48 protein-coding genes and 1 pseudogene (2 of these 49 cut by a window edge) are annotated in these 57,671 nt (G+C 59.9%); 21 read left to right on the plus strand and 28 right to left on the minus strand.

The features are described 5' to 3' along the window. The 4 genes from hmgA to CKW14_RS12555 form a co-directional block, all read left to right on the plus strand. Positions 1–1,220: the 3' portion of a homogentisate 1,2-dioxygenase gene (gene hmgA, locus CKW14_RS12535; protein WP_095049786.1), read on the plus strand. 85 nt of this gene lie to the left of the window's left edge; the window shows 1,220 of its 1,305 coding nt (coding positions 86–1,305); its start codon lies off the left edge, out of view; the stop codon is at positions 1,218–1,220. A gap of 3 nt (positions 1,221–1,223) precedes the next feature. Then, entirely contained in the window at positions 1,224–2,528 is a 1,305-nt protein-coding gene (gene fahA, locus CKW14_RS12540) for a fumarylacetoacetase (RefSeq protein WP_095125414.1), read from the plus strand. Between the two features lie 12 nt (positions 2,529–2,540). Continuing rightward, positions 2,541–3,176 (plus strand): maleylacetoacetate isomerase, encoded by a 636-nt coding sequence (gene maiA / locus CKW14_RS12545; RefSeq protein ID WP_095125415.1) that lies wholly within the window; start codon positions 2,541–2,543, stop codon positions 3,174–3,176. Between the two features lie 163 nt (positions 3,177–3,339). Continuing rightward, the gene (locus CKW14_RS12555) at positions 3,340–4,695 is read left to right on the plus strand and encodes an aromatic acid/H+ symport family MFS transporter (RefSeq protein ID WP_095125417.1); all 1,356 of its coding nucleotides are present in this window, start codon (positions 3,340–3,342) and stop codon (positions 4,693–4,695) included. 87 nt (positions 4,696–4,782) lie between these two features. Here CKW14_RS12555 and CKW14_RS12560 read toward each other — a convergent pair whose 3' ends face one another. Further along, the gene (locus tag CKW14_RS12560) at positions 4,783–5,586 is read right to left on the minus strand and encodes a SirB1 family protein (protein WP_095049790.1); all 804 of its coding nucleotides are present in this window, start codon (positions 5,584–5,586) and stop codon (positions 4,783–4,785) included. 185 nt (positions 5,587–5,771) lie between these two features. On the opposite strand from CKW14_RS12560, the gene CKW14_RS12565 reads away from it, so the two are divergent. Next, the gene (locus CKW14_RS12565; RefSeq protein WP_095049791.1) at positions 5,772–6,791 is read left to right on the plus strand and encodes a Glu/Leu/Phe/Val dehydrogenase dimerization domain-containing protein; all 1,020 of its coding nucleotides are present in this window, start codon (positions 5,772–5,774) and stop codon (positions 6,789–6,791) included. A 144-nt stretch (positions 6,792–6,935) separates the two neighbouring features. On the opposite strand, the pseudogene CKW14_RS12570 reads toward CKW14_RS12565, so the two are convergent. After that, positions 6,936–7,190, minus strand: a pseudogene (locus tag CKW14_RS12570) (YebG family protein); the annotation flags it as partial. Between the two features lie 327 nt (positions 7,191–7,517). On the opposite strand from CKW14_RS12570, the gene CKW14_RS12575 reads away from it, so the two are divergent. After that, complete coding sequence (locus CKW14_RS12575) at positions 7,518–8,018, plus strand: phosphate-starvation-inducible protein PsiE (RefSeq protein ID WP_026000737.1); 501 nt, start codon at positions 7,518–7,520, stop codon at positions 8,016–8,018. Here the strand turns inward: CKW14_RS12575 and CKW14_RS12580 are convergent. The 3 genes from CKW14_RS12580 to CKW14_RS12590 all read right to left on the minus strand — a co-directional run bounded on the left by CKW14_RS12580 (position 8,015) and on the right by CKW14_RS12590 (position 11,401). Further along, on the minus strand, positions 8,015–8,332 hold the full coding sequence (locus CKW14_RS12580; protein WP_095049793.1) for a DUF3509 domain-containing protein: 318 nt from the start codon (positions 8,330–8,332) through the stop codon (positions 8,015–8,017). The genes CKW14_RS12575 and CKW14_RS12580 overlap by 4 nt on opposite strands. A 304-nt stretch (positions 8,333–8,636) precedes the next feature. Continuing rightward, entirely contained in the window at positions 8,637–9,938 is a 1,302-nt protein-coding gene (locus tag CKW14_RS12585) for a serine/threonine transporter (protein ID WP_095125418.1), read from the minus strand. Positions 9,939–10,024: 86 nt separating this feature from the next. Next, a complete protein-coding gene (locus CKW14_RS12590; RefSeq protein ID WP_095125419.1) occupies positions 10,025–11,401 on the minus strand; it encodes an L-serine ammonia-lyase in 1,377 nt (458 codons plus the stop codon). 135 nt (positions 11,402–11,536) lie between these two features. Here CKW14_RS12590 and CKW14_RS12595 point away from each other — a divergent pair, with 135 nt between their 5' ends. After that, positions 11,537–12,484, plus strand: a complete 948-nt coding sequence (locus CKW14_RS12595) for a LysR substrate-binding domain-containing protein (RefSeq protein ID WP_093436172.1) — start codon at positions 11,537–11,539, stop codon at positions 12,482–12,484. 200 nt (positions 12,485–12,684) lie between these two features. After that, positions 12,685–13,089 (plus strand): HPF/RaiA family ribosome-associated protein, encoded by a 405-nt coding sequence (locus tag CKW14_RS12600; RefSeq protein ID WP_095125420.1) that lies wholly within the window; start codon positions 12,685–12,687, stop codon positions 13,087–13,089. 387 nt (positions 13,090–13,476) lie between these two features. Here the strand turns inward: CKW14_RS12600 and CKW14_RS12605 are convergent, their stop codons facing one another. The 4 genes from CKW14_RS12605 to CKW14_RS12620 form a co-directional block, all read right to left on the minus strand. Beyond that, positions 13,477–13,845, minus strand: coding sequence for an endonuclease domain-containing protein (locus CKW14_RS12605; protein WP_095125421.1), 369 nt, complete (start codon positions 13,843–13,845; stop codon positions 13,477–13,479). Between the two features lie 331 nt (positions 13,846–14,176). Beyond that, on the minus strand, positions 14,177–16,510 hold the full coding sequence (gene fecA, locus CKW14_RS12610) for a TonB-dependent Fe(3+) dicitrate receptor FecA (protein WP_095125422.1): 2,334 nt from the start codon (positions 16,508–16,510) through the stop codon (positions 14,177–14,179). Positions 16,511–16,600: 90 nt separating this feature from the next. Continuing rightward, the gene (locus CKW14_RS12615; protein ID WP_095125423.1) at positions 16,601–17,533 is read right to left on the minus strand and encodes a DUF4880 domain-containing protein; all 933 of its coding nucleotides are present in this window, start codon (positions 17,531–17,533) and stop codon (positions 16,601–16,603) included. Next, positions 17,530–18,018 (minus strand): sigma-70 family RNA polymerase sigma factor, encoded by a 489-nt coding sequence (locus CKW14_RS12620; protein WP_095125424.1) that lies wholly within the window; start codon positions 18,016–18,018, stop codon positions 17,530–17,532. The genes CKW14_RS12615 and CKW14_RS12620 overlap by 4 nt, the downstream gene beginning before the upstream one ends. 190 nt (positions 18,019–18,208) lie before the next feature. On the opposite strand from CKW14_RS12620, the gene CKW14_RS12625 reads away from it, so the two are divergent. From CKW14_RS12625 to CKW14_RS12650, 6 genes are all read left to right on the plus strand, one after another. Then, on the plus strand, positions 18,209–18,514 hold the full coding sequence (locus CKW14_RS12625) for a DUF3649 domain-containing protein (protein ID WP_095125425.1): 306 nt from the start codon (positions 18,209–18,211) through the stop codon (positions 18,512–18,514). Continuing rightward, the gene (locus CKW14_RS12630) at positions 18,511–20,097 is read left to right on the plus strand and encodes a PepSY domain-containing protein (RefSeq protein ID WP_095049801.1); all 1,587 of its coding nucleotides are present in this window, start codon (positions 18,511–18,513) and stop codon (positions 20,095–20,097) included. The genes CKW14_RS12625 and CKW14_RS12630 overlap by 4 nt, the downstream gene beginning before the upstream one ends. Then, on the plus strand, positions 20,097–20,423 hold the full coding sequence (locus CKW14_RS12635) for a DUF3325 domain-containing protein (RefSeq protein WP_095049802.1): 327 nt from the start codon (positions 20,097–20,099) through the stop codon (positions 20,421–20,423). Before CKW14_RS12630 ends, CKW14_RS12635 begins: the two co-directional genes overlap by 1 nt. Before the next feature lies 1 nt (position 20,424). Further along, entirely contained in the window at positions 20,425–20,991 is a 567-nt protein-coding gene (locus tag CKW14_RS12640) for an RNA polymerase sigma factor (protein WP_095049803.1), read from the plus strand. Next, entirely contained in the window at positions 20,988–21,977 is a 990-nt protein-coding gene (locus CKW14_RS12645) for a FecR family protein (protein ID WP_095125426.1), read from the plus strand. Before CKW14_RS12640 ends, CKW14_RS12645 begins: the two co-directional genes overlap by 4 nt. Before the next feature lie 206 nt (positions 21,978–22,183). Then, positions 22,184–24,613 carry a TonB-dependent receptor gene (locus CKW14_RS12650; protein WP_095125427.1) on the plus strand — a complete coding sequence of 810 codons (2,430 nt, stop codon included), beginning with the start codon at positions 22,184–22,186 and terminating at the stop codon, positions 24,611–24,613. A 200-nt stretch (positions 24,614–24,813) separates the two neighbouring features. Here the strand turns inward: CKW14_RS12650 and CKW14_RS12655 are convergent, their stop codons facing one another. Next, positions 24,814–25,689, minus strand: coding sequence for an AraC family transcriptional regulator (locus tag CKW14_RS12655; protein ID WP_095049806.1), 876 nt, complete (start codon positions 25,687–25,689; stop codon positions 24,814–24,816). A gap of 139 nt (positions 25,690–25,828) precedes the next feature. Between CKW14_RS12655 and CKW14_RS12660 the strand changes: the two genes are divergently transcribed. Further along, a complete protein-coding gene (locus tag CKW14_RS12660; RefSeq protein WP_095049807.1) occupies positions 25,829–26,731 on the plus strand; it encodes a DMT family transporter in 903 nt (300 codons plus the stop codon). A gap of 19 nt (positions 26,732–26,750) precedes the next feature. On the opposite strand, the gene CKW14_RS12665 is transcribed toward CKW14_RS12660, so the two are convergent. The 4 genes from CKW14_RS12665 to CKW14_RS12680 form a co-directional block, all read right to left on the minus strand. After that, on the minus strand, positions 26,751–27,260 hold the full coding sequence (locus CKW14_RS12665; RefSeq protein WP_095049808.1) for a DUF2165 family protein: 510 nt from the start codon (positions 27,258–27,260) through the stop codon (positions 26,751–26,753). Positions 27,261–27,408: 148 nt separating this feature from the next. Then, entirely contained in the window at positions 27,409–28,383 is a 975-nt protein-coding gene (locus CKW14_RS12670) for a D-glycerate dehydrogenase (protein ID WP_095049809.1), read from the minus strand. A gap of 1,063 nt (positions 28,384–29,446) precedes the next feature. Beyond that, complete coding sequence (locus CKW14_RS12675) at positions 29,447–29,821, minus strand: DUF6124 family protein (RefSeq protein WP_095125428.1); 375 nt, start codon at positions 29,819–29,821, stop codon at positions 29,447–29,449. 410 nt (positions 29,822–30,231) lie between these two features. Next, complete coding sequence (locus CKW14_RS12680; RefSeq protein ID WP_007914118.1) at positions 30,232–31,200, minus strand: LysR family transcriptional regulator; 969 nt, start codon at positions 31,198–31,200, stop codon at positions 30,232–30,234. Between the two features lie 276 nt (positions 31,201–31,476). Here CKW14_RS12680 and CKW14_RS12685 point away from each other — a divergent pair, with 276 nt between their 5' ends. The 4 genes from CKW14_RS12685 to CKW14_RS12700 all read left to right on the plus strand — a co-directional run bounded on the left by CKW14_RS12685 (position 31,477) and on the right by CKW14_RS12700 (position 36,376). Continuing rightward, a complete protein-coding gene (locus CKW14_RS12685; protein ID WP_095049812.1) occupies positions 31,477–32,976 on the plus strand; it encodes an efflux transporter outer membrane subunit in 1,500 nt (499 codons plus the stop codon). A gap of 140 nt (positions 32,977–33,116) precedes the next feature. Then, positions 33,117–35,309, plus strand: coding sequence for an FUSC family protein (locus tag CKW14_RS12690; protein ID WP_095125429.1), 2,193 nt, complete (start codon positions 33,117–33,119; stop codon positions 35,307–35,309). Next, positions 35,299–35,499, plus strand: a complete 201-nt coding sequence (locus CKW14_RS12695) for a DUF1656 domain-containing protein (RefSeq protein WP_007914106.1) — start codon at positions 35,299–35,301, stop codon at positions 35,497–35,499. Before CKW14_RS12690 ends, CKW14_RS12695 begins: the two co-directional genes overlap by 11 nt. Before the next feature lie 10 nt (positions 35,500–35,509). Continuing rightward, the gene (locus CKW14_RS12700) at positions 35,510–36,376 is read left to right on the plus strand and encodes an HlyD family secretion protein (RefSeq protein ID WP_095049814.1); all 867 of its coding nucleotides are present in this window, start codon (positions 35,510–35,512) and stop codon (positions 36,374–36,376) included. Positions 36,377–36,496: 120 nt separating this feature from the next. Here CKW14_RS12700 and CKW14_RS12705 read toward each other — a convergent pair whose 3' ends face one another. Next, on the minus strand, positions 36,497–36,895 hold the full coding sequence (locus CKW14_RS12705) for a DUF4440 domain-containing protein (protein WP_095049815.1): 399 nt from the start codon (positions 36,893–36,895) through the stop codon (positions 36,497–36,499). Then, positions 36,892–38,262, minus strand: coding sequence for an MFS transporter (locus tag CKW14_RS12710; protein ID WP_095049816.1), 1,371 nt, complete (start codon positions 38,260–38,262; stop codon positions 36,892–36,894). The genes CKW14_RS12705 and CKW14_RS12710 overlap by 4 nt, the downstream gene beginning before the upstream one ends. Positions 38,263–38,371: 109 nt before the next feature. Between CKW14_RS12710 and CKW14_RS12715 the strand changes: the two genes are divergently transcribed. Next, entirely contained in the window at positions 38,372–39,253 is an 882-nt protein-coding gene (locus tag CKW14_RS12715) for a LysR family transcriptional regulator (RefSeq protein ID WP_095049817.1), read from the plus strand. 109 nt (positions 39,254–39,362) lie between these two features. Here the strand turns inward: CKW14_RS12715 and CKW14_RS12720 are convergent, their stop codons facing one another. Beyond that, on the minus strand, positions 39,363–40,187 hold the full coding sequence (locus CKW14_RS12720; RefSeq protein ID WP_095125430.1) for an SDR family oxidoreductase: 825 nt from the start codon (positions 40,185–40,187) through the stop codon (positions 39,363–39,365). A gap of 35 nt (positions 40,188–40,222) precedes the next feature. After that, a complete protein-coding gene (locus tag CKW14_RS12725) occupies positions 40,223–40,687 on the minus strand; it encodes a multidrug transporter (RefSeq protein ID WP_095050988.1) in 465 nt (154 codons plus the stop codon). Between the two features lie 178 nt (positions 40,688–40,865). Between CKW14_RS12725 and CKW14_RS12730 the strand changes: the two genes are divergently transcribed. Continuing rightward, complete coding sequence (locus CKW14_RS12730; RefSeq protein ID WP_095125431.1) at positions 40,866–43,700, plus strand: RHS repeat domain-containing protein; 2,835 nt, start codon at positions 40,866–40,868, stop codon at positions 43,698–43,700. A 282-nt stretch (positions 43,701–43,982) separates the two neighbouring features. Here CKW14_RS12730 and CKW14_RS12735 read toward each other — a convergent pair whose 3' ends face one another. The 10 genes from CKW14_RS12735 to CKW14_RS12780 all read right to left on the minus strand — a co-directional run. Continuing rightward, positions 43,983–45,434 (minus strand): mannose-1-phosphate guanylyltransferase/mannose-6-phosphate isomerase, encoded by a 1,452-nt coding sequence (locus CKW14_RS12735; RefSeq protein WP_095050986.1) that lies wholly within the window; start codon positions 45,432–45,434, stop codon positions 43,983–43,985. Between the two features lie 207 nt (positions 45,435–45,641). Continuing rightward, on the minus strand, positions 45,642–46,298 hold the full coding sequence (locus tag CKW14_RS12740; protein WP_007914291.1) for an alginate O-acetyltransferase AlgF: 657 nt from the start codon (positions 46,296–46,298) through the stop codon (positions 45,642–45,644). A 14-nt stretch (positions 46,299–46,312) separates the two neighbouring features. Continuing rightward, positions 46,313–47,488, minus strand: coding sequence for an alginate O-acetyltransferase (locus tag CKW14_RS12745; protein WP_095125432.1), 1,176 nt, complete (start codon positions 47,486–47,488; stop codon positions 46,313–46,315). 10 nt (positions 47,489–47,498) lie between these two features. After that, positions 47,499–49,064, minus strand: a complete 1,566-nt coding sequence (locus CKW14_RS12750) for an MBOAT family protein (RefSeq protein ID WP_095125433.1) — start codon at positions 49,062–49,064, stop codon at positions 47,499–47,501. A 382-nt stretch (positions 49,065–49,446) separates the two neighbouring features. Beyond that, the gene (locus tag CKW14_RS12755; protein ID WP_095125434.1) at positions 49,447–50,571 is read right to left on the minus strand and encodes a mannuronate-specific alginate lyase; all 1,125 of its coding nucleotides are present in this window, start codon (positions 50,569–50,571) and stop codon (positions 49,447–49,449) included. Between the two features lie 8 nt (positions 50,572–50,579). Then, complete coding sequence (locus tag CKW14_RS12760) at positions 50,580–52,040, minus strand: alginate O-acetyltransferase (RefSeq protein WP_007914298.1); 1,461 nt, start codon at positions 52,038–52,040, stop codon at positions 50,580–50,582. A gap of 10 nt (positions 52,041–52,050) precedes the next feature. After that, complete coding sequence (gene algG, locus CKW14_RS12765) at positions 52,051–53,622, minus strand: mannuronan 5-epimerase AlgG (protein ID WP_095125439.1); 1,572 nt, start codon at positions 53,620–53,622, stop codon at positions 52,051–52,053. Between the two features lie 26 nt (positions 53,623–53,648). Then, complete coding sequence (locus tag CKW14_RS12770) at positions 53,649–55,130, minus strand: alginate export family protein (protein WP_095050981.1); 1,482 nt, start codon at positions 55,128–55,130, stop codon at positions 53,649–53,651. Then, positions 55,127–56,638 (minus strand): alginate biosynthesis TPR repeat lipoprotein AlgK, encoded by a 1,512-nt coding sequence (algK, locus tag CKW14_RS12775; protein WP_256579973.1) that lies wholly within the window; start codon positions 56,636–56,638, stop codon positions 55,127–55,129. Before algK ends, CKW14_RS12770 begins: the two co-directional genes overlap by 4 nt. Before the next feature lie 9 nt (positions 56,639–56,647). Further along, positions 56,648–57,671: the 3' portion of an alginate biosynthesis protein Alg44 gene (locus tag CKW14_RS12780; protein WP_007914303.1), read on the minus strand. The gene runs 146 nt beyond the window's last position; the window shows 1,024 of its 1,170 coding nt (coding positions 147–1,170); its start codon lies off the right edge, out of view — the gene reads right to left on this strand; the stop codon is at positions 56,648–56,650.

The raw sequence follows: 57,671 nt of genomic DNA on the forward strand, positions 1-57,671 counted from the left end.
TGCCCGTCGGCCAGAACTCGCCGCAAAAAGCCCCCTACGGCCTCTATACCGAATTGTTTTCCGGTACCGCGTTCACCATGACCCGCAGTGAAGCGCGGCGCACCTGGATGTACCGCATTCAGCCGTCGGCCAATCACCCGGCCTTCGTCAAACTGGAGCGGCAACTGGCCGGTGGCCCGTTGGGTGAAGTGACGCCCAATCGCCTGCGCTGGAATCCGCTGGAGATCCCGGCCGAGCCGACCGATTTCATCGACGGTCTGGTGAGCATGGCCGCTAACGCGGGTGCAGAGAAACCGGCCGGCATCAGCATCTACAACTACGTCGCCAACCGCTCGATGGAGCGGGTGTTCTTCAACGCCGACGGCGAACTGCTGCTGGTGCCGCAACTCGGCCGTCTGCGCATCGCCACCGAATTGGGTGTGCTGGAAGTCGCGCCGCTGGAAATCGCCGTGCTGCCGCGCGGCCTGAAATTCCGTGTTGAATTGCTCGACCCACAAGCGCGCGGCTATGTCGCCGAGAACCACGGCGCGCCGCTGCGTCTACCGGATCTGGGGCCGATCGGCAGCAACGGTCTGGCCAACCCGCGTGACTTCCTGACCCCGGTCGCCGCTTACGAGAACCTTCAGCAACCCACCACGCTGGTGCAGAAGTTCCTTGGCCAGTTGTGGGCCACCGAGCTCAATCACTCGCCGTTGAACGTGGTCGCCTGGCACGGCAATAACGTGCCGTACAAATACGACCTGCGCCGGTTCAACACCATCGGCACCGTCAGCTTCGATCACCCGGATCCGTCGATCTTCACCGTGCTGACTTCGCCGACCAGCGTGCACGGTCTGGCCAACCTCGATTTCGTGATCTTCCCGCCGCGCTGGATGGTCGCCGAGAACACCTTCCGTCCGCCGTGGTTCCACCGCAATCTGATGAATGAATTCATGGGCCTGATCCAGGGCGAGTACGACGCCAAGGCCGAAGGGTTTGTGCCCGGCGGTGCCTCGCTGCACAGCTGCATGAGTGCCCACGGCCCGGATGGCGAGACCTGCACCAAAGCGATCAACGCCGAACTCAAACCGGCGAAGATCGACAACACCATGGCCTTCATGTTCGAGACCAGTCAGGTGCTGCGCCCAAGCCGCTTCGCCCTCGACTGTCCGCAACTGCAATCCACTTATGACGCCTGCTGGGCCACTTTGCCCGCCACGTTCGACCCGACCCGGAGATAACCCATGACGCAGAATTCCATCACCCGCAGCTGGGTTGCCTCGGCCAACGGCCACGCTGATTTCCCGCTGCAGAACCTGCCGCTGGGTGTGTTCAGCAGCAACGGTGCGATGCCGCGCGCTGGCGTGGCGATTGGTGACCATATCTTCGATCTGCAAGTAGCGCTGGAAGCCGGGCTGTTCGACGGTGTCGCGCGCAGCGCTGTCGAAGCCATGCACGGCGGCCAGTTGAACGCATTCTTCGAACTCGGTCGCGAGGTGCGTGTGGCACTGCGCACCCGTCTGCTGGAACTGTTCAGCGAAGGCAGCACACACCGCGGCAACATCGAAGCCCAAGGCGCAAAATTGCTGCCCCTGGCCGCCGATTGCCAGCTGCATCTGCCGGCACGCATCAGCGATTACACCGACTTCTACGTCGGCATCGAGCACGCGCAGAACGTCGGCAAACTGTTCCGCCCGGATAACCCGCTGCTGCCGAACTACAAGCATGTGCCGATCGGTTATCACGGTCGCGCCTCCACCGTGCGTGCTTCCGGTACCGACGTGCGTCGCCCTAAAGGCCAGACGCTACCGGCCGGTCAGACCGAGCCTGTGTTTGGCCCGTGCGCGCGCCTGGACTATGAGCTGGAACTGGGCATCTGGATCGGTCAAGGCAACGAGATGGGTGACTCGATCGCCATCGGTGACGCGGCTGATCACATTGCCGGTTTCTGCCTGCTCAACGACTGGTCGGCGCGCGATATCCAGGCCTGGGAATACCAGCCACTGGGGCCGTTCCTTTCGAAAAGTTTTATCACCAGCGTCTCGCCATGGGTTGTAACTGCTGAAGCCTTGGAACCGTTCCGCACCGCGCAACCGAAGCGTCCTGAAGGTGATCCGCAGCCGCTGCCGTACCTGTTCGACAAGCGCGATCAGGACGGCGGTGCCTTCGACATCGAACTGGAAGTTTTGCTGCTCACCGAAGCCATGCGCGAGCAAAACCTGCCGGCCCATCGCCTGACGCTGAGCAACACCCGCTACATGTACTGGACCGTCGCGCAAATGGTCGCGCACCACAGCGTCAACGGTTGCCAGTTGCAGGCCGGTGACCTGTTCGGTTCGGGCACGTTGTCCGGCCCGCAGAGCGGTCAGTTCGGTAGCCTGCTGGAAATCACCGAGGGTGGTAAAAAACCGATCGAACTGGCTTCTGGCGAGGTGCGTAAATTCCTTGAGGACGGTGATGAAATCATCCTGCGTGCGCGTTGTGCCCGTGACGGTTTCGCCTCGATCGGCTTCGGCGAGTGCCGCGGCAAAGTGCTGGCGGCGCGCTGACAGGAGCGGGTTATGGATCTCTATACCTATTACCGTTCGACCTCGTCATACCGCGTGCGAATCGCGCTGGCGCTGAAGGGCCTCGACTATCAGGCGTTGCCAGTCAATCTGATCGCGCCACCCGGCGGCGAGCATCGGCAAGCGGCGTATCTGGCGATCAATCCACAGGGGCGGGTGCCGGCCTTGCGCACTGATGAGGGCGGTTTGCTGATTCAATCGCCGGCCATCATCGAGTACCTGGAAGAACGTTATCCACAGGTGCCGTTGCTGCCGGAAGATTTGTTCGCCCGCGCGCAGGTGCGCGGTGTGGCGGCGGTGATCGGTTGCGATGTGCATCCGCTGCACAACGTCAGCGTGCTCAATCGCCTGCGCCAGTCAGGGCACGACGAGCCGCAGGTGGTCGAGTGGATCAGTCACTGGATCAGCCAGGGGCTGGCGACGGTGGAGCAATTGATTGGCGACGAGGGCTTCTGTTTCGGCGAGTGGCCGTGCGTGGCCGATGTGTACCTGATTCCGCAGTTGTATGCAGCGGAGCGGTTCAACGTCAGTCTTGAGGCGTATCCGAAAATTCGTCGGGTCGCCGCACTGGCGGCTGAACATTCAGCATTCATCAAGGCCCATCCTGCCAATCAACCAGACACCCCGTAATTCCCCTGTAACTGATCGTTCCCACGCTCTGCGTGGGAACGCATCCCGTGACGCTCTGCGTCACAGTGGACGCAGAGCGTCCCCGGCGGCATTCCCACGCGGAGCGTGGGAACGATCCGGTTGCCACATCAAAAAATCATAAAAACAAAACAGGTACCTTGCGATGCACAACCAGATTGCCAGCTTCCGCGCGGCACTCGACGCCCGTCCTGTGTCCCGTTATCAGTGGTTGCTCTTGATCCTGCTCGCCTTGCTGCTGGTCACCGATGGCTATGACGCCCAGGTGCTCGGTTATGTAGTGCCCGCGCTGGCGCAGGACTGGGGGCTGGAAAAGTCTGCATTCGGGCCTGTTTTCAGTGCCAACTTGCTCGGCCTCACCCTCGGTTCCCTGGCTGTCACGCCACTCGCCGACCGCTTTGGCGTGCGGCGCATTCTGCTCGCCTGCGTGCTGATCTACGCCACGCTGACGGTGCTGATGGTCTTCGCCGATTCGCTGAACACGCTGATGATCGCGCGCTTTATCTGCGGCATCGGCATGGGCGGGGCGATGCCCAGTGCTATGGCGTTGATGTCGGAATACTCACCACCGCGTTTGCGCACCTTGATGGTGACGCTGGCGGCCTGTGGCTTTTCATTCGGTGGCGCAGCCGGTGGTTTCGTCGCCGCAGGCTTCATCGACCAGTTCGGCTGGCAGGCGGTGTTCCTCGCCGGTGGCGTCACGCCGTTGCTGCTGTTTCCGTTTCTCTGGTGGATGCTGCCGGAGTCGTTGCCACGTCTGCTGCGCGATGCGCCGCCGTACGCGCGGCTGCGCAAAGTCACCGCGCGCATGCTGCCGGATTGGCAGCCGCCCGTTGCCAGCGTCGAACAGAACGAACGCGAGCAGGGCAGCAAACTGACCGTAGTCGAGTTGTTCCGCAATGGCTACGCGCGACCGACCTTGCTGATCTGGGCAACGTTTTTCGTCAGCCTGATTCTGTTGTATTTCATGATCAGCTGGCTGCCGACGTTGCTCCTGGAAAGCGGCCTGAAACTCAACGAAGCCAATCTGGTGACGTCGATGTTCCTGTTCGCCGGCACCTTGGGCGCGATCTGCATGGCCTGGTTTGCTGACCGCTTGAAGCGCAAGGTGCGTTTGCTGTCGGCGGTGTTGGCAGGTGCGGCGCTGTGCACGATTCTGCTCGGACTCAATCATGACAATCCGCGTTATCTGGTCGCCTGCGTGTTCGCCGCCGGGTTCTGCATCATTGGCGGGCAACTGACGCTGAATGCGTTTGCCAGTAATTTCTACCCGGCGCATGTGCGTGCGACCGGCACCGGTTGGGCATTGGGCGTGGGGCGTTTCGGTTCGATTCTCGGGCCGCTGTTCGGCAGCCTGTTGTTGGCGATGCACATTCCAGTGGCGCAGATTTTCTTCTTCTGTGCGATTCCGGCGGTAATTGCTGCATTGCTGATCATTCAGGTGCGTTCGCCCACCGAAGGAAGTTCGGCAGTTGGAATGGGGATATCTGTCAAATCCTGAAGAGCAAAAGATCGCAGCCTTCGGCAGCTCCTACACGGGAATACACATTTCAATGTAGGAGCTGTCGAAGGCTGCGATCTTTTATTTTTAATGGACGACGGAGTTGGGCGGCAGGTGGCTGAGGCGTTCAGTCAGGCGCAGGCGCTGAATCGGATCGTCGCTGAGCATCAGCGCATGCTCCAGATCAAAGCGCTCGGCATTCGGGCAGTCGAGCCGCTGATAAAGACTGGCCCGTGCCAGGTAATCGGCGGCGCCGGCGTCACCCAGTTCGAGCACCCGTTCGGCGTCGATCAGCGCGGCAATGAAGTCATCATGCGTCAGGTGCAACTGCCGCAGGTTGCGCGACAGGCGCTGAAGCATTTGCACCGGCGAGGCGGTCAGCAGATGCTCGGCGGTCAGCTTCATGTTCGGCCCGTACTGGCGCTGCAACAGTTCGCGACAATCGTTTGGGTACAAACGCCGGCCGCCGCACGGATCCAGCAAGTGATCAGCGCCGGGCACCCGCAACAGGAAGTGTCCGGGGAAGTTGATCCCGACCAGAGGAATCTCCAGGCCACGCGCCAGCTCCAGGGCAATCAGCGCCAATGCCAACGGCTGGCCGCGACGGGTCTGCAACACCTTGTGCAACAGCGCTGCTTGCGGGCGCAGCGGCAGGAAGTGGTCCTGGGCAAAGCCCAGATCAGTCATGCGGCGCAACAGGGGCTGCGCCAGTTCACTGACCGGCAACATCGGCAAGCCGTAACTGACTCGTTGTTGCAGGTCTCTGAATTCTTGTAACAGCGCGTCGGGATCGACCGTTTTTTCGTGCTCGGCCGCCATCCACAGCGCGGCTTCGAACAGCGCGGGCGGTGAACGGTGCAGGCATTCGAAAAAACGTTGACGCGCACTCATCGAAATCTCCGGGGAATGCCTCGTTTTAGCCCCGCCCGCAAGATTCGTCCAGTCCCCTGCTACGCAGGTGTCAGGTTATGCCGCAAAGCCGTTGTCGGCGAGGGCGCTTATTCCGGTGCGCTCCAGCAATTTTCAGGCGCAGGCCTATACTGGCGTTCTACAAGAAGTGATTCGGGAGCCCAACGATGTTTGCGCTCATGCAAAGCACTCGCCTGGAATCGCTGCACCTTAGCGTTGATCCGGTCACCGGGTTGAAGGCGGTCATTGCCATCCATAACAGTCGCCTCGGGCCAGCCTTGGGCGGATGTCGTTATCTCGCCTATCCCAATGACGAATCCGCCGTCGAAGATGCCATTCGCCTCGCTCAGGGCATGAGCTACAAGGCTGCGCTGGCGGGGCTGCCGCAGGGCGGAGGCGTGGCAGTGATCGTGCGCCCGGCTCATGTGGAAAACCGTGGCTCGCTGTTCGAAGCTTTTGGCCGTTGCATCGAACAGCTCGACGGTCGCTACATCACCGCCATCGACAGCGGCACCTCGGTGGCGGATATGGATTGCATCGCCCAACAGACTCAGCACGTCACCAGCACCACCTCGGCCGGCGACCCCGCTCCGCATGCCGCGATGGGTGTATTTGCCGGCATTCGGTCAACGGCCATGGCGCGGCTGGGCAGCGACAACCTGGAAGGCTTGCGCATCGCCATTCAGGGGCTGGGCAATGTCGGTTTTGCCTTGGCCGAGCAATTGCACGCCGCAGGCGCGGAACTGCTGGTCAGCGATATCGACCACGGCAAGGTACAACTGGCGATGGAACAGCTCAACGCGCACCCGATTGCCAACGATGCATTACTCAGTACACCGTGCGACATTCTTGCGCCTTGCGGTCTGGGCGGTGTGCTGAACAGCCACAGCGTCACGCAACTGCGTTGCTCTGCCGTGGCAGGTTCGGCGAATAATCAACTGACGCATCTGGATGTCGCCGACCAACTGGAACGGCGCGGGATTCTGTATGCGCCGGATTATGTGATCAACGCCGGTGGCTTGATCTACGTTTCGCTGAAACATCGTGGCGAGGAATTGCCGACGATTACTGCGCATCTGTCGAAAATCAGTTCGCGGCTGACCGAGGTGTTCGCCCATGCACAGGCGGAAAAGCGTTCACCGGCGCGGGTGGCAGATGAGTTGGCGGAGAAAGTTTTGTATCGCTGAGTTTCACAGGCATGAAAAAGGCCCTGAGCCATTCGACTCAGGGCCTATTCAATTCGGGCTGGATTACTTCGCAGCCTTCGCCGCTTTGGCTGGCTTGGCCGGTGCTTCAGCAGGTTCCGCCGCCTCAGCTTGTTCAACTGGTTCTGCCGGTGCATTGAGCAGCTCGGACAGTGCATCCGGCTGGCTCTTGAACGCCCGGGCGAACACATCGCGATTCTTCGCCATGTAGATCCCGGCTTCTTCCACTTGCTGTTCAGTCAGGGACGGAACGGCTTTTTGCAGCACATCGGCCAGATATTCGGCCAGTTCGAGCATTTTGTCATGACGGTCAGCTTCGGCTTTATCCATGAACAAGCGCTCCAGATCTCGGCTGCTGCGGTATACCACTTCGACGGCCATTCACCACCTCACATGCCTTCACATTAAGTTGTCTTGACGACTACTGTATCCATATACAGCGAAAAGGATAAGCGAATCCCTGCGCCATGGGTAGTGGCTTTTCAATGTAGACCGGATTTCGGGTTTGTCAGGCCGACCGTGTCGCTGCATTCGCGAGCAGGCTCGCTCCCACAAAAGCACAGCGGTGCGACCAAACGCCACGGCGCGGGTCTGGCGGCGGTTCGCCATGATGGCGTGGCCTCTTTTCTGCATGAAAACCGTTACGTGCAGAAAACCGTCACGTCCAACACGCATCATCCGCTCGCATTCGAGCTAAGGAACATCATCGTGAAAATCAACTGGGCCGAGAAACTGCGGCAAAACGTGCATCAACTGGCCGAGTCCCTGGGCAACCTGTTCGTCGAAACCTTTCACTATCTGGCGCTGTTCGCCATCGGTGCGGTGACGGCGTGGGCGGCGGTGATGGAGTTTCTCGGGATGCTCGAGGAAGGCCACATCAAGATCGATGACATTTTGTTGCTGTTCATCTATCTCGAACTTGGGGCGATGGTCGGAATTTATTTCAAGACCAACCACATGCCGGTGCGCTTCCTGATCTACGTGGCGATCACCGCGCTGACCCGTTTGCTGATCTCCAACGTCTCGCACCACAACCCGCCGGACATGGGCATTATCTACCTGTGCGGCGGCATTCTGTTGCTGGCGTTCTCGATTCTTGTGGTGCGTTACGCCTCGTCACAATTTCCTTCGGTGAAGATCGAGAAACCGCAGCGCAAACTTGGCGCCGGTTCCAGCGAACATCCGGAAGTCGAGAAGGGCGAGCTTTAAAGCCCGGCTGCTTGCCCGGGCTGGCCGATGAGGCGTGGTGGTGGCGGGGTCAGCCCGTCGCCGCTGGTCATCGCTTCGAGGATTGCCATGGCGCTGTGGCCTTGCTCGATGGCAATGCCGAACTGGATGCTTTGCACCAGACGCTTGAGGCGCACGGGGTCGTTGCGCTGCTCGGCGCTGATCATGCGCTTGGCCACGATCCGGCCGCTGTTGGACAGGGTCAGCATGATGCTGCCGTCCAGGCCTTGAATGCTCAGGTTGATCTGATAGTCCGGCGCAAAGGCATCGGTAATGATCTGAAAAGGATTGTCCATGATGCGTCACCGCCTGATTGAACGTGCAGTTGTTGACCGGCCGTGATCGGGTTGGTTCGCCCAACCGGATCATCGGCCATTCCGTGGCCTGTATTTGTTGCTTTCATGTAGGAGCTGTCGAGGAAACGAGGCTGCGATCTTTTGCTCTTCAGTGTTTTGATTTCGGTCACGAAGAGCAAAAGATCGCAGCCTGCGGCAGCTCCTAAAGGTATGTAGCAAGGGCTGTGCCGGGAAAATTGTCGAACAATGAACACGGGGATTAAAAAGGCGAGCCACGCGGCTCGCCTTTTTTAATGGCCCGTTTTCAGGGCAGAACCGAGTAGATGATCGCTGACAGTGCAATCAGGCCGATCAGCACCACAAACACGTTGGACACCTGCCCCGAATACTGGCGCAAGGCCGGCACGCGGCGGATGGCGTACATCGGCATCAGGAACAACAGGCAGGCAATCACCGGCCCGCCGAGGGTTTCGATCATGCCAAGGATGCTCGGGTTGAACGTTGCCACGGCCCAGCAACTGATGATCATGAACACGGCGGTCGCACGGTTCAGCCAGCTCGCTGACATCACCCGGCCACGGCTGCGCAGGCTTTTCACGATCATGCCCTGGAAGCCTTCACTGGCGCCGATGTAGTGGCCGAGGAAGGATTTGGTGATCGCCACCAGCGCAATCAGCGGCGCGGCGTAAGCGATGACCGGGGTCTGAAAGTGGTTGGCCAGGTACGACAGGATCGAAATGTTCTGCGCCTTGGCCGCTGCCAGATCCGCCGGCGACAGCGCCAGCACACAGCTGAAGCAGAAGAACATCACCGTGACGACCATCATGCCGTGAGCCATAGCGAGGATGCCGCTGCTTTTGCGTTCGGCCTGCTCGCCGTAACGTTGTTTCTGCTCAACCGCGAACGCGGAAATGATCGGCGAATGGTTGAATGAAAACACCATCACCGGAATCGCCAGCCACATTGTCTTGAAGAAAGCGGACATTGGCATGGCTTCTTGCGCACTGGCAAAAAACGCACCGTTCCAGTTTGGAATCAGGCTGAGCGCCAGTAGCAGCAATGCGGCAACAAATGGATAAACCAGCACGCTCATGGCTTTGACGATGACGCTTTGACCACAGCGCACAATCGCCATCAAACCGAGGATCAACACCAGCGAGAGGATCGCCCGTGGTGGCGGAGTGATGTGCAATTGGTGTTCGAGGAAACTGCTCAGGGTGTTGGTCAGCGCCACGCTGTACACCAGCAGAATCGGGAAGATCGCGAAGAAATACAGGAGCGTGATCAGCTTGCCGGCACCGATGCCGAAGTGTTCTTCGACCACTTCGGTGATGTCCCCGGAACGCCCGGACAACACGAAACGGGTCAGCCCACGGTGGGCAAAAAACGTCATCGGGAAAGCCAGTACGGCGAGAATCAGCAAAGGCCAGAAACCGCCGACGCCGGCATTGATCGGCAGGAACAAGGTGCCAGCACCGATCGCAGTGCCGTACAGGCCGAGCATCCAGGTGGTGTCGAATTTGTTCCAGCCCTTGTGGGCCGTTTCTGCATTGCGTGTGCGGTCTACAGCGGGATTTTCGGCAGCAGGTGTACGTACATCGGTCATCGGTATCGCCTCGTTATTATTTTTGCTCGGGCTCACGGTTGGCAGGCGGCTTTGTGCGGCCTGCCGGGGCGGTCAGGGAATGGGCCTCAGCATTCCACCCAGCTCACGGCCAGGCCGCCCCGTGAAGTCTCTTTGTATTTGTCGTGCATGTCGGCGCCGGTGTCGCGCATGGTGCGGATCACCCGGTCGAGGGAAATGAAGTGTTTGCCGTCGCCGCGCAGGGCCATTTGCGTGGCGTTGATCGCTTTCACGGCGGCGATGGCATTGCGCTCGATGCACGGCACCTGTACGAGGCCGCCGACCGGGTCGCAGGTCAGGCCAAGGTTGTGTTCCAAGCCGATTTCGGCGGCGTTCTCCAGTTGTTCCGGGGTGGCACCGAGCACGTCGGCCAGGCCAGCAGCGGCCATCGCACAGGCCGAACCGACTTCGCCCTGGCAGCCGACTTCAGCGCCGGAGATCGAAGCATTTTTCTTACACAAAATGCCGACAGCAGCCGCGCCCAGAAAGAAAGCGACGACATCATCGTCAGACGCGTCCGGATTGAATTTCATGTAGTAGTGCAGAACGGCCGGGATGATTCCGGCTGCACCGTTGGTCGGCGCGGTGACCATGCGCCCGCCGGCGGCGTTCTCTTCGTTGACGGCGAGGGCGAACAGGTTGACCCATTCCATTGCCGACAGAGTGGAACTGATCACGTTCGGCTTGCCGATTTCCAACAAGCTGCGATGCAATTTCGCTGCACGACGCGGCACATTCAGACCGCCGGGCAGAATCCCCTCGTGGCGCAGGCCCTGTTCAACGCACTCACGCATCACCGACCAGATGTGCAGCAGGCCCTGGCGGATTTCCGCGTCAGTGCGCCACGCGCGTTCGTTGGCCATCATCAGCTCGGAGACGCGCAGGTTGTGCTGTTTGCACAGCGACAGCAGTTCGGCGGCGCTGGAGAAATCGTACGGCAACACCACTTCACTCGCCGGGGCGACACCGGACTCGGCTTCTGCCGCCTCGATGATGAAACCGCCGCCAACCGAGTAATAGGTCTGCTCGAACAGCTCGGCCGTTTCGCCAAAGGCTGTCAGCGACATGGCGTTGGGGTGGTAGGGCAGGCTCTCATCCAGCAGCAGGAGATCACGCTGCCAGTCGAAGGCAATTTCTCTCTGACCGGCGAGGGACAGTTGGCCTGTCTCGCGCAGTTGCTGGATACGTGAATCGATGGTCGCCGGATCGATGCTGTCCGGCCATTCGCCCATCAGGCCCATCACCGTTGCGCGGTCGGTGGCGTGCCCGACGCCGGTGGCCGACAGTGAGCCGTATAAACGGATTTCCACACGGCGCACATCGTTCAATAAACGTTGATCAATCAGCACCTGAGCGAAGGTCGCAGCGGCGCGCATCGGGCCTACGGTGTGGGAACTGGACGGGCCGATGCCGACTTTGAATAGATCGAAAACACTGATAGCCATGCTAAACCCTTACAAGCAATGGAGTAGGAATCGCTGCCATTTTTTGTAGGACAAGCGCAATGTCGGCGATACTGCCTACCTCGGTCCTACGTGACTAACGAAACTTCCTAAGTAAGCCTTTAGCAGGACTAAACGATGAGTCGTCAATTGCATGCGCAGACCTATGTCTGGCTGCAGGTGTTTTCCTGTGCCGCGCGGCACCTGTCGTTCACCCGTTGTGCCGAAGAGCTGCACATCACCCCGGGGGCGGTCAGTCAGCAAATTCGTCAACTTGAAGAACGACTTGGTTTCCGTCTGTTTCATCGGCGCGCGCGTGGTGTGGAGCTGAGTGCGGAGGGGCAGCGGCTGGCGATTACCGTCAACGAGGCATATGGCAGCATCGATGCCGAATTGCGTCGACTTGATGCCGGAATGATCAGCGGGATTTTGCGAGTGCGCTCGATTCCGTCGTTCCTCAGCAAGTGGCTGACGCCGCGCTTGCCACGCCTGCAGCAACGCTATCCGGACATTCAGTTGCGTTTGGTGGCAGAGGACAGCAGCGTGCCCTTGCACGAAGGCGATTTTGATCTGGCGATCGATTTGAACGACGGCAGTTACCCGGGATTGTTATCCACAGCCTTGCTCGACGAGCAGATTTTCCCGGTGTGCGCACCGAGCCTGTTGCGCGGGCGACCACCGTTGCACGGGCCGGCGGATCTGGTGCATTTCCCGGTACTGCACGACATCACCGCGTGGCGTGGCAGTTATGAATACGCGGAATGGGAATTCTATTTGAACGCGATTGGTTTTGAGGGCGCCGACGTACGGCGTGGGCATACCTTCAATCGCAATCATCTGACCATCGAAGCGGCGATTGCCGGGATGGGCGTGGCGATTGCCCGCCGCACCTTGCTTAACGATGAATTGGAGCGAGGGACGTTGATTGTGCCGTTTGGCCTGTCGGTGCCTAATCACAAACGCTATGTGTTGCTCTATGCACCGGGGGCTTTAAGCCATCCGGGTGTGCGTGCGGTGCATGATTGGCTGGTCGAGGAGGCGGGGATATTTCGCAGTTTGCACCCGTTGAACGACGGGCAGTTGTGAGCAAATTTTGCCGGGGTGTGAGGCGACCCAACTCCCGACCTTACCAGTGCTTTGCTCGGTTGTCCGGCTTTTTTTGCGAATGAATATTTATCTTTTTTCAGGGGTTGAAATGTTCGTCGGTCGGGCCGATTGTTGTAACCAGGAGGTCAGGAAATTCAACTCAAGGCCTCTCACGAGCTAGCTGAAATAAGGGATGAACTATGCAAATCCAAGTCAACAGCGATAACCATATTCAAAGTAGTCAACGACTGGAGGAGTGGGTACGTACAACCATTGAGAGCACGCTCGAACGTTATGAAGAAGACCTGACCCGTGTCGAAGTCCACCTGAGCGACGAGAACGGTGACAAACCAGGTCCCCATGACTTGCGCTGCCAACTGGAAGCGCGGCCAAAAGGCCATCAACCGATTTCCGTGACCCATAAAGCCGATTCGCTGGAACTGGCGATCGACGGCGCTGCCGAAAAACTCGAGCACGCCCTGGAGCACCTTTTCGGCAAACTGCGAGGTAAACCACGTGCCGCTGTGGTGCCATTTAGCAAGGCGAATGACGCTCTGCTGGAGGAAGAATTTCTTGAGAATGAACAGGCAGCGATCAACAGTTGATGCGCTGATTTTATAGCCACCCAATGAGAGCGGGCCTGCGAAAGCAGGCCCGTTTTTGTTTGCGGCGGATTTTTGCGCAAGGCACAAGAGCGCGGCCCCTCACCCCAGCCCTCTCCCTCCGGGAGAGGGGGCCGACCGAGGTGTGTTGCGGGTTACATCGACCTGAAAGACAGCGTCGACTATGGATTCGGCAAAGCACTTCAGGTTGATGTATTTCTGAAGCATCCCGCAATCAGTCCCCCCTCTCTACGGGAGAGGGCCGACCGAGGTGTCTGAAGAGGTACGTCGACCTGAAAGACCGAGTGATTATGGATTCGGCAAAGCAGAATCAGGTCGGCGTAGCTCGCAAGCATCCCCCGGTCAGTCCCCTCTCCCTCTGGGAGAGGGTTAGGGTGAGGGCATTTTTCGATTCGCTGCAGTTCTTATGATCTGCTCCAGCACATCGTCCATCTGCTGGATCACCTGGAGATTACTGAAGCGCGCGACTTCAATGCCCTTCTGATTCAGATAGTGCGTCCGGCGTTGGTCATGAATCAGTCCCTGCGTTTCAAAGTGCTGACCGCCATCCAGCTCAATCGCCAATTTCAACTCCGCACAGTAAAAATCCAGCACGTAAGGCGGACACGGAAATTGCCGACGAAATTTCAGATTGGCGATTTGGCGGGAGTGGAGTTTTTGCCCGAGCAGGTGTTCACAGTCGGTTTGGTTAACGCGTAACTGGCGGGCGAATTGGGCGAGGGTGGGGCGAGTTTGCATGCTTCACGATCCTTGTGAAGTTGGTTTGAAGTTTTACTGTAGACCATGACCCGCTGACCCTCACCCCAGCCCTCTCCCGGAGGGAGAGGGGGCCGACCGAGTCGTATTGCGGGGTACATCGACCTGAAAGACCGAGTCGATTATGGATTCGGCAAAGCGGTTTCAGGTCGAGTCGATTATGGATTCGGCAAAGCGGTTTCAGGTCGAGTCGATTATGGATTCGGCACAGCACGTTCAGGTCGGCGTACCTCGCAAGCATCCCCCAATCAGTACCCTCTCCCTTAGGGAGAGGGCTAGGCGGGCGGCGTTCCGATGAGGGGCTTTTCAATCCTCAGAATGCTACAGAAGTCTGGACGTACACCGTACGCGGCTCACCCACATACTTGCCCTTGTTGTTGTCATCAAACGAGCGCGTGAAGTACTGCGTGTTGAAGATGTTCTTCACGCCCACCGCCACATTCAAGTCCGACAACTGCGGCCCGAAGTCATACCCCGCGCGGCTGCTGAACAGCATGTAACCGGGGATCTTGCCAGTGCTGCCATCAGCACTTTCCTTCGAGGTGTTGGCGTTGTCGGCGAATTGGTCGCTCTGGAAGCTGCTGTCGAGATTCAGCTTCCACGGTCCTTCGGTGTAACCCACGCCAATCGTGCCTTTGTGTTTCGACGAGAACGGCACGCGATTGCCCTTGTTTGGTCCGTCTTCGCGGATAGTCGCGTCAACATAAGCGTAAGTGGCGTAGACATCGAAGCCGGCGAGCGCCGGGCTCAAGTCATCCAGCGCGTAATTGACGCTGGTCTCGATCCCTTGATGGCGAGTTTCGCCACGGGCGATCACCGAATCGTTGGTCTGGTTGCTTTCGTACTGGTTGTCGAAGTTGATCAGGAACGCGCCGATTTCCGCGCGCAACGCGCCGTTGTCATACCGCGTGCCGAGTTCCCACGTACGCGCCTTCTCCGGTTTTACTTCGCCGCTGGTCACCCGGTTGGGCATCTGGCTGTATTGCACACTGCCGAACGAGCCTTCGGTGTTGGCGTACAGGTTCCAGCTGTCGGTCAGGTGATAGAGCACGTTCAACGCTGGCAGTGCGGTGTTGTAGTCGCCCTTGTATTTGACGTTGGTCAGGTTGTTGGTCTGCTGCGACTCGATCATCTCGTAGCGCACGCCCGGGGTGATGGTCCATTTGCCGATGTCGATGCGGTCGTCGACGAAGAACGCATTGGCCTCGGTGCCGCCACGGGTGTCGCGGTCGTTGCGGCTGGCGGTGGTCGGGTATTGGTTGCTGCTGATCGGTGTGCGATAGCGCAGTTCGTGACCGGCCTCGTTGATGTAGCGATAGCCGACGCCGACTTCGTGGCTGGTCGGGCCGAGGTCGAAACCTTGGGCGAATCGGGTTTCCAGGCCACGCACCCAATACTCGCGCGGCGACAGCGAAAGGAAGGTGCCCTGATCGAGATAACCGCTGCGCAAGGTCTTGGTGAAGAACGTGTTGGCAGTGAATTCGTGGCGATCTTCCTGATAGCGATAGCCGAAATTGAACATCGTGCGGCGGCCCCAGAACTGGTCCTTCGGACGCGTCGATTGATACGGATCGGCGTCGTAATCGGCCACGTTCAGACCGCCGGGCATGTCAGCCTTGCCTTCGTAATACTGGGCCATGGCGTTGAAGCTATTGGCTTCGTCGAGCTGGTATTTGCCCTTGAGGATCAGGTCGTCGATTTCAGTGTCGCTGTGTTCGCGCCAGTCGCCGCCGCGCGTCCCGGAGTAGAGCAACGCACCGCCGAGGCCATTGGCGTTGGTGCCGCCGGCCAGCAGGTTGGCGCTGGTCTTGAAGCCGTCGTGGCTCGACGATGGGCTGGTTTCAGTTTGGAAACCGCCCTTGACCGTTGGCTCGTCGGGAATCGCCCGGGTGACGAAGTTGACCACGCCGCCGACGTTTTGCGGGCCGTAACGCACCGCGCCGCCGCCGCGCACGACGTCCACGGCATCCATGTTGCCCATGCTGATCGGCGCGAACGATAACTGCGGCTGGCCGTAGGGCGCGAACGGCACCGGAATGCCGTCCATCAACACGGTCGAGCGCGCGGCCAGTCGCGGGTTCAAGCCACGGATACCGAAATTCAGCGCCATGTCGTGGCTGCCGGTGCCGTTGTTGTCTGGAGCGTTGACGCCGGGGATGCGATTGAGCACATCCCGCGCCTGAGTGGCGCCCTGGCGTTCGAACTCTTCGCGGCGGATCACATCGCGCGCGCCCGGGTGCTCGAACACATTGATTTGCGCAGCGTCGCCGAGCCAGTCGCCGACGACTTTCGAGGTGTCCAGCTCCAGCGCGGCATCCGCCACCGGTTGCAGGCTGAACGCATTGTTGCCTTCGGCGCGCGCTTGCAGACCGGTGCCTTCAAGCAATGCATTCAAACCCTGCTCAGGTGTGTAACTGCCTTCCAGGCCACGGCTTTGCACACCGCTGGTGACTTGCGAACCAAACGAAATCAGCACGCCCGCTTCACGGCCAAACTGGTTGAGGGCGTTCTCCAGCGACGACGGCGCGATGTGATAAGCCTTGGCATCAGCGGCCAGCGCGGCGGGCAGGGCACTGAAACTCAGGCTGGCGCCGAGGACAAGATTGCGCAGGGTACGAGCCAGTGGCGTGAGGCGGGTGGAGTGCATGTCGGATGATCCTGAGAAGGTTGAATCAAGGGGGCTTTCCTTCTCTGTCACGCCAGATCTGAAAAACGGCTCATTTATTTTTGATGTTTTTTAAACCCGCGCTTCGACGCTCACCCAGTAACGGGTAAAGCGCTTCACCTTCACCGGCAAACTGATTTCCAGCAGGTCGAGAATCCGCTCGCTGTCGTCCAGTGGGTAAGTCCCGGAAATCAGCAGGTCGGCGACGTTCCTGTCGCAATTGAGCTGGCCGCGACGATAGCGGCCGAGTTCATCGAGGAAGTCGCCCAAACGCATATGCGCGGCCACCAGCATGCCGTCGGCCCAGGCGCCGCTGTTGGCATCCAGCGGTTTGGCTTCGCTGATGGATTTCGAGGTGAAACTCAGTTGCCGTGCAAGCGGCAGCAGCATCGGCGCGCGTCCATTGCTGCTCAGTTCGACGCGGCCGTCAAACAGCGCAACCTGCGTGCGATCGGCAAACTGACGCACATTGAGGCGCGCGCCCTGAGCTTTCAGAAGGCCCTGAGCCGTGTGCACTTCGAAGGATTGCGCGGCCGTCAGGAGGATTTCGCCTTCGAGCAAGCGGATCAATCGCTGCGCACCGTCGACGTCCACGGCACTGGCGGTATTGAGTTGCAACTTATCACCGCCACCCAGGGAAATTTTGCGTCGCTGCCCCAGCGGGCTGCGGTAATCGGCGAGCAGCGACGGCACAGGATTGTGCTCGCGCATGCCCCAAGTGGCCGCCGTGCCCGCGCCGAGAATCAGCAACAGTTTCAGCGCCTGACGACGGCTGCCGGACTTCGGCCCGTTCAACGCCGCGTGTGCCAGCGGCGACGACACACCGCGCAAACGCTGATTGACCCGCTGAATATGCTCCCACGCCCGCCGGTGTTCGCTGTGTGCCTCCAGCCATTGTTGCCAGGCCCGTTGCTGGCGCGGGGAGAGCGTGCCCTGCTGCATTTCCATCAGCCAATGCACGGCCTGTTCAGCCACTTGGGAGGAGAAATCCGGCACGCGGTTCATAAGGCGAAGTAGCAGCGCATGGCGGCTTTGTTCAGATGACGTTTGACCGTGGCCACGGATATGCCCAGTTCAGCGGCGATCTGTGGATAAGTCAGGCCATCGACCTGCGCCAGCAAAAAGGCGCGTTTGACCTGACGCGGCAAACCGTCGAGCAACTGATCCAGCTCCATCAGGGTTTGCAGGATGATCGCCTTGTCTTCTTCCGACGGCGCGACCATGTCCGGCATCTGCGCCAAGGTGTCGAGGTAAGCGCGTTCGACATCCTGACGGCGGTAATGATTGAACAGAACGCGCTTGGCCAACGTCGTCAGAAAGGCGCGCGGCTCGATGATCACCGGAGGTTCGCGGGCGGTCAGCACCTTGATAAACGTGTCCTGCGCCAGATCCGCCGCGCTGTCCGGGCAGCCGAGTTTGCGCCGCAGCCAACTGGTGAGCCAGCCGTGATGGGCCTGATAGAGCGATTCGACAGGATGGGCGGACGACAACGGTATTACTCCGGGCGCTTGATGGCGCGGTAGAGAGTATGCGTTAGAGAACAAGAACTGTTCGCATTGTAAGGGGCGAAACGCTTAACCGGCAATCAGATGCTTTTGCGTATGAGAATATTTATCATTAATATTGCTCGCCTGTAGGTTCGGCTCATCGGCCGGACGTTTTTCGTTTCAGGGTCGAAACATGAAAGGCAAACTCGCCACACTTCCCATCTCCTATCGTCTGGCCGTCACCTCACGGGTGCTGGCGGCGGTGTTTGGCGGCTATCTCGTTGCGGCGCTGGCCAGTGTCACCCTGACGCTGTGGCTGCCGTTGAGCCGCGCCGAAGCGGTGGTGACCGGCATGACCATTTCCTTTCTGGTCTATCTGGTGGCGGTGCTCTGGTGTTTCGCCTGTCGTACGGCGTGGTCGGCCTGGGTCGGTTTGCTGGTGCCAAGCGTGATTCTGGCGACCATCTCTGGCGCAGCACGTGGATTGGGCCTGGCATGAAAGAGGGCTTTCGTCAGGCGATGGCCTGGCTGCACACCTGGGCCGGACTGCTGTTCGGCTGGTTGCTGTTCGCGATTTTCCTGACCGGGACGCTGGCCTATTTCAAAGATGAGATCAGCCACTGGATGCAGCCGGAAATCCCCGCGCGATCGGTGAGTGCCGAGACGAGCCTGACGCTGGCCCAGGATTATCTGCAGCAACACGCGGCCGGCGCCTCACGCTGGCTGATCGATTTGCCTGATGCCCGAGATCCCGGCCTGACCGTGCGCTGGCAGCCAGTGCCGGCCAATCCCGGTGAGCGCGGGCGCTTCGAGTCGAAAACCCTCGACGCGCAAACCGGCGCCGAAGTGCAGGGCCGCGACAGCATGGGCGGCGAGTTCTTCTATCGCTTCCACTTCCAGTTGCAAATGCCTTATCCGTGGGGCCGCTGGCTGGCGACGATTGCCGCGATGGTGATGTTCGTCGCGCTGATCACCGGGATCATCACCCACAAGAAAATCTTCAAGGACTTCTTCACCTTCCGCCCGCGCAAGGGTCAGCGCTCCTGGCTCGACGGGCATAACGCGGTGGGTGTGCTGGTGTTGCCGTTTCACTTGATGATCACCTACAGCAGCCTGGTGATTTTCATGTCGATGGTCATGCCGGCGAGCATCGTCGCGTCGTACGGCAGTGACGTGCGCACGTTCTATGATGAAGTGTTCCCCGCGTCGAAAACCCCGGAGCGCGCCAACATCGCGGCACCTTTGGCAGCCATGGCGCCGCTGTTGAGCAAGGCCAGCGAGCAATGGTCGGGCGGCCACACGGCGCGTCTGTCGGTGAGCAATCCGGGGGATGCCAATGCCACGGTGGTGCTGTCCCGTGCGGGGGATCGCGTGGTGCATGATTTCGGCCGTGCCGTGACGTTCAACGGGGTGACCGGGCAGATGCTCGGCAGCACACCGGAGCAGCCAATGGCGATGGCGGTGGGTGGTGCGTTCTATGGCTTGCACATGGGTCACTTCGCCGGGCCGCTCCTGCGTTGGCTGTATTTCATTTGCGGATTGGCCGGCACGGCGATGATCGGCACCGGGCTGGTGATCTGGTTGGGCAAGCGTCAACTCAAACATGCCAAGAGCGGCGTGATGCCGTTCGAACTGCGGCTGGTTGAAGTGCTGAACATCGCCAGCATGGCCGGGTTGGTTGCGGCGGTGGCTGTATTCTTCCTGGCCAATCGTCTGTTGCCAGTGAGCCTCGCCGAGCGCGCAGATTGGGAAGTGAACGCGTTCTTTATCGCTTGGGCTTTGAGTGTGCTGCACGCGCTGCTGCGTCCGGGACGAAAGGCCTGGGTTGAGCAACTCACCCTGAGCGCCGCCCTGTTTGTCGCGGTGCCGCTGGTCAATGCGCTGACCACCCCTTGGAATCTCGGCGTTACCTTGATGCAGAGGGATTGGGCATTGGCCGGTTTTGATCTGACGTGCCTCGCAACCGGTTTGTTCCTGGCTTGGGCCGCGTGGAAAATGCAGCGCGCCGGCAACACCGTCAGCATTAAAAACCCCCGCCGCGAACAGGCCCGGCCGATCACCCTTGAACAAGGGGCGAACTGATGCTCTTGCCCTTGTTGCTTACCTACGCCGGATTCACCGCGTTGTGCCTGTCGATGCCTCGCCACCACGATGAATTGCTCGGTCACAAACCGTCCACGCGTCGCCGTCAGGGCCTGAAAGTCGGCGGATGGTTATTGCTGTGTTTGTCGCTTTGGGCGGCGGTGAAGGCCAACGGCTGGAGCTTCGGCCTGGTCGACTGGTTTGCCGTGCTGATGCTCAGCGCCTTGGTGTTGGTTTTGTTGCTGCCGTATCGCCCGCGTTTCGCATTGACGCTGGCCGGGGTCAGTCTGCTGGCGAGCCCGGTCGCCGCATGGGCGCAGTGCTGAAGTGCTGATCGGTCTGCCACCGGAATCCCGCGACGATGAGCCGCGTGGGGCACGTGCGCATTTTCTTCAGGTGTTCCTGTCCCAGCGTTCGCAAATGGAAGCGCTGGTAAACCGGCGCGTCGGTTGTCGGGCGACGGCGGCGGATCTGGTCCAGGATCTGTTTCTGCGTTTTTGGCGGCGACCGCTGGTGCAGGTCGAAGAGCTCAGCACCTATCTGTTGCGCTGCGCCGGCAACATCGCCATCGACCATCTGCGCAGCGAAGGCACGCGCACGCGGGTCAACGAAGGCTGGCAACCGGACGAGCCGCACAGCCACGGCAGCGAACCACAAGCAGCGCTGGAAGCGGGCAATGATCTGAAGTATGTCGAAGCGGCGTTGCGCGCCTTGCCAGAGCGCACCCGGCAGATCTTTTTGCTCAATCGCATTCACGGCCGCAAGTATGCGGAAATCGCCAAAGCCATGGGCCTGTCCCAAAGTGCCGTGGAAAAACATATGATGCGCGCCCTCGAGGCCTGCAAGGCCAGCCTGCGCGAACCCGCGCCACGCCTGCCAGGGAAAGCACCGTGAAGCCATCCGATTCCGTCATCCCCACGCCCGCGCAAGAGCAGGCTGCGTTCGCCTGGCTGAGCTTGTTGCATGACCGGCCGAGCGCGGGCGATCAACTGACCTTCAGCCAATGGCTGCGTGCCGATCCGGCGCACGCCGAAGCTTACGCACAGGCTCAGGTTGTGTGGGAGTTGAGTGAAGGCCCGGCGCGAACATTGGCCGATGAAGAAGCCTTCGCGTTGCAGGGTTACCTTCATGCGATGGACCGCCCGCGTCATTCGCCCGTTTTGCGCTGGTCGGGCGCGCTGGCGATGGCCGCGTGCTTGTTGCTGATGATCAGCCTTGGCACCGGTTGGCAGCCGCAGCGCTGGATCGATGACCTGGGCGCCGATTATGTCTCGGCACCCGGTGAGATCCGCACGGTGACACTCGCCGATCAATCGCAAGTGACGCTGGATGGCGACAGTGCGATTGCCGTGGATTTCAGTCATGGCGAGCGGCATGTGCAATTGCGTCGTGGTGCCGGTTTCTTCAGCGTCACACATACGGGGGATCCGTTTGTGGTCGCGGCGGAGAAGGGCGAGGCGCGGGTGCTTGGCACGCAGTTCGAAGTGCGACTGCAGCCTCACGGTGCGCAGGTTACGGTGTTGTCGGGGCGCGTTGGTGTGACGGCGGATCGTGATGCTGAGCAGCAAATTCTTACGGCCGGTCAGCAGGTCGCTTACGGTGACGGTACGGCAGAAAAACTGCATACGGTGGACAGTGAGGCGCAGTTGGCCTGGCGTCAGGGCTGGCTGACTTATTACAAGTCGACACTGGCTGATGTGGTGGAGGATTTGCGCCGTTATTACCCCGGGCGGATTGTGTTGCTCAACGATGAGCTGGCGGCGCGCAAGGTCAGTGGCAGTTTTCCGAGCAAGGATCCGCAGGCGGTTTTGAGTTCGCTGCAAGGGGTGATGGGGTTTGAGCAGCATCAGGTGTTGGGTCATCTGATTATTTTGCGCTGAGGCGGCTAAAGCCATCGCGAGCAGGCTCACTCCTACAGGGGAACGCATTCCAAATGTAGGAGTGAGCCTGCTCGCGATGGCGCCCGATCGAACACCACAAAAAATAATTTTCAAATGTTGGTGAGGTAAACATCAGCCCCATCCGTGTAGTGACTGAAACTGCGAGTCATTCGCATCCGTTGCGGTTCTACACAGGTCATTGAGCAATGAAGTCCAGGGCAAAATCGGGTTCGGTCAAACAATGGTTAGGCGTGTCGGCACTGAGCTTTTCAGCATTGGCGCTGTTGCCGCTGAGCGTCGCGCTCGCCGCTGAAACCGCCAGCAGTCAGGCGCAAAAGCAGTTCAACTTTTCCCTGGTCGCTAAACCGCTGCCGCAAGCCTTGAGCGACTTCAGCCGCGTCACCGGGCAGAGCGTGGTCTACACCGACGAAGCGCCCTACGGCCTTACAGCTCCGGCCGTCAATGGCCAGATGAGTGCTGAACAGGCACTGCAACGTTTGCTCAGCGGTTCCGGCCTCAACTTCCGCCGCACCGACAGCCACACGCTGGCGCTGGAGCCTCAGCCTACTGAAGGTGCGCTGAATCTCGGCGCCACGACCATCACCTCGACCCGCGATGAATCGATGAGCTACCAGCCACCGGAAACCAGTTCGGTGATGCGCTCCTCGGCCTCGCTTCAGGAAATCCCGCAGACCGTCAACGTCATCCCGGCGCAAGTCATCCGCGATCAGGCGCCGCGCAATCTGGATGACGCGTTGGCCAATGTCAGCGGCATCACCCAGGGCAACACCTTGGGTAGCACTCAGGACTCGGTGATGACGCGCGGTTTCGGTGACAACCGAAATGGCTCGATCATGCGCGACGGTATGCCGATCGTGCAGGGGCGTGGCATGAACGCCACGGTCGATCGGGTTGAAGTGCTCAAAGGCCCGGCCTCGTTGCTCTACGGCATTCAAGACCCGGGTGGCGTGGTCAACCTGGTCAGCAAGAAGCCTGAACTTACCCAATACAATGCGCTGACCTTGCGCGGCTCGACCTACGGCGAGGGCAAGAACGGCAGCGGCGGCACCTTCGACAGCACCGGCCCGTTGGGCGATTCCGGGCTGGCCTATCGCATGGTGCTCGACCACGAAGACGAAGATTACTGGCGCAACTTCGGCACCCACCGTGAAACCCTGATCGCCCCGTCGCTGGCCTGGTTCGGCGAGAGCACCAAGCTGTTGTTCGCCTACGAGCACCGCGAATTTCTCACGCCGTTCGACCGCGGCACGCTGATCGATCCACGCACCAATCACCCGCTGGACATCTCGCGCAAAGAGCGCCTCGACGAGCCGTTCAATAACATGGAAGGCCGTTCGGACCTGTATCACTTTGAAGCCGACCACGACCTCAACGACGACTGGAAAGCCCACTTCGGTTACAGCTGGAACCGCGAGACCTACGACGCCAGCCAGGTCCGCGTGACCGCCATCGACACCAAAAAGGGCACGCTGACCCGCAGCATGGACGGCACCCAGAACGCGATCAGCACTGACCGTTTCACCACCGCCAGTCTCGAAGGCAAGGTCAACGTGTTGGGCATGCAGCATGATCTGGTGTTCGGCGTCGATGACGAGTACCGCAAGATCTACCGCGAGGACTTGATCCGACAGAAAAGCCTGACCACGTTCAGTTACCTCAATCCGGTGTATGGCCGTGAAGTTGCCGGTACGACCGTCAGCGCCCCCGACAGCGCGCAGACCGATGAACTGCGCAGCGATTCGGTGTTCATGCAGGACTCGATTCACCTCAACGATCAGTGGATTCTGGTCGCTGGCGGACGCTTCCAGGAGTACGACCAGTACGCCGGCAAAGGCGTGCCGTTCAAGGCCAACACCGACAGCAACGGGCAGAAATGGGTGCCGCGCGCCGGTCTGGTGTATCGCTACACCGACGCCTTGTCGTTCTACGGCAGCTACACCGAATCGTTCAAACCCAACTCGACCATCGCCCCGCTGAGTGGCAGCAGCACCGTACTCGACGGCAGCATCGCACCGGAAGAAGCCAAGTCGTGGGAGCTGGGTGCGCGGCTGGACATGCCGGGGCGTGTCACCGGCAACATCGCGTTGTTCGACATCAAGAAACGCAACGTGCTGGTGGCCAATTCCGAAGGCCCGACGACGATTTACAGTGCGGCCGGTGAGGTGCGTTCGCGCGGTCTGGAAATGGACCTGACCGGTCAGTTGAGCGACCACTGGAGCATGATCGGCAGCTACGCCTACACCGATGCCGAAGTGACCGAAGACCCGGACTACAAAGGCAAGCGCCTGCAGAACGTAGCGAAGAATTCCGGTTCGTTGTCGGCGGTGTATGACTTCGGCAGTGTGATCGGCGGCGATCAATTGCGCGTCGGCGCCGGGGCGCGTTATGTCGGCGAACGAGCGGGTAACGCGGTGAATGATTTTGATCTGCCGAGCTATACCGTGGCCGATGCGTTTGCCACTTACGACACCAGGGTTGAGGGGCAGAAGGTCAAGTTTCAGCTCAATGTGAAGAACCTGTTTGATCGCACGTATTACACCTCGGCGGCGAGCCGGTTCTTTGTGTCGATGGGGGATTCGCGACAGGTATCGCTGTCCAGCACGCTGGAGTTTTAAGGCAAGATCAAAAGCCCCTCACCCTAACCCTCTCCCTAAGGGAGAGGGGACTGACCGTGGGATATTCGAGAGATACACCGACCTGAAAGTAATGCTTGGAATCCATAGTCGATTCGATTTTTCAGGTCGACGTATAGCGCCAGACACCTCGGTCGGCTCCCTCTCCCTCCGGGAGAGGGCTGGGGTGAGGGGAGAAGGGCTCAACGCAAAAACGCCTGCCGATACTCACCCGGCGTCCCGCCCAGAACCTGCTTGAACCGATTGGTGAAATGACTGGCGCTGGCAAACCCGCACGCCAGCGCAATCTCACCCAACGGCAACGCCGTCCCGCGCAACAACTCCCGCGCCCGGCTCAGGCGCCGCGCCAGCACATACTGATGCGGTGGCAGACCGAAGCTGGTGCGAAACATCCGCGCAAAGTGGTATTCCGACAGCGCACACAATCCGGCCAATTGACCCAGGCTGATCGGTTCGGCCAACTGATTGTCGATGAACTCCACCAGTTGCCGACGCTGGTGTGGTGCCAGTCCGCCCTTCAATCGCAAACCCTGACGCGCGCCGACCTGACTGAGCAAAGTGTGGCTGATCAACTCATGGGCGAGGCTGCTGGTTAGCAGACGCTCGGCTGGCTCGTCCCAATTCAGCGTCAGCAACTGCCGGAAGCGTTGCGCCTGTTGTGGGTCTTCGAGAAAGGTCTGCTCGCGCAACTGCATCTCGCGGGGTTCGCGATCGAGCAGCGTGACGCAACCGAGGGCGAATTGTTCGGCGCTGAAATACAGGTGCGCCAAGCGAATATCACCGTTGATCACCCAGCCCGACTCATGATCGGCCGGCAGGATGCACAACTTGTCCGGCCCGCCTTTTTGCCCAGGTTGATCGCGACGAAAAGTGCCGGTGCCACCGGCAATGTAGCAGGACAACGTGTGGTGGCTTGGCGCTTCGTAATCCTGTGCATCGTGGTGGTTGGTCCACAAAGCGGCAGACAAGCCGTCACCGAGCTCGGCGCTGTGCACCAGGCGTGCGTTCGGCGAGCTGTTCAACGCTTGAAAGACTTGCAGGGTATCGATGGTGGCCATGGTCGGTTCTCTTCAACGCCTTGCATCCTACTCCGTAGACACCGCGCTGCCAGCCTGCCGCCAGACAAAAGCGCAAGAATCTGCAAGCGCACAAACCTGGCTCGGGCAGACACTCAAGGCCTATCGAGGAGTGTCTGCCATGAACCTGTCGTTGTATTTGCTGACCGTGCTGATCTGGGGCACCACCTGGATTGCCCTGAAATGGCAGCTTGGCGTGGTGGCGATTCCGGTGTCGATCGTCTATCGCTTCGGGCTCGCCGCGCTGGTGCTGTTTGCGCTGTTGCTGCTCAGTCGGCGCCTGCAACCGATGAACCGCCGCGGGCATCTGATCTGCGTGGCGCAGGGCTTGTGCCTGTTTTGCGTCAACTTCATGTGTTTCCTGACCGCCAGTCAGTGGATCCCCAGTGGTCTGGTCGCGGTGGTGTTTTCCACCGCGACGCTGTGGAACGCGCTGAATGCGCGGGTGTTCTTTGGTCAGCGCATCGCGCGCAATGTGCTGATGGGCGGTGCGCTGGGGCTGTTCGGCCTGGGCATGTTGTTCTGGCCAGAACTGGTCGGGCATCAGGCCAGCCCGCAAACCTTGCTGGGGCTCGGCCTGGCACTGTGCGGGACGTTGTGTTTCTCGGCGGGCAACATGCTCTCGAGCCTGCAGCAGAAGGCCGGTCTCAAACCGCTGACCACCAACGCCTGGGGCATGGCCTATGGCGCGGCGATGCTGTCGGTGTGGTGCCTGGTCAAAGGCATTCCATTCGACATGGACTGGAGCCCACGTTACGTCGGTGCGCTGCTGTATCTGGTGATCCCCGGTTCCGTCATTGGTTTCACCGCGTATCTGACGCTGGTCGGGCGCATGGGGCCGGAGCGTGCGGCTTACTGCACGGTGCTGTTTCCGGTGGTGGCGCTCAACGTTTCGGCGTTTGCTGAAGGTTACCAATGGACAGCGCCGGCGCTGGTCGGTCTGGTGTTAGTGATGCTGGGCAATGTGCTGGTGTTTCGTAAACCGAAAGCAGTGGTGGCGCCAGTGCAGGGAAAGTTGGCATGAAATAAACGAGCGCTGAACGTCAGCGCTCGACTTTCAAGGTGATGTAAATCATCACCGGGAATATGAAGTCAACAATATGTCGTGCCCAGTCCTTGGCATTCCATGATTGCGAAGTGTCCATGTCGAACCATTCCACACCCACGGTTTGCAGGCAGACGTAATAAATGAAGATGGCCGCGAGTATGCCCATGATCGAGAACTTCTTTGCCTCATGGAATACCTCGGCAGGGGCATTGATATGGCGCAACAACTGATAGGTGCCTATCAGGCATAGCACGGTATAGGTGACTTCCAAAGTGATGATGAACCAGTAAATCCGATGATGAATCATCGGTGACTCGATGGCCCGATACTTGATGGTTTCGCTGGCAGTGGTGGTGTCCATGCTCAGGATGTGGGCCACGTAAGTGTAGTTTGAGTCATAGTCGGTGAAGTTGTGGATCATCACCAGCAGGCCAAAGAAACTGATGTAGGCCATCAATATAACTTTGCTGTAACGGATAAGTTTGTCGGTGGTCAGGGTGTTCAAGGTTTTCGCTCTCCGTAGTGCTTGTCGATTATCCGGCAGTGCGGGGGAGCTTATAATGTTGTTGTTTAAATTGGTTTGTTGTTCAATTTCAAGTTGTGTATAGCAATAACTAACGGGCAAGTGCGATGTTGCACTTGCCCGTGTTTTTTTATCCGCGCCAGACTTGCGGGTTAACCAGATCCTGTGGGCGTTTGCCGAGCAGGGCACTGCGCAGGTTGGCGAGGGCGCGATTGGCCATGGCTTCGCGGGTTTCATTCGTCGCTGAGCCGATGTGCGGCAGGGTCACGGCATTGCTGAGCTGGAACAGCGGCGACTCGGCCAGCGGTTCTTTTTCGTAGACGTCGAGGCCGGCGCCACGAATGCGTTTGTTTTGCAGGGCTTCGATCAACGCCGGTTCATCGACGACCGGGCCACGAGATATGTTCACCAAAATCGCGCCGGGCTTCATCAGCGCCAGTTCGCGATGGCTGATCAGGTGGCGGGTCTTGTCGCTGAGTGGCACGACCAGGCAGACGAAGTCGGCTTCGGCGAGCAGTTCATCAAGGCTGCGAAATTGCGCGCCAAGTTGTTGTTCCAGGTCGGTCTTGCGGCTGTTGCCGCTGTAGATAATCGGCATGTTGAAGCCGAAGTGGCCACGGCGGGCGACGGCGGCGCCGATGTTGCCCATGCCGACGATGCCGAGGGTTTTGCCGTGGACGTCACAGCCGAACAGTGGCGCGCCGACGCTGGCTTGCCATTGGCCGGCTTTGGTCCAGGCGTCGAGTTCGGCGACGCGGCGGGCGCTGCTCATGATCAGGGCGAAGGCGAGGTCGGCGGTGCTTTCGGTGAGCACGTCGGGGGTGTTGGTGAGCATGATCCCGCGTTCGTTGAAGTAGGCGAGGTCGTAGTTGTCGTAGCCGACGGAGACGCTTGAGACCACTTCCAGTTTTGCGGCGTTTTCCAGTTGTGTGCGGCCGAGTTTGCGGCCGACGCCGATGAGGCCGTGGGCGTGGGGCAGGGCTTCATTGAATTGGGCGTTGATGTCGCCGGCTTTTGGATTGGGGACGATGACGTCGAACTCTTGCTGGAGGTTTTCGATCATGGGCGGGGTGATGCGGCTGAAGGCCAGGACAGTTTTTTTCATCGTTTTTGGCTCTTGTTCGGGCTTGATACCAAGCACGCTAACATTTTTGTTTTGGGGTGTCTTGGCGGCCTTTGGGCCGACCATGTTCTTGGGGTTTTTGGGTGTATATCCGTTGCTTCGGGGGCTGCGGCTGGCGGTTTCGCCCTTACGGCGACTCACTTTTTTACAAGCGCCTAAAAAAGTAAGCAAAAAACGCTTGCTCCTACGTGCGGCCCGCTCGCTGGGGCTCGGGGTTCCTTCGCTCCGGGATTGATCCGGGCGCAGCGTCTACGGTTTGCTTCGCTGCACCTCCTCTCGCTGTGTTTGGCTTCGCCAAACGGTCGCTGCGCTCCCACGCCCGGATCAATCCCTCCACTCAGCCTTCCGACGTCGCCCTACAGATCAAGAGCTTCAGCCGAGCTAACGCTCATCCTGTTGAGTGGTGAAGAGCGCGGCGCGCTTGGCTTTGGGTTTGTGGTGTTCTTGCCCCTCACCCCAGCCCTCTCCCGAGGGAGAGGGGGCCGATTTGTGTGCTTTTCAAAACCTGAGTTCAACGCGGTATCGCACGTCGGCGTAGGTCTGCCAAACAACTCGGTCAGTCCCCTCTCCCTCCGGGAGAGGGCTAGGGTGAGGGGCTTTTGATCTGTTTCAGTGTCTGAGGGGCGACTCGGTATTTCATGTCGGCGTAGCTCACCCAAACACCTCGGTCAGTCCCCTCTCCCTCGGGGAGAGGGCTAGGGTGAGGGGCTTTTGATCTGTTTCAGAATCTGAGGGTCGACTCGATATTTCACGTCGGCGTAGCTCACCCAAACACCTCGGTCAGTCCCCTCTCCCTCCGGGAGAGGGCTAGGGTGAGGGGCTTTTGATCTGTTTCAGTGTCTGAGGGTCGACTCGGTATTTCACGTCGGCGTAGCTCACCCAAACACCTCGGTCAGTCCCCTCTCCCTCGGGGAGAGGGCTAGTGAGGGGCTTTTGATCTGTTTCAGTGTCTGAGGGTCGACTCGGTATTTCATGTCGGCGTAGCTCACCCAAACACCTCGGTCAGTCCCCTCTCCCTTTGGGAGAGGGTTAGGGTGAGGGGGTTTTAGCTGTGTGACGGGGATTGCGGGATCTCGTGGTTATCCAGCACGCGATTCACCGCCAGTTCAGCGAGCATGATGATCTGCTGAATCGCCAGAATCGTCCGCCGTTGCGGCAGGTCGATGTAGGCGGCGATGTCGCTGGTCATGAGGCTGGCTTGGGCCAGTGATTCGCAGGCGTGGACCAGCAGGCTTTCGCTGTCCTGTTCGGGGGCGACCTGGAACATGGTGCTGGGTTTGTGGAAGCGCAGGGTGAGTGCGTTGGGTTTGAGGTAGTGGTCGAGGGCGCGCTCGGCGGCTTCGTGGAATTTCTTCGAACCGGGGAATTCGTAGGGGGTGGTGTCGTCGGTTTCAGGTGGATTAGGCGTTGGTTTGAACATAGGAAACATACTCGTGGCAAGTTGAGTTGAAGCTGCCACTTTTCGTTTTCCAGGCGAAAGGGTGGCAGCTGTGCGCGGACTGGAAAAACCGGTCAACTCACCAAAACCGGCAGGCCCTAGGGCCTCCCGCGCACAGCCGCCATAACATTGCGAGCTAAAAAGCGCCGCAGTATGCCATGAGCTTTGGTAGTTGAAATCGGGTTTTCCAGACCCGGTCGCTGATGCGTCAGCGACACCCAAATCCTAGCCACCGCACTTCCGACGGACAACCTGCAAAACCTGTCGGAAACATCCGCGAAATCCCCGTTCTGTAGGAGCTGCCGTAGGCTGCGATCTGTTGATTTTTAAACATCAAGATCAAAAGATCGCAGCCTGCGGCAGCTCCTACGGGTTTCGTGGTGTGTTGAAAATCAGTTGGCGACGCGTGCGCCGGCGAGGCTGCCGCTGAGTTCGTAGGCGGCCAATTCGGCTTGGTGGGCGGCGAGAATCTCTGGCAGCGAGCCGCGCAAATACTCAACCCACGTCTTGATCTTCGCATCCAGATATTGCCGCGAGGGGTAGATCGCATACAGGTTCAACTCTTGCGAGCGGTAGTTCGGCATGACCCGCACCAGTGTGCCGTTACGCAAACCTTCGATCGCCGCATACACCGGCAACACGCCCACGCCCATGCCACTGGTGATCGCGGTTTTCATGGCGTCGGCGGAGTTCACCAGAAACGGCGAGCTGTTGATGGTGACCATTTCCTGGCCTTCCGGGCCGTCGAAGGCCCATTTTTCCAGGGGGATCACTGGGCTGACCAGGCGCAGGCAGGCGTGGTTGAGCAGGTCGCTGGGCTTTTGCGCGGCGCCGTTGGCTTTCACGTAGGCCGGGGAGGCGCAGACGATGCTGTAGGTGATGCCCAGGCGTTGCGACACAAAACCTGAGTCCGGCAACTCGCTGGCGAGCACGATGGACACGTCGTAGCCCTCGTCGAGCAGGTCCGGCACGCGGTTGGCCAGGGTCAGGTCGAAGGTCACGTCCGGGTGGGTTTTGCGGTAGCGGGCAATGGCGTCGATGACGAAGTGCTGACCGATGCCGGTCATGGTGTGCACTTTCAATTGCCCGGCCGGGCGTGCGTGGGCGTCGCTGGCTTCGGCTTCGGCCTCTTCGACGTAGGCAAGGATCTGCTCGCAGCGCAGCAGGTAGCGCTTGCCCGCTTCGGTGAGGGCAATGCGCCGCGTGGTGCGATTGAGCAAACGGGTTTGCAGGTGGGCTTCCAGGTTGGAGACCGCGCGCGAGACGTTGGCGGTGGTGGTGTCGAGTTGCACGGCGGCGGCAGTGAAGCTGCCGGCTTCGGCGACACAACTGAAGGCGCGCATGTTTTGCAAAGTGTCCATGTGGTGCTCTCAAGGGAGATGGCAAATTGTGACACGAAGTTTCGGGGGCTGAGACCCCAGACTTAAGGATTATCTCGTTAACCGTAACAAAGATTCACAGAAATCCCAGCTTATCGCCGTACGGGGCCTTCCATAGAATTGCGCCGATCCCTGTAGGAGCTGCCGAAGGCTGCGATCTTTTGATTTTGTTTTAAGGGAATCAAGATCAAAAGATCGCAGCCTGCGGCAGCTCCAACACGGGTTCTCGATCTACCCCTCTCTCAGGAATTCGCAGCTGTGCCGCGTCGCATCAACAGAGCGCTTTTGCCGCTCAGTGTTCTGGCTTTTACCCTGGGTCTTGGCGGCTGCATCTCAACGGACGGAATTGCCCCACAGGGCACGGCAATGGAGGCCAATACACTGGCCACCGACGATGCCATCGCCCACGCCGCCCGTGACGCCAACTGGCCTACCGCGCAATGGTGGCAAGCCTACGGCGACCCGCAACTCAATCGCTGGATCGACCTCGCCGTGCAGGGCAGCCCGAGCATGGCCATGGCCGCTGCGCGAGTACGTCAAGCCAAAGCCATGGCCGGTGTCGCCGAATCCGCCGAGTCATTGCAGATCAATGGCGAGTCGACCCTCAAACGCCACAACTGGCCGACCGATCAGTTCTACGGCCCCGGCGATCTGGCCAACACCACCACCTGGGACAACAACGCCGCATTGGGTTTCAGCTATGCGCTCGACCTCTGGGGCCGTGAAAGCAATGCCAGTGAACGCGCGGTGGATCTGGCGCACATGAGCGCGGCCGAGGCGCGGCTGGCGCAGCTTGAATTGCAGAACAACATCGTTCGCGCCTACATCGAACTGTCGCTGCATTACGCGCAGCGCGACATCGTCGCCGCGACGCTCAAGCAGCAGCAACAGATTCTCGATCTGGCGCAGAAGCGCTTGAACGGCGGAATCGGCACGCACTTCGAAGTCAGCCAAGCCGAAACGCCACTGCCGGAAACCCATCGTCAGCTCGATGCGCTGGATGAAGAAATCGCCCTGAGTCGCAACCAGATCTCTGCGCTCGCCGGCAAAGGTCCGGGGGCGGGCGCACAGTTGCAGCGCCCGACATTGTCCCTCGGTGCTGCGCTGAAACTGCCATCGGCATTGCCCGCCGAATTGCTCGGCCAGCGGCCCGATGTGGTCGCCAGTCGCTGGCAAGTGGCGGCGCAGGCGCGCGGTATCGATGTGGCGCATGCCGGGTTTTACCCCAACGTCGATCTGGTCGGCAGCCTCGGCTACATGGCTACCGGCGGGGGCGCGCTGGAGTTTTTGACCGGCAAGAAACTCAACTACAACGTTGGTCCGGCGATCTCGCTACCGATCTTCGACGGTGGCCGACTGCGCGCCGAATTGGGTGAGGCCTCCGCCGGTTACGACATCGCCGTGGCGCATTACAACCAGACGCTGGTGAATGCGCTGAAGAACATCTCCGATCAGTTGATCCGCCGCGAGTCGATGGACAAGCAGCAAGGCTTCGCCGCCGAGTCGGTGGCCACGGCGCAGAAGACCTACGACATCGCGATGATCGCTTATCAGCGCGGCCTCACCGATTACCTCAACGTGCTCAATGCGCAGACGTTGCTGTTCAAGCAGCAGCAGGTGCAGCAGCAGGTGCAGGCGGCGCGGTTGAGTGCGCATGCCGAACTGGTGACAGCGCTGGGTGGTGGGCTGGGGGCAGGCAACGATGTGCCGACCGCCGAGAAAACCCAAGCGCCGAAAACCCCGGTTCTCCTGCATTGAACACACATCAAATTGTAGGAGTGAGCCTGCTCGCGATAGCGGTGTATCAGTCAACAGAAATGTTGGATGTAAAATCGCCATCGCGAGCAGGCTCACTCCTACAGGTATCGCGTCTTGCCTGAATTCTTGAGCACAATTAAATGACCCCCTTGCCCGCACCTCTGCGCTGGCTCTACTCCCTGGAATGGCGCCGTGGTTTCTTCGACTGGGCGCGCAGCGATGGCGTGACCTGGGTCTACATCTTCAAGGTGTTGATCGCCGCATTCCTCACCCTGTGGCTGGCCATGCGCCTGGAATTGCCGCAACCGCGCACGGCGATGATCACCGTGTTCATCGTCATGCAGCCGCAGAGCGGCCAGGTGTTTGCCAAGAGTTTCTATCGCTTCCTCGGCACGTTGGCCGGGTCGGCGATGATGGTCACGCTGATTGCGTTATTTGCGCAGAACACTGAGCTGTTCCTCGGCTCGCTGGCGATCTGGGTCGGCATCTGCTCGGCCGGTGCCGCGCGTTGCCGTAACTTTCGCGCTTACGGTTTTGTCCTCGCCGGCTATACCGCGGCGATGGTCGGGCTGCCGGCGCTGGCGCACCCGGACGGCGCATTTATGGCGGCGGTGTGGCGGGTGCTGGAGATCTCGCTGGGGATTCTTTGCTCGACCCTGATCAGCGCCGCGATCCTGCCGCAAACCGCCAGCGCCGCCATGCGCAACGCCTTGTATCAGCGCTTCGGCGTGTTCGCGCTGTTCGTCACCGATGGCCTGCGCGGGCGCAGCAAAGCCGAGTCTTTCGAGGCCAGTAACGTACGCTTCATCGCTGAAGCCGTGGGCCTTGAAGGCTTGCGCAGCGTGACCGTGTTCGAAGACCCGCACATGCGTCGGCGCAACGGCCGATTGAGTCGTTTGAACAGCGAGTTCATGGGCATCACCACGCGCTTCAACGCGCTGCATCAGTTGCTTGAACGCTTGCGCGGCAACGGCGAAGAACATGTGGTTGCCGCGATCAGACCGGGTCTGCAGGATCTCGCCGAAGTGCTCGACGGCTTCAGCGGTCGTGCTCTGACCAGCCCCGACGCCGCCCGTTTGGCGACAGCGCTGGCGACCTACAAGGAGGGGCTGCCGGCACGGGTTCGAAGCTTGCGAGCAATCTTCCAGGAAACCGATCCAAGCGAAGCCGAGCAACTGGATTTCCACACCGCCTACGAACTGCTTTATCGCTTCGTCGACGACCTGCACAGTTATGCACAGACCCACGCGTCATTGGCCGATCACCGCCACGAACGTGAGCGCTGGGACGAGCCCTTCACCCCGCAAACCAACTGGTGGGCCGCAGCCGCGTCGGGCATTCGCGCCTCGTTCATTCTGGTGGTGCTCGGCAGTTATTGGGTTGCCACTGCGTGGCCAAGCGGTGCGACGATGACCCTGATCGCCGCCGCCACCGTGGGCCTGTCCGCCGCTACACCGAACCCGAAACGCATGGCTTTCCAGATGGCGTGCGGCACGTTTCTCGGTGCGCTGATCGGCTTTGTCGAGATGTTTTTCATCTTCCCGTGGATCGATGGTTTCCCGCTGCTGTGCGTGATGCTCGCGCCGGTGATCGTGCTCGGCTCGTTCCTCACCTCGCGCCCGCAATACGCCGGTGTCGGCCTAGGTTTGCTGATCTTCTTCAGCACCGGTTCGGTGCCGGACAACCTGACCATTTACAACCCGTACACCTTCATCAACGACTACATCGCCATGGTCATGGGCATGCTGGTGTGTGCCGCTGCCGGGGCGATTATTCTGCCGCCGAACAGTCGCTGGTTGTGGAAGCGCCTGGAGCAGGATCTGCGTGGTCAAGTGGTCTATGCGATCAGCGGCAAGCTCAAAGGCCTGGCGTCGAGTTTCGAGAGTCGCACCCGTGATTTGCTGCACCAGGCTTACGGTCTCGCGGCCGGGCAGCCGAAGGTGCAGAAGAACCTGCTGCGCTGGATGTTCGTGGTCCTGGAAGTCGGCCACGCAATCATCGAGTTGCGCAAGGAACAGGCGATTTTGCCGGTGCACCCGGCCTATGCCGAATCGCAACCGTGGCGGCAGGCAATCCGCGTGATGGGCCGCGCGCTGGTGCGACTGTTCCTGCAACCGAACGCCAGCAATCTCGAACGCGCACTGGTCGCGGTCGACCATGCGATCAGTCGCGTAGCGGCCACTGACGAACCGTTCGCGCCGCACTTCGATACCTCGGCGCTGCGTCGGGTGAAAAGCTATCTGCACTTCATCCGCACTTCGCTGCTCGACCCGCAATCTCCACTCGCTGCCTACGCCGTCGCCAAGCCCGAAGGACTTGCCCATGCCTCGTGAAATCGCCTTCCACGGCGTGTACATGCCGACCATGACCTTGATGTTTTTCATCGCTGCGGCACTGGCCTGGGCGGTGGACCGCTTCTTGTCCGGGTTCGATCTGTACCGCTTCTTCTGGCACCCGGCGCTGTTGCGCCTGAGTCTGTTTACCTGTCTGTTCGGCGCCATGGCGCTGACTGTCTACCGTTGAGAACATCGTGATGAAAAAGTTTTTCAGCCTGCTCGCAACCCTGTTGGTGCTGGCCCTGGCACTGTGGATCGGCCGCACGCTGTGGGAGCATTACATGAACACGCCGTGGACTCGAGATGGCCGAGTCCGCGCCGACATCATCAACGTCGCCGCCGACGTCACCGGTGAAGTGATCGATGTGCCGGTGCGCGACAACCAGTTAGTGAAGAAGGGTGATTTGCTCATGCAGATCGACCCCGAGCACTACCGCATCGCGGTCAAACAGGCGCAGTCGCTGGTCGCCTCGCGCAAGTCGACGTGGGAGATGCGCAAGGTCAACGCCCATCGCCGCGCCGATCTGGACAACCTGGTGATCTCCAAGGAAAACCGCGATGACGCCAGCAACATCGCCGACGCCGCGCTGGCCGATTACCAACACGCCCAAGCACAACTGGAAGCCGCCGAACTCAACCTCAAACGCACCGAAGTACGCGCGGCGGTCGACGGTTATGTGACTAACCTCAATGTGCATCGCGGCGACTACGCGCGCATCGGCGAGGCGAAAATGGCCGTGGTCGACATGAACTCGTTCTGGGTTTACGGCTTCTTCGAAGAAACCAAACTGCCCCACGTCAAAGTCGGTGACGAGGCCGACATGCAGTTAATGAGCGGCGAAGTGCTCAAGGGCCACGTGGAGAGCATCTCGCGCGGCATTTATGACCGCGACAACCCGGAAAGCCGCGAGCTGATCGCCGATGTGAACCCGACGTTCAACTGGGTACGACTGGCGCAGCGGGTGCCGGTGCGGATTCATATTGATGAAGTGCCGGAAGGTGTGCTGCTGGCGGCGGGGATTACCTGCACGGTGGTGGTGAATCAGAGCACGGTGGTTAACTGACAGACCGTGTGGCTCCTTTCGCGAGCAGGCTCGCTCCCACAGAGGTCATGCATTTCAAATGTGGGAGCGAGCCTGCTCGCGAATGGGGGCGACTCGGTATTTCAGACCAACACCGAGCAATCACTCAGCGCAAAACGTCTCCTGCAAATGCAGCCACAACACCCGCCCGGTTTCGAGTTTTTCAAACACCACGGTCGAACGCCGATCCGTGTGCACACCGCTCGCATCGCTTTGCTGTTCGCGGTAACTCAAGGTCGCGCCGCGCTGATGCAGGGCAATCACACGTAACTCACTGAGCTGGATTCTGAAACCTTTCTTCTGTCCGCCTGCGGCTCGGAACAGCAGGCGCAAGGCATCGATATCCAGCGCTCTGCCCAACGGCGTCACCATGGAAAAGCGTGGCGAAAAACGCGCCAGCAAGCGCTGCAGCGCGGCGTCATCTTCTTCTACGGCAAACCATCGTTCGATGGCTTCGTGCGCCTGGATCACTTCGTCCAGGTAGGGTGTGGCGTCGTTCATGCAGTTTTTTCCTCAAGGGCAGTCGGGTTCAATAGCGCGAGCACGTGGGTCGAGTCGAAACGCAGGACGGCGACCATCGGCAACAGCGTGAGCAGGGCGGCAGCGATAAAACAGGCTTGGAAACCAACACCGCCCAAGGCGCCCAGCAGTGAACCGAGCAGCGCCGCCGCGAGGCAGAAACCGAGTTGGCGATTGATGTTCCACAGGGCACTGGAGTGGCCCATTTTTTCTGGCGCGATACCAACAAAGGCCAAGGTCTGCGCGGTGACGCTGCACAGGCTACCGCCCAGCCCCATCAGGGCATAGGCGATGATCAGCGGCGTGCTGGCGGGTTGTTCGCTGCGCATCAGCAAAACGATGCCCAGGCATTGCAGGAGCATGCCGGCGCTGAGCAATGGCTTGGGGCCGAGGCGGTTAAAGCTGCGCTTGCCAAGCATGATCGCCACGCCCGAACCGACTGCCCACGGCAGCATCAGCGCGCCGGTTTGTGCCGCGCCGACACCGAGGTTGTGCAGGTACAACACTGCAATCATGTGGGTGCCGGTGAACACTCCCGGCACGCACAGGTAGATCAGCATCGCCACACGCAGCGACGGGTTCTTGATCAGTTGCAGGTCGAGGATCGCGCCGGGTTTGCGCCAGCCATCGCGCAGGTAAATGCACAGGGTCAGAAGGCTCAGCAGCAGGGCAATGATGCCGAGGTTACGGGTGTCGGCGTCGCTCAACAGACTGATGGCGATCAACAGTAAACTTAGCGCCGAGGCTGCCAGCAGCAGGCCGCGCGCGTCCAGCGTCGGGCGTTCAGTCAACGGTTGATCGGCTTTCAACCAGAGCAGGCCAAGCCCAAGTGCGAGCAGTGTCACCGGCAGATTCAGGTAAAAAATCCAGCGCCACGACAGCGCTTGAACGATCAGTCCACCGGCCGCCGGCGACAGTGCCGGCACCAGCAGCGCCACCAGCAACACCACTCCGGTGAAGTGCGCGCGTTGCGTCGCCGGGAACTGTCGATACGCCAAGGCCTGGCCCACCGGCAGCAGCAGTCCGCCACCGAGGCCTTGCAGCAGTCGCCAGGCAATCAGGCTTTCAATCGATCCCGCCTGCGCCACCAGTGCCGAGCCCACACCGAACAGTAGCAGCGAGGCGAGGATCAAGCGCCGCTCGCCGATCCGGGTCGCCAGCCACACGCTCAGCGGAATGATCAGCGTGAGGCCAAGCATGTAGGCGTTGCTGATCCACGCCAGTTGCGTGACCGAGGCGTGCAATTGTTGCGCGATGTCGGGGTAGGCGATGCTGGCGACGAACATGTTCAGCAGGTCGAGCGCGAAGCCCAACAAATACACCAGCGCGACTTTCGAACGATAAGCCATGGCAGCTTCCCTGTGATGAGACGTGCAGGGTAGGGCGCTTCTGGTCATAGGAAAACGCTGGTTTGGCTGCTAGTTTGTCAAAATTATTTTGACAAGGGGGGCTTTGGATATGGTCAGTCTGGATCGGTTTGACACCTTCAAAGCGGTGGTCGAGGCGGGATCACTCACGGCTGCTGCTGACACATTGGGGCAAACGCGAGCCGTGGTCAGTTTCAACCTCAAGCGCCTGGAGGAGGAGCTGGGCGTGACCTTGCTCACCCGCAATACGCGGCAACTGGCGCTGACCGATGCCGGTGAGCGCTTTTATCGACGCTGTTTGCGCACGCTGGATGAGGCGCGGCTGGCGATCGAAGAGGCGCGTTCGGAGCACGCTCAGCTTAAGGGCACCTTGCGCATCACCACGACTGTCGAATTTGCTCTGGCCCAGGTGGTGCCGGCGCTGGAAGTGTTTCGCCAGCAGCAACCGCAACTGAATATTCATTTGTCCACATCATCGACCCATGCCGATTTGATTTCCGAGCGGTTTGACCTGGCGATTCGTCTGGGGCGCATGCACGACTCCAATCTGCGTGCAGTGCAGTTATCGACGTTCGAAGTGTTTGCAGTGGCGGCGCCGGGGTTGGTCGAACGCTTTGCGCCGGTGGCCACGCTGGCAACGCTGGAGTCGATGCCGACGTTAGGGCATGGGCGGGTGCCGGAAATGACCGTGAGCGATCCGGCCGGTGTGGAGCATTTCTATCAGCCTAAACCGGGGAACACCGCGATTGTTGCGGATAACTCGGCAACGCTGCGGGCCTTTGCATTGACCGGGCAAGGTGTGGCGATACTGCCGCAATGGTTGATTCAGGACGATCTCGATGCCGGGCGGTTGCAGCGTTTGCTGGTGGATTACCGGTTTGCGCAGCAGGGGGTGTATGCGCTGTACCCTGACACCCGGCATTTGCCGCTGAAAGTGCGGGCGTTCATTGATTTCATGAAGGGCTGGGGATGAGTGTTGGCTGATCTGGCCTCTTCGCGAGCAGGCTCGCTCCCACAGGGGACCTTCGGCATGACAGATATCCAATGTGTGCGAGCCTGCTCGCGAAAGCGTCAACCCGGTCTCAGAGCTTTGCGCGCAACCCGAACCGCTTCATCAATGTCGACTCCAGCAACCCTTTAGGCAGCAACGCCGCCAACAACGGCAACGCCCGGCTGCCATTACCAATACGAACCCGCCGTGGCGGTTTGCTCTGCTGCACAGCCTTCAACAGTTCAGCGGCAAACTCACTGGCCGGGGTCGGCTTGTCCTGCGACGCCTTGGCCCGCGCGCGAATGCCCTCACGCAGTGGAAACCACGGCGATTGTTCATTGATCAACTGCTCAGCTTCATGCCCGGCGTTCTTGGCAAAACTCGACTGGATCGCCCCCGGTTGAACTTCCATAACGCGAATGCCGAACGGTGCGAGCTCCATGCGCAGTGCATCGCTCAACGCATGCACCGCCGCTTTCGATGCGCAATAGGCACCGGCGAACGGCGTGACCAGAACCCCTGAAACACTGCCGATATTCACCACCAGACCCTTGGCCCGGCGCAGCACCGGGAACAGCGCGCGCGTGACCCCGACAATCGAAAACACGTTGGTCTCGAACTGGCGTTGCATCGCCGGCACGCCGCCGTCGAGCAGAGGCCCCATGGCGCCATACCCTGCATTGTTGATCAGCACATCGAGGCCGCCGTGTTGCTGGTTGATCCGCTCGCCAAGCTGCTCCAGCGCCACATTGTCATTGACGTCGAGTTGCACGGCGGTGAACCCGGCCGACGCCAGCAACGCCACGTCTTCAGCCTTGCGCGCACTGGCCCAGACCTCGTAGCCAGCAGCTTTGAACGCATCGGCGAGGGCGCGGCCGATGCCGCTGGAACAACCGGTAATCAACGCAACGGGCATGGCGCTTTCCTTGTGCAAAAAATCGTGGGAGGGGATCAGTCGGAGAAACTACCTTGCAATCGCTCGGCGCGAAACTCCAGGGTTTGCGGGCGATAACCGGAGCGTAGCGGCGGCATCGGCAGGCAGTCTTCCCAGTCGCCGCCGGCCTGCAATTCGCCGGGGCCACGATAGCGCGGGGCGGTGTATTGGTTGTCGGCCAGATTGACCGTGTCGCCCGGCGCGTAGGCAGCGATGCGCCAGCGCAGTTCGGTCAGGGGCACGTCGTTGCCGTTTTTCATTTTCAGTTGCAGCGGACGATCGGCCGGGCATTGTTCCGGGGCGTAAGCGATACGCATCTCAAGACGCGCCAGTTGCTTGACCTCGCGGTTGTCCAGCCACACCACCCACATGGCCACAAAACCCAGGCCAATCGCCGCCGCCACCGAAACCGGCAAAGCTTTGGCCGGGTAGCGCAACAGCAGGATCAACCAGGTGATGACCAGCAGAATGCCGATGAACATGTTGGAACGCTCCTTGAGTTCGTGCACACCATCCTACCGAAGGGCTGTCGGAATGGACATTCGGCTGTCAAACCACTGCACCGTTGGTCGGGACTGTAATTTCTGACAGTTGGCATGTGCGCCTCGAGTTGCTTTGCTACTGGCAGACAAAAGGACGCTATGGTTGCGGAGGGATATCGTGGGCGTGCATAGCAAAACACCGTCACTGCTGGTGCGCGACCCGCGTGGACTGTCGATACGTACGGTCGATTATTGGTGCAGCGAAGAGATTGGCCCGGCTCAGGCTCTGGTGCACCGCACCTTTCATGATCCGGCGGGGCGGCCGGTCGCTCAGTGGGATCCGCGGTTATGGACCCTGCACGCAGACGATTCGCTGGTCCGCGCCAACCTGACCACGGTGTTTGCGTTGAGCCGACAAGTACTGCGCTCGGACAGCGTTGATGCCGGAAGGCAAATCGCCTTGCCCGGGCTCGCTCAGCAAGTGCTGTTCGAGTGGGACAGCCGCGGTACCTCGCGCGAAGTGCAATACGATCAGTTGTTGCGTCCGATGGTGGTATTCGAAGAAGGACAGACCCAACCGCGACGCTGCGTCGAACGTTTCCTGTACGGCCAGCCCGGCGTCGCTGACCCGGTCCGCAACCAGCTCGGGCAACTACTTCGCCATGACGACCCGGCGGGCAGCGTGTTGTTGGAAGCCTTTGCCATCAGCGGTCAATGCACTGAAAACATCCGGCAATTCACGCAGGATCCGGTGACTCCTGACTGGCCCGAATCGGTGGCTGAACGGAGCCGGTTACTGGAACCCGGCGAGGGGGCAACAACCCTATGGCGTTTCGGGCCGCTGGGCCAAGTGATCGACCAGCTCGATGCACGGGGCAATCGCCAAGGCAGTGAATTGTCACTCGATGGGCGCTTGCGGGCCAGTCACCTGCAATTGAAGCACCAATCTGAACCGCGAACGCTGGTGAGCGATATCCGCTATAACGCGCAGGGGCAAGTCGAGTACGAACGGGCGATTAATGGCGTCGTGACGACATTGACTTATCGACCCGAAGACGGTCGCTTGCTGAAGCGCTACGCCGCCAACAGCGCTGGTGAAGCATTGCAACATTTGCTCTATGACTATGATGCGATGGGCAACGTACTGAGCATTGAGGACAAGGCCCTGCCGATCCGCTATTTCGCCAATCAACGCATCGATCCGATCAGTCGTTTCAACTACGACAGCCTTTATCAGCTGAGGGATGCAACCGGCTGGGAGGCGGGCTCTGCGAGCCAAGGCCCAGCCTCCATTCAACGTTTCGATCCGGCGGCGCTGAGTAACTACCGCCAGACCTACCGCTACGACGAGTCCGGCAACCTGCTGGAGTTGACTCATGTCGGCGTGCGTAACGGTCGCAAGATGAAAGCCTCTCTTTTCAGCAATCGCTGTCTACCTTACAGAGATGATGTTCCGCCCACGGAAGATGAAATCACGGCGGCATTCGATCCCCGAGGCAACCTGCGGGCACTGGAGCCTGGGCGGCCACTGATGTGGAGTCTGCGTAATCAACTGCAGTCGGTGACTCCTGTGGAGCGGGGCGATGAGCGCAATGATGTTGAACAATATGTCTACGACGGTGGAGGCTTGAGGGTGCGCAAAACTCGCTCGTTGCAGACAAACATCCGTGGCCTGGTTTACGACGTGCGCTATTTGCCAGGACTGGAACTGCGCAGCAACACCGGTACTGCAGAACAGCTGCAAGTGATCATCGCCGAGGGTGTACTCAACAGTGTGCGCGTGCTGCATTGGGAAAGTGCACTGCCCGGTAGTGCCAATGACCATTATCGCTACAGCCTTACTGATCATTTGGGATCGACCAGTCTGGAACTGGGCAAGGATGCCCGGATTATCAGTCAGGAAACCTTTGATCCCTTCGGTGAGACGGCGTGGAGCAAGGACACCGAAGTCAGTTACAAAACCATTCGTTATTCGGGCAAGGAACGGGATGCGACGGGGCTGTACTGCTACGGTTATCGCTATTACATGCCTGGCTTGCAGCGGTGGCTTAACCCGGATCCGGCGGGTGCTATCGACGGTCTTAATCTGTACCGGATGGTGCGCAACAATCCGCTGACTTACAAGGATGCGGATGGAGCCGAAACCCGAAAAAAACAGGCCAACGGTTTATGGACGCCAGTGCTCGCGGTCGGCGCGGATCGTGACATTCCAGGGGCGGTTCCTGTTGATGCAGGTAAAGCGCACAACTCGGTGTCGTTCACCGCCAAAGCGACCAATATTCGTGAGGCGTTAACGGTTCCGCAATTCAGTCAACAGACCGTCAATACCGACTTGTTCATGCCCCAAAAGGCTGGGTATTCCAAGGACATCGCTTCGCAACTTGCGAAGAAGCAGGGTGGCGCCAGCTTGATATTTTCCATGCAGCGAATAAGTTACAGCGGCCCTGTACGCGGAGAGTTCAATGCGATCAAGGTTGTCGATATTCCTGGCGGGGAAATACCTGACCAATCCAGCGCCGTGTCAGGTTATTGGGTGGCTCAGGGTGGTTATATCGACATACCGATGCATCCAAAGGGGACCGAACCCGAATACGTTTTTACGCCCGGGTTCAGTGGTTGCTCGCTGACCGTCGATCAGCTGAATGACAACACTTTGAGGGTACGGCATGTTGAGGGTAATAAAGAGGCAGACCAATACAATCGCTTGTCATCAGCCGATCATGGAATGGGCATGAGTGTGGCCATGGAATACATGGACTATGGCTTCGATAATGAAGGTGGCAAGGTCGTAACCCAACTAACTGCTTTCGCTTTCATGAAGTACGAACCCAAAACCAAGTCTTGGGATATCCACTATCAGAGCAGTCAGGGGGCGGCAACGATCGGGGTTTATTCCAGAGAACGAAAACTGTTCGGAGGATCGAAGTCCTTTGCCAGTGTGATGGAGAAACCGAAGGTGCGAAGGACGATGAGCAAGCAAGCGGTTACCGTCCGCGCACGCCCACACGGGTAAAACAACTGCCTGAATCGATGTGGCGAGAGTCGCAAAGCATAAACATCAGCGCCGCGTAAAAATGTTGAATCGGGGAAAGAGATTTTCGCGCTCCTGTCCTCATGACTCAACACGGAGGAAAAAACTGTCAGTCAGCGATACTTCGTATTGATCAATCGGGACGCTGTCGAAAAAAGGGCAACACTGTTCAGCTCGGTAGCGTTTTAAAAAAAGCCCCCGCCCAACCCGCTGCGGATAGGGGACGCAGCGGGCTGGACGGGGGCTTCTTGTTTTATCGATCAGTTATTGCGCGATGGTTTTCACCGACACGCCGCGTTCGATCGGGGTGGAGCGGCCGTAGATATCTTCGAAGCGTTCGATATCGTCTTCACCCAGGTAGCTGCCCGATTGCACTTCGATAATTTCCAGCGGGATCTTGCCCGGGTTGCGCAGGCGGTGCACCGAGGCGATCGGGATGTAGGTCGACTGGTTTTCGCAGAGCAGGAACACGTTTTCATCGCAGGTCACTTCGGCGGTGCCGCTGACCACGATCCAGTGTTCGGCGCGGTGGTGGTGCATCTGCAGCGACAGGCACGCGCCCGGTTTCACCGAGATGTGCTTGACCTGGAAGCGCCCGCCCATGTCCACCGAGTCGTACGAGCCCCACGGACGGTAAACCTCGCAGTGGTTCTGGGTTTCGCTGCGGCCTTGCTCGTTGAGCGTGTTGACCATCTGCTTGACGCCCTGAACCTTGTCTTTGTGGGCGATCATCATGGCGTCTTTGGTTTCGACCACGACGATGTTTTCCAGACCGATCACCGACACCAGTTTGCCGTTGCCGTGGATCATGCAGTTCTTGCTGTCCTGAATCACTACATCGCCTTTGGTGACGTTGCCGTTGGCGTCCTTCTCGTTGACTTCCCACAGTGACGACCAGCAACCGACATCGCTCCAGCCAGCGGTCAGTGGCACGACGCAGGCGCGCTGGGTTTTTTCCATGACGGAGTAGTCGATGGAATTGTCCGGGCAGCAGGCGAAGGTGGCTTCGTCGAAGGTGATGGTGTCGGCGTCCTGATGGCTGCGCTCAAGGGTCAGCAGACAGGTGTCGTAGATGTCCGGGTCGTGCTTTTTCAGCTCTTCAAGGAAGCGGCTGGCGCGGAACAGGAACATGCCGCTGTTCCAGTAGTAACCGCCGGACTCCACGTACTCAGTGGCACGTTTGACGTCAGGTTTTTCGACGAAGTGCGAAACGCGGCTGACGCCTTCGGGCAGCAGCGAATCGCCGGTGGATTTGATGTAGCCGTAACCGGTTTCCGGTTTGGTCGCCGGCACGCCGAACAGGACCATTTCGCCGTTTTCGGCGGCAACGGTAGCCAGGGCCAGAGCACGTTGCAGGGCTTTCTGGTCTTCCAGTACGTGGTCGGCCGGCAGTACCAGCATCAGTTCGTCACGGCCTTCATTGACCAGCATCATCGCGGTCAGCGCCACGGCCGGCGAGGTGTTGCGGCCGAACGGTTCCATCAGGATGCGCTGGCATTCCAGTTTGCGATTGGCCAACTGCTCGTTGACGATGAAGCGGTGATCCTTGTTGCAGACCACGATCGGGGTGTCCATGCCTTCGAACACCAGGCGCTCGAGGGTCTGCTGGAACAGGGTGTGTTCGCCGGTCAGGGCGAGGAATTGCTTAGGGAACTGCTTACGCGAAAGCGGCCAGAGACGCGAACCGCTACCACCTGACAAGATCACCGGAATCATATTGTTTACTCCATAAAATCGATTGGTTAGAGGCACGAACGCTGTGTCGTTTCACTCTTGTTTTTGTCTCGTACCGAGAGGCCGCCGCATTCCCCTGTAGGAGCTGCCGAAGGCTGCGATCTGGTGATCTTGATCTTCAAAAACAAAGTCAAAAGATCGCAGCGTGCCGCAGCTCCTACAGGGGTCAGCGTCTCATCGGAAAAATAATTAGCGAGTCGATACCGGGCGTTTCACCCAGACTGGCGACAGGCTGCTGCCGCTGCCGGTGACGTACAGCACCGCTGCTTCACCACGCTCCAGCGCGACCGGTTTGACGTCGCCGACTTTCTTGTCGCCTTCGTACAGCGCCAGGCTGACTTTCACCGGGTTGATTTCACGTTCGCCACGGCCCTTGGCGGCCACGTTCGGCACCACGTCGGTCTTACCGTCGGCGGTCTTCAGGGTCAGCGGTTTGTCGCTGAGGTTCTGCACACGCACCAGGGATTTCTGCTTGTTTTTGAACGGCGGCTCTTCGATCAATTGCGGCGCGCCGGAAGCGTTGTTGACCAGGGTGTAGTAGTGGTCACCAGCCAGTTTCACCGGCAGGGTCTGGCTGCCAACTTTGGCGCTGTAATCACCGCCCGGCATGAAGCTGAAGTCACTGCTGGCCAGTGGCGCAACGTCGCTCAGGTTGGTGCTGCCGACAGTCGCGCTGACTTCAGCATTGCTGGCGTTATAGACACGCACAAAGGTCGAGCCTTTCGGTGCGGTCGGGCCGTACAGCGCGGCGTCGCCACCGGCGAAGGCAGGGACGGAAAGCACGCTGAGGCCAGCAACCAGTGCGAAGCTTTTAGCGAGACGACGAGGAGTAGTAGTGAAAGTCATGGTGTACCTCTCTTTCAGTTTTGCGCCCGATCGGGCGTCTCGGAGTTAGTGTTGATTGCTACGTTTTGTTGGCGCGCGCCGGCTTGTTTAAGCTCTGCGACCCACTGCGGGTCGGCGTCACCGATTTCGTTGTTCACAGGCAGATAACGTTCAGGAAACTCCCAGATCAGCACCTGTGGCGGGCTGTTCTTGAAGTCATCGCTTTTCAGGTAGCTGAGCATCGGCAGGATCGGGCCGTGGCCGTCTTCGGCGTAGCTCACCACGTCGCTGTGCAGCGCTTGTTTCAGCGCACCGACGAAGTTCCAGTTGGGGTTGGCGCTGTAGCTGGTGCCGACCAGTGCCACCGGCACTTCATTGCTGGCGAACAGCGCGTCGTCACCGGCAGGCTGATCGCCAGCCGCGACGGTGTTGCGCTTTTGCAGTGGCTCTTGCGCCGGCATCAGGTTTTCGAACAGCGGATCGAGCGGCAGGAACAGACGCAGATCGCCCTTGTGCGTGACCTTCTCCGCTGGCGTGGTAACGAAGCGTTGCGGCTCGCCGCTCAGCGGGAACTTGTCGGCGATGGTTTTCGCCAGGGTGTTCGCGGCAATCTCGGCGCCTTCCGGCGTCCAGTGCGTATCGGTACGCAGGAACACTTGCTGACCATTCTGCTTGGCCTGTTGCAATGGCTTGAGCAGGTCAGGGGCGAGGATCTTGTCGGCCGCCACACGTTGGTGGAAATCCTGATAGAGGTTTTCGTGGATGCTCGCCGGTTTCACTTCACCCAGATGCTCCGGGTACAGACGAACCTTGGCCGGCACGATCGCCATCACCAGTTTCACGCCTTTCGCTTTCAGGGTCTGGCGCACGCCTTCAACCAGCGCGTAGTTGCCTTGCAGGTTCAGCTCTTCGTTGACGATCGGGTTGAATTCCTCATCGCTGTACAACCACTGGTCGCGACCGAGCACCACGCCCGGACGACCTTCGTTGAACAGTTTGAAATCCAGCGCGGCCCAGAGATTGGTGCCCAGACGCTTGATCGGAAACTCTTCGTCATAGTGGGTTTCCACGGCTTTGGTCCAGCGGCCGTTGAGCACCGTCGCATCGGCGTTGGTGCTGAAGCCGAAGAAGCTGCGAACCGACCACAGACCGAGGACCAACAGGGTCACCAGGAACAGGGCGATGTAGAAGATGCGTAATGAGCGGGTCATGTCAGATCCCTCAGAACTGGAAGTAAAGGAACGGCGAGAAGCTTTGCGCCGAGAGTTTGAGAATCGAGGCGATGAACAGCAGCAGGATCAGACCGCGCATCACGTAGCGCGACCAGTCCGCCGTCCAGTAAGCCGGTTGCACCTGGGCTTCGACGCCGACGGTGTAGCCAGGCTCGTGGATGCTTGCCGGGTTTTCGCCAGGAGCGGCTTTGATCATTCCCGGGGTTTCGGTGGCAGGGCCGTTGGCCTCGACGTTGACTTCAGGTTTGCTCTTGGCTGGCGGCTGATTGGTGTACAGATCGCGCAGACCGAAGAACGCCAGCGTCACGTACGCAACAACCAGAGTCGCCACTTGCAGACCGGTAAGGCTGGCCTGATTGAGTTCCGACAGCGACCAGTCGCCGAAGCTGAACATCGCGCCGTACATGCGCCCGGCAACGTGCAGGTTTTCGGCACGGAAGATCACCCAGCCCATGACTACGAGCAGGAAGGTCAGCGCCCAGCGAATCGGGTTGAGGCTGCGCGGAGAGGTGTTCAGGCCCAGCGCTTTTTCAATCGCCAGCCACATGCCGTGCCAGGCGCCCCAGACGATGTAGGTGATGTTCGCGCCGTGCCACAGACCGCCGAGGAGCATGGTCAGGAACAGGTTGCGATACGTCATCAGCGTGCCTTTACGGTTACCGCCGAGGGTGATGTACAGATAGTCACGCAGCCAGGTCGACAGGCTGATGTGCCAGCGACGCCAGAACTCGGTGATCGACTGGCTGATGTACGGCTGCTTGAAGTTTTCCATGAAACGGAACCCCATCATCAGGCCCAGACCAATCGCCATGTCGCTGTAGCCGGAGAAGTCGAAATACAGCTGCGCGGTGTAGGCCAGCGCGCCAAGCCAGGCATCGCCGGTGGTCGGGTTTTGCAAGGCGAAGCAATGGTCAGCGACCACCGCGAGGGTGTCAGCGATGAAGACCTTTTTGATGAAACCCTGCATGAACCGCGTGCAGCCCTCGGAGAACTTGTCGAGGGTGTGCGTGCGGTTGTTGAACTGGTCGGCGAGGTCGCGGAAACGCAACACCGGGCCGGCAATCAGGTGCGGGAAGATCGCCACGAAGGCCGCGAAGTCGATCAGGTTGCGCGTGGCCGGGGTGTCGCCGCGATACACGTCGATGATGTAGCTGATCGACTCGAAGATGTAGAACGAGATACCGATCGGCAACAGCACGTGGGTGAGGATGAACGGCTCAAGACCGACCGACGTCATCATCGCGTTGATGCTGTCGACGCCGAAGTTGGCGTACTTGAAGTAGCCGAGGATGCACAGGTCCACCGCGACGCCAAGCAACAGCCAGCGCTGCGCCGGTTTGGTCCGCACACCGGCGGCACCGACTTTGAGGCCGATCCAGTAGTTCCACAGCGTGACGGCCGCGAACAGCGCGAGGAAGTCCACACGCCACCAGGCGTAGAACACGTAGCTGGCGATCAGCAGCAGCAGGTTGCGATAGCGTTGCCCGCTCAAGTAGTACAAGCCGAGAAAGATCGGCAAGAACAGAAACAGGAACACGTTGGATGAAAATACCATCCCGATCTCTCCATGTTTAAACCAACAGTCAAGGGCCAAAGCCCCCCCAAACCCCCCGTGGTAGTGGAGGGGCAAAACGGTGTTTCTGTCAGGGTTGTGCCGGGCCTTGAAAACTTGCCCTCACCCCCCGCCCTCTCCCGGAGGGAGAGGGAGCCTGATCTCCATGGTTTTCAAAAATGGAGATCGACTCGGTATTTCTGTGCAGCCTGATCTCGATTGTTTTTCAACACCTGAGATCGACTCGGTATTTCTGTGCAGCCTGATCTCGATTGTTTTTCAACGCCTGAGATCAACTCGGCATTTCATTTCGGCGTAACTCGTACAACCACCTCGGTCAGTCCCCTCTCCCTTTGGGAGAGGGTTAGGGTGAGGGGCTTTTGCTTTATGAGCCTTTGTTGCCCTTCTCATGCGATGGGTCGTAGACCTTGGTCAGGTCGCCGCCGAGGCGGAAGGTCTTGAACGGCTGCATGCCGTGCTTCTTCTCGATCACATCAGGCGCACAGGTGTAGAGCGTGCAGAACGGTTCGAGCCAGGCGAATTTCATGTCCTCTTTCAGATCGGTCATGTCCTGCTCTTTGCCGTTCTTCTTCTCGAATTCGTCCGGGTCTTTCACCCCCGACAACACTCGATCACCGAGACGTTTCAGCGCGCTGTTGTTCTCCTGACGCAAATCAACGCCGTTGACCTGGGCGAAACTGGCGATCATCGCCAACGGCGGCAGGGCGTAGTTGTGATAGGCGAGGGCGCGTTGCTGGCGCTTGAGTTCGTTCGGCAGGAAGCCGTCGGCATCGACTTGGTTGACGCCAACCTTGTATTCCTTCACTGCCCAGTCAAACAGGTCGCGGCGGTTGGTCGCGATCGAGGTCGCCATCACCGACCAGGCGGCCCAGTACGAGTGGTTGTTGGTTTTTTCCAGCGGCAGGTTGTCCCAATCGCTGACGACCTGATCGGCCATTTTGCTGAACCACGCCTCGATCAACTGCGCTTCCTGCTGATGCTGGGCCAGTGGGTGCGAGTCGGAGAACTTCAGGCGAATGTACGAAGACGCCATGCTGCCCAGCGCCCATTTGCGCATCGACTTGCCGGTGTGGTTGAAGTCCTTCGACATCAACGCATCGGCCTTGGCCCACGCGGTCAGCCAATTGAGCGTGCAATCGAGCTGCTCCGGGCGACCGTCGCGCATGAACTGCATCACCCGTTTGGCGGTGCCGCGTTCCAGCGTGGTGATGTCTTTGGTGGTGTCGCGAAAGGCTTTTTCCGACTGCACGTTCAGCGTCGCGCGGGCCTTGTCCGAACCTTCGTATTTGCTGCGAAATTGCAGCGGCCCGGTGTACGGCGTCGGCATCGCATCGCAGCCTTCGCTTTTGTCACCGGTCTTGAATTTATCCACAGGCGCGAAATAGCCCTGGGGTGGACGCAGTGGCGCGGCGGCCTGCGCGGTGCCGGCGAAGATCGCCAGCCCGAGCAGCGTCGGCGCTAAAAGAGTTTTCAGTTTCGAGTTTCGCATAGCAGACCTCATTGCCCGACCTGAGCGGTTTGTTGCCCAGCGCCCGGGAATACGTTGCGTTTGCAGATTTTCGCTTCGACTTTCTGTGGCGCGGTGCCCGCTTCCGGGCCCTGGACTTCGACCGCCAGCAGGTTTTGCGAGGCCCAGTCTTCGTCCGTGCGCAGCTCAAAGGCGAAACGACCGTCGGTGTCGGAGGTTTCCGGTTTCTCGATCTTGATGTCCTCGTGGCGACCGTTCATGTACCAGAGGGTGGCTTGCAGGGTTTTCACCGAAGGGTCGGCGAAGCGGATGTCGACCTGATGGCTGCTGTTCTGCAGGTTCAGGTTCTTGCTGTTGACCAGCAGTTCTTGTTTGCTGCCCGGCTTGAGCGTGGTGCTCGCGGACATTTGCGCGTCTTTGCCTTCGCAGCCGTTGTCGAGAAGAGACATCATCTGGCGATAGATGGTTTCCTGGTCGAGGCGATACAGCGGCGAGAATTCCCAGATGAGAATTTTCGGCGGGGTCTTCTGGAATTCGTCGCTGCCGAGGTACTGCAACATCGAACCTTCCAGACCACCGCCGGGGAAGGCGACGTTGAGAATGTCGGCGCCGATGGCTTCTTCGAGGAAACCGGCGAAGTTGTAGTTCTTGCCGCTGTGCGAAGTACCGACGAGGGTGATTTGCGGGTTGCCGGAATCGCCGAACAGATCGCCGTCGCCTGCTTCGCCCTTAGGCTCGGTGGTGAATTGATCCATGTACTGGATCGCGTAACTGGTGCCGCACAGTTGCCCGGCCATGTTGTGCAGGGTACCGGTCTTGCCCATGCGCCCGGAGCGCTTGGTTTCGAATTCACGCTTGGGAATGTCGGCGAAGGCCGGAATCTGCTTGACCTTCTCGGCAACGATTTTCGCCGTGCGCTGTGCGCCGTAAGGGGTCCAGTGCTGGTCGCCGCGGAAGTAGAAATCGTGGGCGGGCAGGGTGTCCGGCAGCGATTCGTTGGTCAGCGGCGACAGGTCTGGCACCACGTAACCCATCTTGGCGAAACGGCCGAGCATGGTCTTGTAGTTGCCCAGCGCTTTCTCGTAATCGAACGCGGCTTTTTCCTGCGGGTTGAGCTTGTTGCGGTTCACCAGGCCACGGGTCGGCTGGTAAACGATCACCAGCTCGACGCCTTTGGCTTTGAACGCATCGTGCAGTTGTTGCAGGCGTTTGTAGCCGGCCGGGGTGGTGTTGAACTCGGTACGCAGGTCTTCCTGCGTCCGGAACAGCCAGTCACCTTGCGCCTGCACCAGGGTGGTGAAGTTCTGCTGATAACGCGTGGTGTAGTTCTTCGCGTCATGGGCGGCCGGGCACAGGTTGCAGCACGGTTCGGCGCTGAACTTCGGTGGCGTGGCGGCGGCGCCTTCATCGGCGCGCGCACCGTTGCTGGCCGCGAGAATGCCCACGGTCAGGGCCGACAGGCTGAGTAATCTGATCAAGTGTGGGTGCATAAAATTATCCTCAGTCCTGCATTTCGGTCTGGCGTTCGACAGGGTCGATCAGCACGGCTTTCTGCTGGCGCACCAGCAGGTCGAGAATTTCATCCTGGCGCTCGCCGAGGATGCCGTTGAAGCTGATGCCGCTGGATTTGGTCGGCGCCAGCATCGACACGCGATACAGCTCGACACTCAAAGGCGAATCGATCGACAGCGGGCCGCTGCCATTGGCCGCCAGTTCACCGCCGACGACGATCAGCGACACCTGCGCATCGAACGGGTCGAGCTTGATGTCACGGTCGGTGTCGGTGAGGTCTTTGATGTGGCCGTAAACACCGGTCAAACCGTTGGCCATGGCGACGTTTTCGTAGAGGCGGATGTTCACGCTGTTACGAATACGGATGCCGTGACGCTTGTTGCTGATGACCTTGTTGCCCCACAGCAGGTTGTCGGCAGACTCGTAGAGGGTGATGCCGTCGGTGTGGTTCTTGTAGATCTCGTTGTAGGCAATGATGTTGTTGACGCTGTTACGGTCGATCACCAGGCCCGAGAGTTTGTTGTCGTAGCTTTTGTTGTTGAAGATGAAGCTGTCGTTGACCTCACGGGAAATAATGATCCCGTGCTTCTTCTTCGTACCGTACACGGTGTTCTCGGCAATGATCAGGCCGTGGGAACGGTCGTGTGGATCGATGCCGTAGACGATGTTGTCTTTGTAGGTGTTGCCCTTGACCACAAAGTCGCGGGTCTCGTAGCAGTAGAAGCCGTACCACATGTCGGAGAACTCGGAGCCGACGATCCAGCCGGTCGGTTCAGGACGCTTGAGCACCTTGGCCATGTTCGGCGTGTACTGGGAAATACTCACCCCGTACGACTTACTGTTGGCGTAACCGAAACTGGCCATCTTGCTGTTGACGATGTAGGTCTCGGTGCCACCCCAGGCGAGCAGGAACGGACGGAATTCCTTCGGCGAACGGAAGGTCGCCGGGCCGTTGTCCTTTTCGCGCCAGCCTGTGACTTTGGTGTCACGCACAAACAGTTGGCCGTCGTTGACCATGAATGCACCGGCCTCTTGCGACAGGCGCAGTTCCTGGGTCTGACCGTCGATTTCGAGGATGCCTTTACGGCCGACGACGATCGGCAGCTTCGACAGGTACACGCCCGGCGAGGTCTCGCTGAAGTACTGCTTGGGCAGTTTCTGCGCCAGGTCCTTGAGGTTCATGTAGCCGTCATCGACGAAGATCGCCTGGGGGATGCCGTGCTGACGCACCACCCATTCGGCCATCTTGTTGTCGCCGCCGATAAAGTCCTTCAGCGCGTCTTCCTGCATCATCCGGCGCACGCTGACTTTGCCTGCTTTGCTGCGGACGATTTTCGCCGCAGCGGCTTCGGCGGTGTAGCCGGAAATGTCCGGCAGTTTCGGCGCGGCCAGGTTCAGCGCTTCGGTCGGCGCGCTGCTGACCGTGTAGGTCTTGGCTTGTTGCAGCTCTTTCGCGGTGGTCACCGGTTTAACCGGCTCCACAGTCGCGAAGGTGCTGGCGCTGGCCAGCAGCATCGCGCCGGCCAGCAGGCTGAGTGAGCCTGTCCTGGTGCTGATCATGTCGGGCACTCCCTTGGCGGTTTGCATCAGAAGCGCCAGATCACGTCGATGAACGCGCGGTGCATGTACGAATCAACCTGCTTGCCGTAGGCATCGCCCGGTTTGAACACACCGCCACGGAAACGCACCAGGGCCGATGGCTCGTCGATCGACTGGCTCAACGCCGCCGGCAACAGGCCTTGCTTGAAGTACTTGGTGACGACCAGGTCCATCTCCTGACCCAGATCCTTGTTGCCGTCTTCAAGCGGCAGCGAGGTGCTGGAGAGGATCGCGCCGGTGGCGTCGTCGGTGTTGTTTTCCACGGCGTTGATGCCGTTGCTGCCCACCGGCTTGTTGCCGTCGACACGCCAGAACTTGTGGTAGATCAGGCTGGCGTCGTACTCGTCGTTGACCATCCACGAACCGAACAGGGTTGCGGTCTGCATGTTGTTCATTTCGCCGCGGAAGGCTTCGCCGAAACGGTGCACACGCGAGCGCGTACCGGTGTAGTTGGAGCGGTTGCTCTCCAGACCGTTCTGTTCGTAATCGGCGCTGGCGCGGGCATACGCACCGCCGACTTGCCATTGCGGATCGAGGCGCAGGCGCACACCGATGTCGGTGGCCCAACCGTTGACGTCATCACTACGCTTGGCTTGCGCCGGACGCGAGCCATCGGCGTTCAAGGCGTTGACCGTATCGCGGTCGCCGCTCATGCCGGTGATGCTGCCCCAGTAGTTGACGGTGTTGGTGTTGCGCCAGTTGTAGGCGTCGCTGTCAGCGGTCAGGCCGAGCCAGCTGACGTCGCCGTTCTCGGTTTTATCCAACGAATCGCGCGCTACGCCCGGCTCGGCGTAATCGAGTTTGCCGTCATCATGGGTGTGGTGACCGCGAATGCCGACCCAGTTGCCCGGCGTCCACTGATAGGCGGCATCGGCGTAGGCGTGCAGGCGATCCTTGTCTTTCGGCGCCAGCTCTTTCAAGTCGGTGCGGTATTCGCTGAAGCGTTCGGCGACACCGGCGTTGGCGCGCAACAGGGTGGTGTCGAAGGTCCAGTTCAGCGCTTCGATGTTGGTGTCGCGCCATTGGCCGTCGTCATTGCGCAGACGCTGGCGACCGAACTTGAGCATCTCGCCCGGGTACGGGGTGAGGCCGCTGTAGCCGACCCAGAACTCGCGCATCGCCAGGTAGTTTTTCTTGGTTTTGCGATCACTGTTGTCGGTGGCTTGTTCACCGTCGGATTGTTGCAGGGTGTCGGTTTCGATGATGTCGGTCGAGGTCACGGCCTGGCCCATGGCGTAGGCGCTCCACGCGCCGCTTTCGCCGTAGATCCACGGACGCAGGTCGAGGCCGACGCCGTTGACGTCGCCGCCCTTGGCGGTGCCGAGGTCACGGTCGTCTTCGGACTGGCCGGTGACTTTCACTTCCAGGCCGAAGTTCTTGGTTTCAGTCATCGCGGCCAGTGTCGGGCAAGACCAGATCAGCGCGAACGAAAGGCCAATGCCGGCCTTCACGAATGGATTCAACTTCATAATTTTTCCTCGCCGTCTTCTTCTTGCAGGGCGTGCAGTTGCAGCGTGTTCGGGTTCAGAGCGCCACGGCTGGCTTGCTCTTGTTGCAGCAGACGTTGGGCTTCGGCCAGACGCTCGGGCGGCAGTTGCGCGGCGAGGGTGGTCGCCAGCTCATCGGCTTGCGGGGTGTTTTGTGCTTTGGCCAATTGGCTGAACACGTAGGCGTTGAGCGGGTCGGGCTTGGTGCCCTTACCTTGGGAAAACAGCTGGGCGATGGCGAAGTCGGCGCTGTTCTGGCCGTTGCGCGCAGCGGTCAGCAAGTGATCGAGCGCCTTCTGCGGGTAGACCTTGCCGAGGTAACCACGACGATAGATCTGGCCGAGGTAGTAGTCGGCGGCGACTTCGCGGCCGACGGCTTTCTGGAAGTGTTCTTCGGCGACTTTCGCGTCGGCCGGGACCAGTTTGCCTTCGTAGTAGAGCTTGCCCAGCAACAGCTCGGCGCGTGGCTGGTCGGCGGCGCGGCCGTTGTCGAGGTACTTCATCATCTGGTCGACGTCGCCCAGTTCCGGGTAGTCGTAGAGCAGTTGTGCGAGGGTCACCCACGACGCCGGGTAACCCGGAGCTATCGGCTCGAGCAACGACTGCGCGGTTTTCTCGTCAGTCTTGCCGAGGGTCGAATCGGCCAATACACGGGCCACGGAATCGACACGCTGCGCGGTGACCGTGCCACGGCTGTAACCGGCCTGCATCTGCTTGATCAGCTCGGCCTGCTGCTCTGGCTGGGCACGTTTCTGATAGACCGTGGCCAGTTCGAGGTAGCAGATGTCGGTGGTGTTGAGCGCGGCTTTGCAGATCTTTTCCACGTCATCCAAGTGCTGGTCGTAAGTGCCCTGAGTGCGATACAGCAGCACCTGCGCCAGACCCGCTTCCGGGTAACCGGATTTGCGCCACTGATCGATCTGCTGCTGGGCGTTGATGTTGGGGAAGCTGTGCGGGTATTGCAGGTACAGCATCGCCAGCGGGATCAACGTGTTGCCTTCGCCATTGGCGGCGGCTTTTTTCAGCAGGCTTTCGGCTTCGTGATGCTCGGCTTCGGTGGAACCCGGCTTGGCCACCAGCAAGCGGCCGAGACGCGCCTGAGCACGCGGCGAAACACTGGCGGCGGCGCGGTAAGTCGCTTCGGCCTGTTTCATTTGCACAGGGTCGCGGCTGTCGACCTGGATATCGGCGAGGCCGACTTGCGCTTCGCTGTAACCGAGATCGGCCAGTTGCTGATAATTCTGCGCAGCGGTGGCGGTGTCGCCACGTTTGAGCGCTTCGTTGGCCAGACGCTGATCGGGCAGGCCGGCACAACCGGCCAGACTCACCGCCAGCGCCAGCGAGCACACCACATGAACTCTGTGGGAGCTGGCTTGCCAGCGATTCAGGCGACTCGGTACATCAGACATACCGCGCTGATCCAATCGCTGGCAAGCCAGCTCCCACAGGGATCGCGGTGTTTTCAGGATGGGTGGAGTAGTCACAGGCATGTCCTCGACTTAAAGACCGGCAGCCATGGCTTTGTCGATCAGCCAGTTCAGGTTCGGCCCACGGTCGCTGTTCACTTCCACCGGGCGGCCGGCCAAGCTGCTGTCGAGCGGCTCGTCAGGCTGGATCTGTACGCGGATGTCGGAGGACAGGTCGGCGCTTTTCAGGCTGGTGCTGCTGACGATCTTGCCGGTGCGGGTCTTGTCTTCGCCGGCGATCTGGAAGCTCACCGGGGTGCCCGGACGCACGTCGCCGAACTGGCGATAGGAGAAGCGCGCATCGACGGTGGCCTGGGTGTTGCGCGGCACCAGTTGGAAGATCACGTCGCCTTTGCTCGCGTACTGACCGTCAGCCACCAGTTGCTGGGCCACGGTGCAATCGCATGGCGAGGTCAAGGTGCCGGTCATTTGCTTGCCGAACAGTTCTTCAACCTTGGCCGGGGACAGTTGATCTTCTTCCAGATGACCCTTGAGCACGTCGAGCATGCTGGTGCTGAAGGTCGCCAGTGGCGCGCCTTTGGCTGCAACGCCGTCGGACTTGACCAGGCTCTGCACGGTGCCGTCACGCGGCATGGTGATGTTCATCCCCGGCACACTGACCAGACCGGCCTGTGCGTGGCTGACGAAGTACATGCCGTACACCGATTTGAAAATGAAACCCGCCGCGACCAGACCGACCGCGAAGATACCGGCGCTGAACGTCACCGCTTTCAGGCGCCCGAACGGAGTCATGCCGGAGCCGCCGTCCTTGACCTTGCGCGCTTTGGTGAAGTTGTCGCGCTGCAGGGTCGCCAGCACTTCACCGATGCTGACGATGTCGCCGGCCAGGTGCGAGGTGATCAAGTGGCGCAGGGTGGAAATATCCTGCGGTTCCAGATTCTGGAACTGGCAGCCGGCGCGGCCGGTCTGGCGGTCGAAGGAACGCACCTGCAATTCAACGTCCATGGCGATGCCGAGGTTGTCGATGACGAATTGCAAACGCGCCTTGTACACCTGGCCAATGGTCAGCGGCAGTTGCCCGGCGTTGAACGCCAGA

Origin of the sequence: Pseudomonas sp. Irchel s3a12 (genome assembly GCF_900187485.1) — a bacterium.
Lineage (GTDB): Bacteria > Pseudomonadota > Gammaproteobacteria > Pseudomonadales > Pseudomonadaceae > Aquipseudomonas > Aquipseudomonas neuropathica.

What these genes read in the sequence shown, in the direction of transcription:
- fahA (WP_095125414.1), top strand. Translation starts at nt 1,224, where the DNA reads ATGACGCAGAATTCCATCACCCGCAGCTGGGTTGCCTCGGCCAACGGC.
- maiA (WP_095125415.1), top strand. Translation starts at nt 2,541, where the DNA reads ATGGATCTCTATACCTATTACCGTTCGACCTCGTCATACCGCGTGCGA.
- CKW14_RS12555 (WP_095125417.1), top strand. Translation starts at nt 3,340, where the DNA reads ATGCACAACCAGATTGCCAGCTTCCGCGCGGCACTCGACGCCCGTCCT.
- CKW14_RS12560 (WP_095049790.1), bottom strand. Translation starts at nt 5,586, where the DNA reads ATGAGTGCGCGTCAACGTTTTTTCGAATGCCTGCACCGTTCACCGCCC.
- CKW14_RS12565 (WP_095049791.1), top strand. Translation starts at nt 5,772, where the DNA reads ATGTTTGCGCTCATGCAAAGCACTCGCCTGGAATCGCTGCACCTTAGC.
- CKW14_RS12580 (WP_095049793.1), bottom strand. Translation starts at nt 8,332, where the DNA reads ATGGACAATCCTTTTCAGATCATTACCGATGCCTTTGCGCCGGACTAT.
- CKW14_RS12585 (WP_095125418.1), bottom strand. Translation starts at nt 9,938, where the DNA reads ATGACCGATGTACGTACACCTGCTGCCGAAAATCCCGCTGTAGACCGC.
- CKW14_RS12590 (WP_095125419.1), bottom strand. Translation starts at nt 11,401, where the DNA reads ATGGCTATCAGTGTTTTCGATCTATTCAAAGTCGGCATCGGCCCGTCC.
- CKW14_RS12595 (WP_093436172.1), top strand. Translation starts at nt 11,537, where the DNA reads ATGAGTCGTCAATTGCATGCGCAGACCTATGTCTGGCTGCAGGTGTTT.
- CKW14_RS12600 (WP_095125420.1), top strand. Translation starts at nt 12,685, where the DNA reads ATGCAAATCCAAGTCAACAGCGATAACCATATTCAAAGTAGTCAACGA.
- CKW14_RS12605 (WP_095125421.1), bottom strand. Translation starts at nt 13,845, where the DNA reads ATGCAAACTCGCCCCACCCTCGCCCAATTCGCCCGCCAGTTACGCGTT.
- fecA (WP_095125422.1), bottom strand. Translation starts at nt 16,510, where the DNA reads ATGCACTCCACCCGCCTCACGCCACTGGCTCGTACCCTGCGCAATCTT.
- CKW14_RS12615 (WP_095125423.1), bottom strand. Translation starts at nt 17,533, where the DNA reads ATGAACCGCGTGCCGGATTTCTCCTCCCAAGTGGCTGAACAGGCCGTG.
- CKW14_RS12625 (WP_095125425.1), top strand. Translation starts at nt 18,209, where the DNA reads ATGAAAGGCAAACTCGCCACACTTCCCATCTCCTATCGTCTGGCCGTC.
- CKW14_RS12630 (WP_095049801.1), top strand. Translation starts at nt 18,511, where the DNA reads ATGAAAGAGGGCTTTCGTCAGGCGATGGCCTGGCTGCACACCTGGGCC.
- CKW14_RS12635 (WP_095049802.1), top strand. Translation starts at nt 20,097, where the DNA reads ATGCTCTTGCCCTTGTTGCTTACCTACGCCGGATTCACCGCGTTGTGC.
- CKW14_RS12650 (WP_095125427.1), top strand. Translation starts at nt 22,184, where the DNA reads ATGAAGTCCAGGGCAAAATCGGGTTCGGTCAAACAATGGTTAGGCGTG.
- CKW14_RS12655 (WP_095049806.1), bottom strand. Translation starts at nt 25,689, where the DNA reads ATGGCCACCATCGATACCCTGCAAGTCTTTCAAGCGTTGAACAGCTCG.
- CKW14_RS12660 (WP_095049807.1), top strand. Translation starts at nt 25,829, where the DNA reads ATGAACCTGTCGTTGTATTTGCTGACCGTGCTGATCTGGGGCACCACC.
- CKW14_RS12670 (WP_095049809.1), bottom strand. Translation starts at nt 28,383, where the DNA reads ATGAAAAAAACTGTCCTGGCCTTCAGCCGCATCACCCCGCCCATGATC.
- CKW14_RS12675 (WP_095125428.1), bottom strand. Translation starts at nt 29,821, where the DNA reads ATGTTCAAACCAACGCCTAATCCACCTGAAACCGACGACACCACCCCC.
- CKW14_RS12680 (WP_007914118.1), bottom strand. Translation starts at nt 31,200, where the DNA reads ATGGACACTTTGCAAAACATGCGCGCCTTCAGTTGTGTCGCCGAAGCC.
- CKW14_RS12690 (WP_095125429.1), top strand. Translation starts at nt 33,117, where the DNA reads ATGACCCCCTTGCCCGCACCTCTGCGCTGGCTCTACTCCCTGGAATGG.
- CKW14_RS12695 (WP_007914106.1), top strand. Translation starts at nt 35,299, where the DNA reads ATGCCTCGTGAAATCGCCTTCCACGGCGTGTACATGCCGACCATGACC.
- CKW14_RS12700 (WP_095049814.1), top strand. Translation starts at nt 35,510, where the DNA reads ATGAAAAAGTTTTTCAGCCTGCTCGCAACCCTGTTGGTGCTGGCCCTG.
- CKW14_RS12705 (WP_095049815.1), bottom strand. Translation starts at nt 36,895, where the DNA reads ATGAACGACGCCACACCCTACCTGGACGAAGTGATCCAGGCGCACGAA.
- CKW14_RS12710 (WP_095049816.1), bottom strand. Translation starts at nt 38,262, where the DNA reads ATGGCTTATCGTTCGAAAGTCGCGCTGGTGTATTTGTTGGGCTTCGCG.
- CKW14_RS12715 (WP_095049817.1), top strand. Translation starts at nt 38,372, where the DNA reads ATGGTCAGTCTGGATCGGTTTGACACCTTCAAAGCGGTGGTCGAGGCG.
- CKW14_RS12720 (WP_095125430.1), bottom strand. Translation starts at nt 40,187, where the DNA reads ATGCCCGTTGCGTTGATTACCGGTTGTTCCAGCGGCATCGGCCGCGCC.
- CKW14_RS12725 (WP_095050988.1), bottom strand. Translation starts at nt 40,687, where the DNA reads ATGTTCATCGGCATTCTGCTGGTCATCACCTGGTTGATCCTGCTGTTG.
- CKW14_RS12735 (WP_095050986.1), bottom strand. Translation starts at nt 45,434, where the DNA reads ATGATTCCGGTGATCTTGTCAGGTGGTAGCGGTTCGCGTCTCTGGCCG.
- CKW14_RS12740 (WP_007914291.1), bottom strand. Translation starts at nt 46,298, where the DNA reads ATGACTTTCACTACTACTCCTCGTCGTCTCGCTAAAAGCTTCGCACTG.
- CKW14_RS12745 (WP_095125432.1), bottom strand. Translation starts at nt 47,488, where the DNA reads ATGACCCGCTCATTACGCATCTTCTACATCGCCCTGTTCCTGGTGACC.
- CKW14_RS12750 (WP_095125433.1), bottom strand. Translation starts at nt 49,064, where the DNA reads ATGGTATTTTCATCCAACGTGTTCCTGTTTCTGTTCTTGCCGATCTTT.
- CKW14_RS12755 (WP_095125434.1), bottom strand. Translation starts at nt 50,571, where the DNA reads ATGCGAAACTCGAAACTGAAAACTCTTTTAGCGCCGACGCTGCTCGGG.
- CKW14_RS12760 (WP_007914298.1), bottom strand. Translation starts at nt 52,040, where the DNA reads ATGCACCCACACTTGATCAGATTACTCAGCCTGTCGGCCCTGACCGTG.
- algG (WP_095125439.1), bottom strand. Translation starts at nt 53,622, where the DNA reads ATGATCAGCACCAGGACAGGCTCACTCAGCCTGCTGGCCGGCGCGATG.
- CKW14_RS12770 (WP_095050981.1), bottom strand. Translation starts at nt 55,130, where the DNA reads ATGAAGTTGAATCCATTCGTGAAGGCCGGCATTGGCCTTTCGTTCGCG.
- algK (WP_256579973.1), bottom strand. Translation starts at nt 56,638, where the DNA reads ATGCCTGTGACTACTCCACCCATCCTGAAAACACCGCGATCCCTGTGG.